The organism is Mycetocola miduiensis (assembly GCF_900115155.1).
In the GTDB taxonomy this organism is placed as follows: domain Bacteria; phylum Actinomycetota; class Actinomycetes; order Actinomycetales; family Microbacteriaceae; genus Mycetocola_A; species Mycetocola_A miduiensis.
This window is the reverse complement of sequence record NZ_FOVM01000003.1, coordinates 199,910-257,421: the sequence shown is the minus strand read 5'-3', so window position 1 is coordinate 257,421 and position 57,512 is coordinate 199,910. Positions and strand designations below refer to the sequence as shown.

51 protein-coding genes and 1 pseudogene (2 of these 52 running past the window's edge) are annotated in these 57,512 nt (G+C 63.1%); 22 read left to right on the top strand and 30 right to left on the bottom strand.

The window, feature by feature from the left end:
* Positions 1-267, top strand: the 3' portion of a protein-coding gene (locus BM197_RS07070) for an NAD(P)H-dependent oxidoreductase (protein ID WP_090710067.1). 369 nt of this gene lie to the left of the window's left edge; 267 of the gene's 636 nt are visible here — the last part of the coding sequence; its start codon lies off the left edge, out of view; the stop codon is at positions 265-267.
* A gap of 37 nt (positions 268-304) precedes the next feature.
* Here the strand turns inward: BM197_RS07070 and BM197_RS07065 are convergent, their stop codons facing one another.
* Positions 305-1,723 (bottom strand): PucR family transcriptional regulator, encoded by a 1,419-nt coding sequence (locus tag BM197_RS07065; RefSeq protein ID WP_090710065.1) that lies wholly within the window; start codon positions 1,721-1,723, stop codon positions 305-307.
* An 87-nt stretch (positions 1,724-1,810) separates the two neighbouring features.
* On the opposite strand from BM197_RS07065, the gene BM197_RS07060 reads away from it, so the two are divergent.
* From BM197_RS07060 to BM197_RS07020, 9 genes are all read left to right on the top strand, one after another.
* Complete coding sequence (locus tag BM197_RS07060) at positions 1,811-3,133, top strand: flavin monoamine oxidase family protein (protein WP_245762433.1); 1,323 nt, start codon at positions 1,811-1,813, stop codon at positions 3,131-3,133.
* On the top strand, positions 3,130-3,477 hold the full coding sequence (locus BM197_RS07055) for a cupin domain-containing protein (RefSeq protein WP_090710063.1): 348 nt from the start codon (positions 3,130-3,132) through the stop codon (positions 3,475-3,477). The genes BM197_RS07060 and BM197_RS07055 overlap by 4 nt, the downstream gene beginning before the upstream one ends.
* Positions 3,478-3,718: 241 nt before the next feature.
* The gene (locus BM197_RS07050; protein ID WP_218151840.1) at positions 3,719-5,272 is read left to right on the top strand and encodes an aldehyde dehydrogenase family protein; all 1,554 of its coding nucleotides are present in this window, start codon (positions 3,719-3,721) and stop codon (positions 5,270-5,272) included.
* A gap of 86 nt (positions 5,273-5,358) precedes the next feature.
* Positions 5,359-6,696 carry a flavin monoamine oxidase family protein gene (locus BM197_RS07045; protein WP_090710061.1) on the top strand — a complete coding sequence of 446 codons (1,338 nt, stop codon included), beginning with the start codon at positions 5,359-5,361 and terminating at the stop codon, positions 6,694-6,696.
* A 2-nt stretch (positions 6,697-6,698) separates the two neighbouring features.
* Positions 6,699-6,905 (top strand): hypothetical protein, encoded by a 207-nt coding sequence (locus tag BM197_RS07040; RefSeq protein WP_090710059.1) that lies wholly within the window; start codon positions 6,699-6,701, stop codon positions 6,903-6,905.
* A gap of 8 nt (positions 6,906-6,913) precedes the next feature.
* Positions 6,914-8,320 carry a purine-cytosine permease family protein gene (locus BM197_RS07035; protein ID WP_090710058.1) on the top strand — a complete coding sequence of 469 codons (1,407 nt, stop codon included), beginning with the start codon at positions 6,914-6,916 and terminating at the stop codon, positions 8,318-8,320.
* Between the two features lie 115 nt (positions 8,321-8,435).
* The gene (locus tag BM197_RS07030; protein WP_245762432.1) at positions 8,436-9,842 is read left to right on the top strand and encodes an NAD(P)/FAD-dependent oxidoreductase; all 1,407 of its coding nucleotides are present in this window, start codon (positions 8,436-8,438) and stop codon (positions 9,840-9,842) included.
* A gap of 192 nt (positions 9,843-10,034) precedes the next feature.
* Entirely contained in the window at positions 10,035-10,355 is a 321-nt protein-coding gene (locus tag BM197_RS07025) for a DMT family transporter (protein WP_090710056.1), read from the top strand.
* On the top strand, positions 10,356-10,745 hold the full coding sequence (locus BM197_RS07020; protein WP_090710054.1) for a DMT family transporter: 390 nt from the start codon (positions 10,356-10,358) through the stop codon (positions 10,743-10,745).
* A 368-nt stretch (positions 10,746-11,113) separates the two neighbouring features.
* On the opposite strand, the gene BM197_RS07015 is transcribed toward BM197_RS07020, so the two are convergent.
* Together BM197_RS07015 and BM197_RS07010 are read right to left on the bottom strand one after the other, a co-directional pair.
* The gene (locus tag BM197_RS07015) at positions 11,114-12,802 is read right to left on the bottom strand and encodes a PucR family transcriptional regulator (RefSeq protein WP_090710053.1); all 1,689 of its coding nucleotides are present in this window, start codon (positions 12,800-12,802) and stop codon (positions 11,114-11,116) included.
* Between the two features lie 213 nt (positions 12,803-13,015).
* Entirely contained in the window at positions 13,016-13,402 is a 387-nt protein-coding gene (locus BM197_RS07010; protein ID WP_090710051.1) for a hypothetical protein, read from the bottom strand.
* Between the two features lie 508 nt (positions 13,403-13,910).
* Between BM197_RS07010 and BM197_RS07005 the strand changes: the two genes are divergently transcribed.
* Together BM197_RS07005 and BM197_RS07000 are read left to right on the top strand one after the other, a co-directional pair.
* The gene (locus BM197_RS07005; RefSeq protein ID WP_090710050.1) at positions 13,911-14,357 is read left to right on the top strand and encodes an Hsp20/alpha crystallin family protein; all 447 of its coding nucleotides are present in this window, start codon (positions 13,911-13,913) and stop codon (positions 14,355-14,357) included.
* Positions 14,358-14,364: 7 nt separating this feature from the next.
* Positions 14,365-14,901, top strand: coding sequence for a general stress protein (locus BM197_RS07000; RefSeq protein ID WP_177216755.1), 537 nt, complete (start codon positions 14,365-14,367; stop codon positions 14,899-14,901).
* A 168-nt stretch (positions 14,902-15,069) separates the two neighbouring features.
* On the opposite strand, the gene BM197_RS06995 is transcribed toward BM197_RS07000, so the two are convergent.
* From BM197_RS06995 to BM197_RS06960, 8 genes are all read right to left on the bottom strand, one after another.
* Positions 15,070-15,585 (bottom strand): FadR/GntR family transcriptional regulator, encoded by a 516-nt coding sequence (locus BM197_RS06995; protein WP_143095020.1) that lies wholly within the window; start codon positions 15,583-15,585, stop codon positions 15,070-15,072.
* 220 nt (positions 15,586-15,805) lie between these two features.
* Entirely contained in the window at positions 15,806-16,558 is a 753-nt protein-coding gene (locus tag BM197_RS06990; protein WP_090710047.1) for a FadR/GntR family transcriptional regulator, read from the bottom strand.
* Between the two features lie 13 nt (positions 16,559-16,571).
* Positions 16,572-17,483 carry a substrate-binding domain-containing protein gene (locus BM197_RS06985; protein ID WP_177216754.1) on the bottom strand — a complete coding sequence of 304 codons (912 nt, stop codon included), beginning with the start codon at positions 17,481-17,483 and terminating at the stop codon, positions 16,572-16,574.
* Between the two features lie 68 nt (positions 17,484-17,551).
* A complete protein-coding gene (locus BM197_RS06980; protein WP_090710044.1) occupies positions 17,552-18,685 on the bottom strand; it encodes an ABC transporter substrate-binding protein in 1,134 nt (377 codons plus the stop codon).
* Between the two features lie 51 nt (positions 18,686-18,736).
* Positions 18,737-20,014, bottom strand: coding sequence for a sugar ABC transporter permease (locus BM197_RS06975; RefSeq protein ID WP_090710043.1), 1,278 nt, complete (start codon positions 20,012-20,014; stop codon positions 18,737-18,739).
* The gene (locus tag BM197_RS06970) at positions 20,011-20,781 is read right to left on the bottom strand and encodes an ATP-binding cassette domain-containing protein (RefSeq protein WP_218151839.1); all 771 of its coding nucleotides are present in this window, start codon (positions 20,779-20,781) and stop codon (positions 20,011-20,013) included. The genes BM197_RS06975 and BM197_RS06970 overlap by 4 nt, the downstream gene beginning before the upstream one ends.
* A 19-nt stretch (positions 20,782-20,800) precedes the next feature.
* On the bottom strand, positions 20,801-22,018 hold the full coding sequence (locus BM197_RS06965; protein WP_090710040.1) for a M24 family metallopeptidase: 1,218 nt from the start codon (positions 22,016-22,018) through the stop codon (positions 20,801-20,803).
* 547 nt (positions 22,019-22,565) lie between these two features.
* The gene (locus tag BM197_RS06960) at positions 22,566-23,090 is read right to left on the bottom strand and encodes an Lrp/AsnC family transcriptional regulator (RefSeq protein WP_245762431.1); all 525 of its coding nucleotides are present in this window, start codon (positions 23,088-23,090) and stop codon (positions 22,566-22,568) included.
* A gap of 286 nt (positions 23,091-23,376) precedes the next feature.
* Here BM197_RS06960 and BM197_RS06955 point away from each other — a divergent pair, with 286 nt between their 5' ends.
* Positions 23,377-25,698: a transketolase-like TK C-terminal-containing protein gene (locus tag BM197_RS06955; protein ID WP_090710241.1), complete on the top strand. Its 2,322-nt coding sequence runs from the start codon at positions 23,377-23,379 to the stop codon at positions 25,696-25,698.
* A 150-nt stretch (positions 25,699-25,848) separates the two neighbouring features.
* On the opposite strand, the gene hxlA is transcribed toward BM197_RS06955, so the two are convergent.
* Together hxlA and hxlB are read right to left on the bottom strand one after the other, a co-directional pair.
* The gene (gene hxlA / locus BM197_RS06950) at positions 25,849-26,472 is read right to left on the bottom strand and encodes a 3-hexulose-6-phosphate synthase (protein ID WP_090710036.1); all 624 of its coding nucleotides are present in this window, start codon (positions 26,470-26,472) and stop codon (positions 25,849-25,851) included.
* Between the two features lie 52 nt (positions 26,473-26,524).
* Positions 26,525-27,127 (bottom strand): 6-phospho-3-hexuloisomerase, encoded by a 603-nt coding sequence (hxlB, locus tag BM197_RS06945; protein ID WP_090710034.1) that lies wholly within the window; start codon positions 27,125-27,127, stop codon positions 26,525-26,527.
* A gap of 100 nt (positions 27,128-27,227) precedes the next feature.
* On the opposite strand from hxlB, the gene BM197_RS06940 reads away from it, so the two are divergent.
* Positions 27,228-28,073: a helix-turn-helix transcriptional regulator gene (locus BM197_RS06940; protein ID WP_090710032.1), complete on the top strand. Its 846-nt coding sequence runs from the start codon at positions 27,228-27,230 to the stop codon at positions 28,071-28,073.
* A 36-nt stretch (positions 28,074-28,109) separates the two neighbouring features.
* Here the strand turns inward: BM197_RS06940 and BM197_RS16595 are convergent, their stop codons facing one another.
* The 6 genes from BM197_RS16595 to BM197_RS06910 form a co-directional block, all read right to left on the bottom strand.
* A complete protein-coding gene (locus BM197_RS16595) occupies positions 28,110-28,697 on the bottom strand; it encodes a CGNR zinc finger domain-containing protein (RefSeq protein WP_090710030.1) in 588 nt (195 codons plus the stop codon).
* Between the two features lie 2 nt (positions 28,698-28,699).
* Positions 28,700-30,109 carry an MFS transporter gene (locus BM197_RS06930; protein ID WP_090710028.1) on the bottom strand — a complete coding sequence of 470 codons (1,410 nt, stop codon included), beginning with the start codon at positions 30,107-30,109 and terminating at the stop codon, positions 28,700-28,702.
* Positions 30,110-30,176: 67 nt separating this feature from the next.
* Positions 30,177-30,821 carry a cysteine hydrolase family protein gene (locus BM197_RS06925; protein ID WP_090710026.1) on the bottom strand — a complete coding sequence of 215 codons (645 nt, stop codon included), beginning with the start codon at positions 30,819-30,821 and terminating at the stop codon, positions 30,177-30,179.
* Between the two features lie 50 nt (positions 30,822-30,871).
* Entirely contained in the window at positions 30,872-31,873 is a 1,002-nt protein-coding gene (locus BM197_RS06920) for an ABC transporter substrate-binding protein (RefSeq protein ID WP_090710025.1), read from the bottom strand.
* A gap of 46 nt (positions 31,874-31,919) precedes the next feature.
* Positions 31,920-32,801 (bottom strand): ABC transporter permease, encoded by an 882-nt coding sequence (locus BM197_RS06915; RefSeq protein ID WP_090710023.1) that lies wholly within the window; start codon positions 32,799-32,801, stop codon positions 31,920-31,922.
* A 9-nt stretch (positions 32,802-32,810) separates the two neighbouring features.
* Positions 32,811-33,611: an ABC transporter ATP-binding protein gene (locus BM197_RS06910; RefSeq protein ID WP_090710022.1), complete on the bottom strand. Its 801-nt coding sequence runs from the start codon at positions 33,609-33,611 to the stop codon at positions 32,811-32,813.
* Between the two features lie 315 nt (positions 33,612-33,926).
* Here BM197_RS06910 and BM197_RS06905 point away from each other — a divergent pair, with 315 nt between their 5' ends.
* Genes BM197_RS06905 through BM197_RS06895 form a run of 3 tightly spaced genes read left to right on the top strand, consistent with a single transcriptional unit; the run spans position 33,927 to position 37,281 of the window.
* Positions 33,927-34,448, top strand: a complete 522-nt coding sequence (locus BM197_RS06905) for a PadR family transcriptional regulator (protein ID WP_090710020.1) — start codon at positions 33,927-33,929, stop codon at positions 34,446-34,448.
* Positions 34,445-35,164, top strand: coding sequence for an ABC transporter ATP-binding protein (locus tag BM197_RS06900; RefSeq protein ID WP_090710018.1), 720 nt, complete (start codon positions 34,445-34,447; stop codon positions 35,162-35,164). Before BM197_RS06905 ends, BM197_RS06900 begins: the two co-directional genes overlap by 4 nt.
* Positions 35,165-35,169: 5 nt before the next feature.
* Entirely contained in the window at positions 35,170-37,281 is a 2,112-nt protein-coding gene (locus BM197_RS06895) for an ABC transporter permease (protein WP_177216753.1), read from the top strand.
* 292 nt (positions 37,282-37,573) lie between these two features.
* Here BM197_RS06895 and BM197_RS06885 read toward each other — a convergent pair whose 3' ends face one another.
* Positions 37,574-37,825 carry a nuclear transport factor 2 family protein gene (locus tag BM197_RS06885; protein WP_090710014.1) on the bottom strand — a complete coding sequence of 84 codons (252 nt, stop codon included), beginning with the start codon at positions 37,823-37,825 and terminating at the stop codon, positions 37,574-37,576.
* 114 nt (positions 37,826-37,939) lie between these two features.
* Here BM197_RS06885 and BM197_RS06880 point away from each other — a divergent pair, with 114 nt between their 5' ends.
* Positions 37,940-38,983 (top strand): NADPH:quinone reductase, encoded by a 1,044-nt coding sequence (locus BM197_RS06880; RefSeq protein ID WP_090710012.1) that lies wholly within the window; start codon positions 37,940-37,942, stop codon positions 38,981-38,983.
* 230 nt (positions 38,984-39,213) lie between these two features.
* Here the strand turns inward: BM197_RS06880 and BM197_RS16590 are convergent.
* Positions 39,214-39,454 (bottom strand): annotated as a pseudogene (locus BM197_RS16590) (LssY C-terminal domain-containing protein); the annotation flags it as partial.
* 173 nt (positions 39,455-39,627) lie between these two features.
* Here BM197_RS16590 and BM197_RS06870 point away from each other — a divergent pair.
* Positions 39,628-40,104 (top strand): OsmC family protein, encoded by a 477-nt coding sequence (locus BM197_RS06870; RefSeq protein WP_090710010.1) that lies wholly within the window; start codon positions 39,628-39,630, stop codon positions 40,102-40,104.
* Between the two features lie 331 nt (positions 40,105-40,435).
* Here BM197_RS06870 and BM197_RS06865 read toward each other — a convergent pair whose 3' ends face one another.
* Entirely contained in the window at positions 40,436-41,476 is a 1,041-nt protein-coding gene (locus BM197_RS06865) for a LacI family DNA-binding transcriptional regulator (protein ID WP_090710008.1), read from the bottom strand.
* A 124-nt stretch (positions 41,477-41,600) separates the two neighbouring features.
* Between BM197_RS06865 and xylA the strand changes: the two genes are divergently transcribed.
* A complete protein-coding gene (xylA, locus tag BM197_RS06860) occupies positions 41,601-42,791 on the top strand; it encodes a xylose isomerase (protein WP_090710006.1) in 1,191 nt (396 codons plus the stop codon).
* A gap of 61 nt (positions 42,792-42,852) precedes the next feature.
* The gene (locus tag BM197_RS06855) at positions 42,853-45,189 is read left to right on the top strand and encodes a hypothetical protein (protein ID WP_090710004.1); all 2,337 of its coding nucleotides are present in this window, start codon (positions 42,853-42,855) and stop codon (positions 45,187-45,189) included.
* A gap of 120 nt (positions 45,190-45,309) precedes the next feature.
* On the opposite strand, the gene BM197_RS06850 is transcribed toward BM197_RS06855, so the two are convergent.
* The 8 genes from BM197_RS06850 to BM197_RS06820 form a co-directional block, all read right to left on the bottom strand.
* Positions 45,310-46,296 (bottom strand): aldo/keto reductase, encoded by a 987-nt coding sequence (locus tag BM197_RS06850; protein ID WP_177216752.1) that lies wholly within the window; start codon positions 46,294-46,296, stop codon positions 45,310-45,312.
* A 4-nt stretch (positions 46,297-46,300) separates the two neighbouring features.
* Positions 46,301-47,377 carry a Gfo/Idh/MocA family protein gene (locus BM197_RS06845; RefSeq protein WP_143095019.1) on the bottom strand — a complete coding sequence of 359 codons (1,077 nt, stop codon included), beginning with the start codon at positions 47,375-47,377 and terminating at the stop codon, positions 46,301-46,303.
* Complete coding sequence (locus BM197_RS16100; protein ID WP_143095018.1) at positions 47,374-49,698, bottom strand: hypothetical protein; 2,325 nt, start codon at positions 49,696-49,698, stop codon at positions 47,374-47,376. Before BM197_RS16100 ends, BM197_RS06845 begins: the two co-directional genes overlap by 4 nt.
* Before the next feature lie 52 nt (positions 49,699-49,750).
* A complete protein-coding gene (locus tag BM197_RS06840) occupies positions 49,751-51,391 on the bottom strand; it encodes a glycoside hydrolase family 43 protein (RefSeq protein WP_090709999.1) in 1,641 nt (546 codons plus the stop codon).
* Positions 51,388-52,221, bottom strand: coding sequence for a carbohydrate ABC transporter permease (locus tag BM197_RS06835; RefSeq protein WP_090709997.1), 834 nt, complete (start codon positions 52,219-52,221; stop codon positions 51,388-51,390). The genes BM197_RS06840 and BM197_RS06835 overlap by 4 nt, the downstream gene beginning before the upstream one ends.
* Positions 52,218-53,198: a carbohydrate ABC transporter permease gene (locus BM197_RS06830; RefSeq protein ID WP_090709995.1), complete on the bottom strand. Its 981-nt coding sequence runs from the start codon at positions 53,196-53,198 to the stop codon at positions 52,218-52,220. The genes BM197_RS06835 and BM197_RS06830 overlap by 4 nt, the downstream gene beginning before the upstream one ends.
* Before the next feature lie 71 nt (positions 53,199-53,269).
* On the bottom strand, positions 53,270-54,583 hold the full coding sequence (locus tag BM197_RS06825) for an ABC transporter substrate-binding protein (RefSeq protein ID WP_177216751.1): 1,314 nt from the start codon (positions 54,581-54,583) through the stop codon (positions 53,270-53,272).
* A gap of 162 nt (positions 54,584-54,745) precedes the next feature.
* Positions 54,746-57,052, bottom strand: coding sequence for a hypothetical protein (locus tag BM197_RS06820; protein ID WP_090709992.1), 2,307 nt, complete (start codon positions 57,050-57,052; stop codon positions 54,746-54,748).
* Between the two features lie 134 nt (positions 57,053-57,186).
* Here BM197_RS06820 and BM197_RS06815 point away from each other — a divergent pair, with 134 nt between their 5' ends.
* Positions 57,187-57,512, top strand: the start of a protein-coding gene (locus BM197_RS06815) for a LacI family DNA-binding transcriptional regulator (protein ID WP_177216750.1). It continues 724 nt past the right edge of the window; the window shows 326 of its 1,050 coding nt (coding positions 1-326); its start codon is at positions 57,187-57,189; its stop codon lies off the right edge, out of view.

Genomic DNA, 57,512 nt, shown 5'->3' with positions numbered 1-57,512 from the left:
CGGTTGACCATCCACCTGGTGCCCATCGCCTCAGGAGACGCTGAAGGATACGCACGACATGGCTACGAATCTTCGCTGAGGAATCAGATCGAGCACGGGATCATCCAGTACTGCGGTGCCCGCCTGGGCACGACGACTTTCGTTTTTGATTCTGAGACGAGACACCCGGACTCGTTCGCGCCGCTCGTTCGCGCCACCGCCGATGCCGTTCTTGCGATGGGGCTCGGCACTGTGGAACCGTTGCAATCGGCGCTATTTCCGGAGTAGCGGCTCTGGCCGGGCGCATTTGCGAGGACGATTCCGATTAGCTTGGGTGTGTTGCCAGCCAGGCCTGATATGCGATCCAACTGGAGGACAAATCCGCTGTCTTGGAGAGGCTAAGACTGGTCGCTTCCTCAATCTTGCCGAGTCGGTACGACAGAGTCTGCCGATGGATTGCGAGTTCCTCCGCTGCTTCGCGCCACTTGCGGTCGTGTCGCAGGTAAGCGAAGAGTGTTTCCCGCAGCATCGTGGCACGGGCCGAGTCCTCCGCAAGTGGCCCCAACACGCCCGCGACTATGTCGGTTGCTTCCCGGTGCGACCGCGTGAGTACCGATACGGAGAACCCCTCAAATTCGGTCCAGGCGCGCGTGGAGAGCTGGCCTGCGGCCAGTACGTTGCCGGCTTCAACCGCGGCTGTGCGAGTGTCGTGATAGTCAGAGAAGATAGACGAGATGCCTGCCTGCCCAGCCGCCCCCTGAACCTGTTCCCGGAAATCGGCCATCGCATCAACGGGGACCAGAGCGAGATGATATACCCGACCCGCACCGACGATCACGGGCAATTTCGATGATGCGGCTGCTCGCGCGACCGCCGCTTCATCCGCGCGGGGAAAAGCTACTAACCGAAAGCCGTCTGAAGGCAAATGCGGCGCAATGAACGCGCCGATATCAGAAGGAATTACCCCATTGAGAAGCGAAAGCATGATCTCTGCGGATTCCTTCGCCCGGCGATCAGCTGCGTCGAGGATCCGGTCGACAGTAACCTCCATCACCTTCAGAAGATGAACCAGGATGAAGCTATCAAGTTCTTCCCCGGCGTACTCGGACAGCTTCAACTCTGCCGCGTGATGGCCCTCGAGAGGGTACGAGCGCCGGGACGTGTGGGTTGTAGCCCGAGCGGATTCCCCGTCGTGGGCTGAAGACAGGACACGCAAGCCGGAGGCTGAGTCAAATACTTCGATATCGACCCCGAGGAATGAGCTAATGGCGCGCACCAGCGCGGCGGCGTCATCATCGGCGTATGCAGCCAGATTGTAGAGCTTGCTCAGCTTCAACACCTGGAGGGTCTGATTGGTGGAGTTGGCGGCCGCGACGTGACGGGCGATCACCGCGTAAGGAGTGCGTGACCCAGCCAGCAGCACCGGGAAGCCTCGGCGATCGGCCTCGGCAAGCATCTTAGCCGTGATCGGGGGCGCCGTTTCGTGATCACCGATCATCATGCCGGCCAGGCCGGCGTCGTCGAGCCTTGCTACGAACGACGCTTGTTCGTTTGCTTTCCGCGGTACGCACAATCCCACGGTCATGAGCAGTTCATTCGGGCCCAGCCACTGTTCCGGATCCGGCATCTCACAGCTGTGTGCCCACAGTACTTCGCGAGACCGGCCGTCTCCGCCCGCCAACAGGCTCGTGTCGAGGCTGGCAGTAGCGATGAGATCTGCGACGGTAAGGACTTCGGTGGCCATTGCGCAACTATATACGCAAGTTCAATTCACGCCCTGAATTCTTATCGAGGGCTAATTCCGCTGCGGCGGAAGCTCGCCCTAGCTTGGGTGCAGCGTCGTCGCGAGGAAGACGAATCATCGGAAGGTTGGGTCGTTGAATTGAAACGGGTTGCAGTTCTGGGAGCCGGCCTGGCTGGCCTCGCCGCAGCGAGGCAGTTGGCGAAGTCGGGCGAGGATGTAACAGTCTACGAAGCTCGGAGTCGCGCGGGTGGCCGGGTCTGGTCAGATTCCGTCGGCGTGGACGGACGCGAGTATGTGGTGGAACGCGGAGCCGAGTTCATCCTCGATGGCTACTCCTCAATGCGACGACTCCTGGTCGAAGCAGGACTTGAACTCGTGGACACCGGTATGAGCTACTACGTTCGGGAGCCGGGCGACTATCCCGCGGTCACCACTGACGACATCGTGGCTCTCGGCCGTGTCGCTGTCGCAGTCGCCGACAGGCTTGGTGGAGCGCCTTCAGCCGAAGAGGTAATCTCGCGGCTCCGGGGTCAGCGCGACGTGATCGAGGCGCTGCGAGCAAGGATTGAGATTTCGACGGCGGTGAGCGCGCACGCAGTGACGGCGACTTCGCTTGAAAGCATCGCTGCGTTCGAACCCAAGCCGAGTTGGCGGGTGGCGGGCGGCAATCAGCAACTTCCCGACATCATGGCCGAGCGGCTCGGCGATACCATCCGCTTCGGATCGAGCGTGCTTCACGTCGAGAACCTGGAGGGCGGTGGTGTCCGCGTCGCAGACGGGGCCGGCAGCGAAACTTTCGACGCTGTCGTCGTTGCACTTCCACTTGCCGTGGTGAAAGATCCCGCCACCATCACTCTCCCTTCGAATTCGGCGCGGGAGGAGGCTCTTCGTGGTGTCGTTCAGGGCCACGCCGTCAAACTGCACGTTCCGCTCGTAGCAGTCCCACACTCCAGCGCCGTAATGTCCGTGCGTGATCGGTACTGGACCTGGACGGCACTCGACGCCACCGGAGCAGTCGCCCCCGTGCTCAACGGATTCATGGGATCCAAAGAAGCAATCGACCGTGCCGGCGTCCTGAACTCGCCGAAAAGGTGGGCTGAACAGGTCCGCCGACTTCGCCCAGAACTTGAGATTGCAGCAGAGGCCGAAATCCTGACCACCATCTGGTCGGAGGACCCGCTCTCCCGCGGAGCATACTCCGCCCATGCTCCAGGAGAAGGCCTCAGCCGATTTCCGGCCAACGTCCTCGAACAACCCATCAAGAACGTCTTTTGGGCGGGAGAGTACGCCGACGCTGAATTCACAGGACTCATGGAAGGAGCGATTCGTAGTGGAGAACGCGCCGCGGAGCGAGTGCACGCTCAGCTCAAAAACCAATCCAACCCCGCGCCAGCAAGGAGCTCCGCATGAACGTCATCCATAACGTCGCCGAGATCACGTGGCCGGAACCTGCGGAAATCGCCGCCGACCGCGTCACATCTGGCTCACCAACGGCAAGCACCCTGACCTTGCACAGCACGAAAGCCGCCGAGTTCGGACTCTGGTATTCGACACCCGGCGCGTTTACAACCAACCACGAGGGATACGAGGAATACTTCCACGTGATCGAGGGTGAGGGAGAGCTCGTCCGCGATGACGGCTCGAGGATTCCGTTGATTGCCGGCACCACCGTGTATCTCGAAGCCGGATGGCGTGGTCGTTGGGTGATCCGGAAAACGATCATCAAGTCCTACACAACGGTTGTGGGCGTATGACCGGCGCCCGGACAGACAGTGCGGTCTCCCGCGAGGAGATATTCGCCCCGATTCTGTACCTCGCTGTCAAGTGCACGGTAATGGCCACCTGAGCGAGCCCCCAAGACAGGACGCGTCGTCAGACGTTTCAGTCTCAAGCCCAACAAATTCGAATAATTCATATCTGGGTACGATTCGGTACCTGGCGATAGTCCACTTGAATCATCCAGTAACACCTCACGACCGAACCAAAGGAAAGACAATGTCGTCTACTACACCCGTGTCGCCCCTCGAGATGAGCCCCTCAGACGGAGCCGCTCAGATCCTTGAGTCCGTGTCCGACCAGTATTACGGTGTCGGTGGTCTCACAGCTGCAAGTGGGGCACGACGAGAGATCGTTCTCGATCCCGCCACGATGAGGCCGCTCGGCAGCTTCGTCGACCCGACCATCGCTCAGATCGAGTCGGTCATCACCGCTGCGAACACAGCCCAACAGATGTGGAACGCACGTACCGCGTTGGTGCGGGCTGAACTGCTGCATGAAGTTGCTACCTCCATGCGCCAGCGAGCGCGTCTGGTGGCCGAGATCATGACGCTCGAGACCGGGAAGCCATTCAAAGAATCTGTCGACGAGATCGGCTGGGCCGCGTCTGCACTCGACTACTACGCCGAAATCGGTCGACACTCCATTGGATCAATCCATGGAACAGCCGTCGCCGGTCAGACCCATTTCACGATCAAAGAGGCCATGGGCACGGTCGTGATCGTCCTCCCCGCCAACTTTCCCATCCTTTTGCTCATGTGGTCTGCCGCAGCGGCGCTGGCCGCCGGCAACTCGGTCGTCGTCAAGCCTTCTGAAAACGCGAGTCTCACCACCTTGGCCTTCATGCAGGCTTTCGAAGCGCTTGACCCCGGACTCGTTCAGTGCCTGCCTGGTGGCGCCGAAGCAGCCAAACACCTCGTCGCGCACCCGGATACTCATATGGTGGCATTCACCGGAAGCGTTCCGACCGGGCGTGCGGTGGCGAGGGCATGCGCGGACACATTCAAACCCTTCTTGATCGAAGCATCCGGAAGCGACTCCTTCATCGTTATGCCGTCGGCGCCGATCGAGGTAGCCGCGCAAGCTGCAACATTCGCGGCGTTCCTCAACTGTGGACAGGTCTGCACCTCTGCAGAGAAAATCCTGGTTCATGAGGATGTTTACGACGATTTCATGACGGCTTTCGTTCGAAACGTCCAGCAGCTGCGTATCGGTCACGGCCTCGATCGTGTCGACATCGGCCCCATGGAGAACCGGAACGAACGCGCGCGAATCGAATCGCTGTTGGCGCGCGCGGTGGAACAGGGTGCACGAATCGTCATCGGCGGCTCTCGCCCTGAGCTCGGCGGCGACCTCGCCGACGGCTACTTCTTCACTCCGACGATCATCGAGGGCTGCAACACCGGCATGGACCTGTACACCCAGGAAGTGTTCGGACCGATTGCTCCTGTATACAAGGTATCCAGCTTCGACGAGGCGATCGAACTGACGAACAACTCCCCATTTGGTTTGGGAGCGACGCTGTACTCGACCGACATCGTCGAAATCGACCGGGCCCAGCGTGAGCTGGTCACCGGGATGGTGTGGGTCAACGCACCCCTCCTCGACAACGATGCCGGCCCATTCGGCGGCCGCAAGCTTTCCGGTATCGGTCGGCAGCTCGGGGCCGAGGGCCTGGACACCTTCCGGCACACGAAGCTCGTCATGGTTGACCCCACCGCCTCCGTACAGGACTTCTGGTGGTTCCCGTACCAGGACGAAGAAGCCTGGTAATTCCGCACCGGGCTATACGCTCGACCCACATTTTCAACTCAGTACCCGGGCACAAAAGCGCCCTCAACCCGAATGGAGAACTGTCAATGGAGTCAGTTGATGTTATTGTGATCGGCGCCGGTTTTGCCGGTGCCACCGCTGCGAGAGATTCGGCCGAAGCCGGCCACTCTGTGCTGGTCTTGGAAGGGCGAGACCGTCTCGGCGGACGCACGTGGTACAAGCACTTCCGTGGCAAGGAGAAGGCACTCGAGTTCGGCGGCACCTGGATTGCACCCGATCAACAGCGCTACGTCAAAGCTGAGATCGAACGCTATGGACTCGAGCTGTTTCAGAGCCCCACCTACGACAAATTCGGCTGGGGCATCGGCGGAGAAATCATCAACGCCCCATTCCCGTTTCCCGCCTCAGACTGGCCGGCTCTTGAGCGAGTGATCGCGCGCATCGACTCGGACTCAGACCGCATTCGCTTCTATGAAGAGCCGCTCGGACAACCCGGACTTGAAGATCTCGACATCCCGTTCAGCGACTACGTGGACCGCTTCGACCTTCCAGACCGTGTCCGTGATTTCATCCTTGCGTGGCCCGCGTTCTACTTCGGTGCCTATCCAGACAAACTGTCCGCCCTGCACGTCCTGTCGTGGAACACGGGTTTCGGCAGCGCCGTCGGCTGGTACCTCTTCCTGGTGGACAAAATCGTCGGCGGAACCGGGGTACTGATCGAGCGAATACTGCACGACCAGCAGCTCCGAGTTGAGTACAACGTCGACGTCAGACAGGTCAGGGACCATGGCGACCACGTCGTGGTAACCGCCGAGGACGGCACCCAGTACACGGCGAAACACGTCATCGTCACCGCGCCGATCAACACGTGGGAACGGATAGACTTCAGCCCCTCCCTGCCCTATTCACACCAAGCGATGGCGACCGAAAAGCAAGCCGGCGAGTCTGTGAAAATCTGGGCGCTCGTACCCAAACAGGACGAGGCATTCTTTGGGGTAGGCATACACACAACTTTGAAATGGCTCGCCACGGAATACACGACGGACGAGGGGAGCTACCTGTGTGGCTTCGCGTCCGCTGAGGCAGACCTCGACGGCAGCGACCTCGAAGCAGTCACGCGCGCTGTCCAAGAATTTCTCCCGGGTATCGAAGTGCTCGATTCAGACTCTCACGACTGGAACAACGACAAATTCTCCAACGGGACCTGGATGGCGTACCGCCCTGGACAGGTCATCGCCCACTCGCAGGCGCTGCAGCAGCCCCACGGTCGCGTCTTCTTCGGCAACTCCGATCTAGCGTCCGGATGGGCCGGCTGGTTCGATGGTGCCATCGAATCCGGGGCTCGCGCAGCCGCCCAATCAAACGAGAAACTCCACGCCGCCTCGGCGGACGCCGACGCCGACCTGCTCGTCGAACAGGGCTGATCATGAGCATTCATAACGCCGACGCCATCACAACAACCACCGTCTCGAACATCACCGCCGACATCTATCAACGCGAGATGCAGACTCGCCTCAGAGAGTGGCACTCCAACGCCCTCGAACCGAAGCTCCACGGCCGCCAGTATCTGCCGCTCATCATCCTCACCGTTGTCTTGCCCATCGGCGCGCTGATTGTGGGGTGGTTCCTGTGACAACATCCATGGATGGAGTTTCGGTCTCCGGCACCGAAGGGTCACTCCCGCTGCTGTCCAGCGAGCGACAGTGGAAGCCCAGAACACTGTTCTTCAGCTCCGCACAGGCCGCCGTGGCCACCTGGTGTTTCATCATCGGTGCCTACGTGGCCTATTACCTGCCGGCCGGCAAGGGCACAATCGTCATGCCAGCCGCCATGCTCGCCGGCATGTTCCTGGTCTGGCTCGCGACCGTGCCGATGGCCACCCGATACGGACTCGAAGCGGTGCGATCGACCCGAGTCGTGTTCGGTAACCGCGGATCACGCGTCAGCGTCGCCCTGATCTTCCTGTTCACGATCGGATGGGGCACAACCCTCATGATCCTCAGCGGAAAATCGGCGGCGTACCTTGCTGTTGCGCTCGATTTGATCCCAGCGGAGCTGTCATGGATAGTGCAAGGTGCGACCAGCATCGTGTGTCTTGTCGTCGTGTTCCTCTTCATTAGCCGCGGCCCTGGCATCCTTCGGCGGGTCGGCCCGATCGTGGCGACGTCGGTGATCGCACTAGGCCTCATGGTCATCATTGCGATCGTCGCCTCCCTCGGGTTCGAGAAACTGTTCGCTGCCCAACCCGCCTTCGCGAGTGACAACCCCATCCTCGACTACACAACGGGAATCGAACTGATGCTCGCCACAGCGTTGTCTTGGTGGCCATATGTCGGGGGCATGAGCCGCTTCAACAAAGGCACTCGAAAGTCCATCCTCCCGGTGGTTCTCGGACTTGGTTTGGCCGTCGCGATCATCTGCCTGATCGGTCTCTATTCCGAACTGCTCTTTCCTGGATCCGCTGGAAACCCGATCGCTGGGCTCTTCCAAATGGGGGGCCTCGCTTTAGCGCTGCCGGCATTCGCCTTTGTCATCATCTCCAACATAGGAACGACAATGGTCGGTGTCTACACCGCTGCCCTGGCATTGAAGCAGCAGCCCTCGATCGATGCGAGGCTGAGTTGGCGTCGCGCGACCGGGGTGTCTGTGATTGTCTCGATTGCCGTCATCGTGTTCGCGGCTGAACCGTTCTACGAGAACTTCGGTACCTTCCTGACGCTCTCCGCCGTTGTCTTCGGGCCACTCTGCGGGCTGCAGATAGCGGACTATTTCATCGTCCGCAGGCAGCAGCTCGACATCGATGGTCTGTTTAGCGACTCACGTGGATCGGCATACTGGTACACCGGCGGGTTCAATCTCGTCGGCTTCATCAGCCTTGCTGTCGGCATGGTGGTCTTCTTCTTGATCCTCGACCCGATCACCTTCACGTCCGCCCCGGTGTTCCCATACACCACCGCCACTCTGCCCGCGGTGGCAACGACGATGCTGGTCTACATCGTGCTGATGAAACTCACTTATCAGCGCCGCAAAGCGAGAATCCTCGCGTAGCAGACTGCACGGCGCAGGCCCCCACGGGCGACCGATGAGGGCCTGCGCGGCACCCCAATGAACGCACTCCACCGTGAACGTGGGCGGGACAAATCGAGGAAGACAGGAACCTCTGGTGAGCAATATCCAAGGACTCAGCAACACCTTCGCCAACGGGGGAGTCTCGTACTGGCTGCGCGACTCCGGCCGCCCATCTGTTCGTTCCGCGCTGACGGGACCGATAGAGGTTGACGTGGCCATTGTTGGCGCAGGCTTAACAGGGCTCTGGACTGCCTACTACTTGAAGCAGAGCGACCCCACGTTGACGATTGCGGTTCTGGAGCAGGAGTTCGTCGGATTCGGCGCTTCAGGCCGCAATGGCGGCTGGATGAGCGCGAAACCGGCGGGATTGTTCCGGCACTATGCACGTGAAGGCGGGCATGCCAGCGCTATCGCCCTCCAGCGAGAGATGTTCGGCGCCGTTGACGAATCTGTCCGCGTGGCCAATGCAGAAGGGTTTGGCGAGCACGTCGACAAGGACGGTCTCATCCATGTGGCAACCAACCCGGCTCAACTCACACGGATGCGCTCCAATCTCAAGTCGCTGCGTCAGAACGGCTGGGGTGACGACGACTTGTTCGAGTTGAGTCCGGCAGAGCTCTCGGACCGCGTCCGAGTCCGTGGCGCCCTTGGCGCGTACTGGACCCCTCATTGCGCCCGCGTGCACCCCATGCACTACGTCCAGGGCATCGCGGCCGCGGCGGAGCGCGCTGGGGTCCGGATATACGAAGGCACAACGGTGACGGCCATCAGCCCACACGTCGTCACCACAGACAAAGGAGAAGTGGGCGCTCGGAACATCGTTCAGGCAGTGGAGGGCTACACGAGTTCTCTCCCGGGACAGAGGCGTCGGCTCCTGCCGATGAATAGCAGCATGATCGTCACCGAACGCCTTAGTGATTCCGAACTGGATTCCGTCGGCTGGAATGGCGCTGAGTTGCTCGGTGACATGGCGCACAGCTTCGCGTACGTCCAGCGCACCGCTGATGGTCGGATCGCCCTCGGCGGCCGGGGGGTCCCGTACAACTTCGCATCAAGCTTTGATAGGGATGGGAAGACGGCTCAGAAGGCGATCGGCCAGCTTGCGACGCGGCTCAGAGAGCTGTTCCCCGGACTTGGCCGAACCCGCCTGCATCACTCCTGGTCGGGAGTCCTCGGTGTGCCTCGCGACTGGTCGGCGGCTGTGACCTACGACCCTGCCGCCGGGATCGCTACCGCTGGCGGCTATGTCGGACACGGCCTAAGCGGCACGAATCTCGCCGCGCGGACCGTGCGTGACTTGATACTTGGCGAACAGACTGCGCTGACGGCTCTTCCCTGGGTCAATCACAGGGCGAGAAACTGGGAAATGGAACCGCTGCGGTGGATCGGCGCCTCGACACTCTATTCGGCATACCGGTTCGCAGATCGACGCGAATACGAGACCGCCAATCCCCGCACGCATATAGCGGCCCGGATCGCAGATGCGGTTAGCGGACGCTAGGTTAGCGTCGACGTTCGTTTCTGGGCGCCACCCGCTGACCAGGATAGGACGGTAGCGGCAGGTGACGTGGCCCAGCTCCCGTCCTCTTCTTGCGGTGCCGATCCGCAACTTGGCGAAGGGGAAGCGAAGGCGGAGCCCAGCGGTAGATAGGTGGCAGTGGAGCAACGAAGGTTTGTACGTAAGGGAGCAGAAATGACGTGGATATTGTTGGGTCTCGCCATCGCCGCAGAAGTTGTTGCCACTGCCGTGCTACCCCGCACTGAAGGTTTTCGTCGGCTTGCGCCCAGCATCGCGGTCGCTTCCCTCTATGTAGTTGCCTTCTATTTCTTGGCGCAGACGTTACGAACTCTTGAGTTGGGGATCACCTACGCTCTCTGGGCTGGGATCGGCACTGCCGCTATCGCACTGATCGGAATCCTTTACTTCCAAGAGTCCGCCTCGATGAAAAAAATCGGCGGAATCCTGTGCATCGTCGCCGGCGTCGTTGTGCTCAACCTTGGAGGCGTAGCCTGAATGAGCGAAGTGACACGTGATACACCGGTCCTGGGTCCACGCCTGGCAACCAGTTGGCTGCTTTTATTCGGCGCAATCGCGCTGGAAGTTGTGGCGACCAGCCTGCTCCCGACCACTCAAACGTTTACCCTGCCGGTGCCCAGCGGGGTGGTCCTTATTCTCTACGCGATGAGCTATTTCTTGCTTTCTCGTTGTCTCGGGCGCATTCCACTCGGGGTCGCCTACGCGGTGTGGTCGGGGGCGGGTACGGCAGCTGTTGCTGCGATTGGTATTGCCTTACTGGGAGAGGAAGCGACCGTGCTCAAAGGGGCAGGAATTGGCCTGATCATTGTCGGTGTCGTTGCAGTGAACCTTCCCGAACGGGCGAGGTCAGCACAGATCAGCCCGTGAGAGAAATCTCCGAACGAACGGTTCACGTGCATAGCGCAACTGGCGGAGTCAGCGCACGCCATTCCAACTACGAGAACCCACTTCCGCCCCGACGTCCACGGTCTCGGGCGAAGTTGCACGGTCCGAATCAGCGGGTCAACCCCTCCATCCCTCCCGTCGTCACGTTGAGCGATCGTGAGGTGGACTTCTTCCTGCCGGCCGTTTGCACGGACCGTGGGCAAAATGAGTCCGCTCGGGTCACGACAGCGATCCGAGAGATGAGCGGGGATCTCCCAAGCCCAACGCTATGAAGCCTTCTCTCCGCCGACGGAGAAGGAGGCCGCTCCAGGCTTGCATTCGCCATGCGCACATCCGATTTATGAGGGCGTTCAAAGCGAGCCGCCACGAACCGCCGCGGAGGCGCGCGTCGCGACGTGCAGGTGGAACCGGGTGTCTGGATCGGACAGGTCGCGACCGGTCAACTCGCCGATACGGCCCAGCCGATACCGGACGGTGCTCCGGTGGACGATCAAGGCCGCGGCCGTGCGGTCGTAGTTCCCGCCGGAGTCCAGGTGCACGCTCAGAGTGTGCACGAGCTCGGAGTGGTGCACCCGGTCGTGATCGAGGAGGACGCCGAGCCACTCCTGCACGAAGCTCTCCACTTCCGCACCGCCGTCGCTGCTGTCCAGTATCCGGAGCAGGCCGAGATCGTCGTGATTGCTGAGCCCGTACGGTTCCCGCGACTCGGTTCGGATCCGCAGGGCTCTGCGCGCCTGTGCGAACGATGTCGGCAAGTCAGCCACGGAGCAGCGTCCTCCGACTCCGATCGACCCCTTCGGGCTGCCGAAGGCGATTGCGAGCTGCTCGTAAAGCCCGGACCGGTTTCGATCGTCCGCGACGACGGCCATGGCCGAGTCCCGATGCGACGAGTCTCGATACTGCGAGACCAGCGCCGGGACCTGCAGCGCCGTGAGCGCTTGCCGGAGTGCTGCACCGGTCTGGATTCCCTTCGGGGAAGGGAGCACCCACGAGGCGAGCACGACTCGCTGAGGCTGGCCAAGGTCGTAATGGAGTGCCTCAGCGCGGATCCGTGATCCTTCGGCGTCCGCTCCCGACACCAGATCGGCGGCAAGGTCCCGTCCGAGGCGCAGTTCGATCTCAGCCAGATTCCGGCGATGGCTAAGCTCAATCGCGAGGGAAGTGCTCGCATACTCCAACGCGATCCGATCGTCGTCCGTCACGGTGTGGTCCGCATCGAGTATGCCGACGAAACCGAGGAGTTGGCCGTTCGAGCGGACGGCGGACGCGCACCACTCCTGAACGGCCCGGTCGGTCGTCGGCAAAGTGTCGTCTTGCTCGAGAGCCGCTCTCGGCCCTCGCTGGTCCTCGGGGGCGGCTCGTGCCCGCTCGTCGCCGAAGGAGTCCTGAAGCACCGCGGGCCGTCCGGTCAGCGCGCGGAGCGCCTCCAGGATCGCGGTCTCACCCCCGCCGGAGGCCACGGCTGTCGCGAACGAATCGCGGACGCGCTGCCGCGCCCCGAGCCGCTGAATCGTGCTCGACATCGCCTGATTCATGTCGGCCTGAGCTTCACTGTGCTTTCGGAGCTCGGCAGTCCGGCGGCGCTCGCGAAGGAGCAACTCGGAGGTCGCTAGCGCGGCTCCCGTCGGTTTTGCGAGTGCGCTCAGAAGGAACAGCTCATCGCTGGACGGCGGTAACTGCGACCGGATGACGAGACACCCGTGCTGAACCGAATTGCCGGCGAGGAAGAGGGCGTACCGCCAAGCGCCGTCCGTGCTCGGGAGAACGCCGTCGGCATAATCGGCGGCCTCCACCAGGAGATCCAGCTTCGCGTCGGGCGCGCCGGAGAACCTGCGCAGACGCCCCTGTTCGACGGTGTAGGTGGCGATCACCGTGCAGGCCGAGATCGCGGCGACCGTGTTGCTCGCGATGCGGAACGTGTCGCTGGGGGTCGGGCGCTCGAACATCTCCGACCCCGCCAGGAAGATTCGATACAGCCACGAGTGCGGGCCGCCGTCAGAGACCGGCGCTCCCGCGCTGGTGGGGTCTGAGCCGCCCATCCCGTGACCACCTCTCGATAGAAGGCTACGCGTCGATAGAAGAAGGCTACGCGCGTTGCCATGGTCACGCGACGCACATCTTCACCGAGGCTCCTGTCTGCCCAGGTTCCGTGGTTTCGCCACACAGCGGTGAGGCAGCGTGCTCGTGCCCTCGGTTTGTCAGCGTCGAGACAGCTATGGAGGGGGCGGCGGTCACTGCATGCCCGTATCAGATTAGCTGTCCCGCTTCCGCCGCAGCCGCTCGGCGAGCTGTCGCGCCTTTCCTTTCGCCTCCTGCTCCAGCCCGGTGGCGAGTTCGTGAAGCTTCCGGAGGGGTTCGATGTGCCTCGAATCTTTCGAGGAGGACGCCTGCTCCGAGGACTCGTCCAGCGGGATGATGATCTCCTCGCGCGCGATCGTCACGACGAACGCGGCACCGTCGGGATCGAGGGCGATGCCGACCGGCACATCGCCGCCAGTCTCCGGGTCGACCGCAACTGCAGTGACGACCAGCCCTGCGCCATCGGTCGCCTCGATCACTTCGACCTGCGTCAACGGACCTGACTGGACAGCCGCGATGAACTCTGTTTCGATCGGTGTCGGCTGGATTTCGCTGGCCATGAACGGCTCCTCGGTATCGGAATTTCGACGAATCGGGTCGCGGCGACCGCCGCGCCCACGACCGCTCACGCTACGCGCCGGCCCGACTCGCCGTATCGGCCTGCGATGGCAGAACATTGCCGATGGATGCGCCGCCTAGCGCAATCGCCAGGTCCCACCGTTTGCAGCCCAGGCGGACGGCCGTCGGCGGGCGGTCAACTGGTCATCCGGTCCAGTCCATCACGACCGGTCGACAGGGGGGTGCCGCAGCGCTGACGGGGTTCGCCGCAACTGCAGGTCCGTGGATCCCCGGTCCGCATCGGACTTGTCACAATGGGTCAGTTCCGCGAGCGCAGTCCTGTCCACCCAGACCGATGACCCCCCTCCAAATCCGGGCCAGACTGTGGTGCAATTCCCGCGTTGGCTCTTTTCACGGGTCCAGCCGGCGAATCAGTTCAGCCGACGAACGAGACCGCCGAAGCAGCTGCCAGTCGGCCGGCATCCAGCCAACCAGCAATCAGGAGGAATCATGACGTTGATGGGGTTCGACACGATCCGGGATGTGGAGCGAGCTGTCGAGCAAAGCCTGCCCCAGAACAGACGCACGTGGGCGGTGCCGATCGAAGCGTTCCGGCACGGCGACGAGTACACGGTCGCAATCGACCTGCCTGGCGTCTCCAACGACGACATCGATGTCAGGGTCGAGCGCAACGTCGTCTCGATACGTGCTCGCCGAAAGGGGTTGCGCGGACCGGATGACGAGCTGCTTATCGACGAACGCCCCCGGGGCGAATTCGTCCGGCAGCTCTATCTCGGGGACAGTCTCGATAGCCAACGGCTGTCAGCCGTGCTCCGCGACGGTGTGCTCGTCCTGAAGATTCCAGTGGACGAGTCGAGCAAGCCCCGCAAGGTGACAATCAGCTCGTCCTCTGACGACGCGGCTGCCGCCTCCTCCGATGTTCCCGTGAGCCGGTGATTTCGACATGACAGTTTCAGGAACGTCGTCTTCGCCCGACGTGGGGCATGACAGCCAGGTTCTGGCGGTGGTGAATGATTACCGCGAAGCGGAAGCCATCGTCAAGAGGCTGGCGGACCGGGACTTCCCCGTGGAGCATACACGAATCGTCGGGGACGATCTGCAGTGGGTCGAGCATGTCACCGGGCGTCTCACGCTGTGGTCGGCGGTCGGTCGCAGTGCCCTCGGCGGAGCGCTCACAGGCTTGCTGATCTGCTGGCTGTTCACCCTCTTCAGCTGGCTGACTCCCCTCGTTGCAGGACTTCTTCTGGCCCTCTACGGGTTGATCGCCGGTGCGATCATCGGTGGTGTCATCGGCGCGATTAGCTACGCGCTCATGAGTAGCCAGCGGAACTTCGTCTCGGCCGCGACGCTGCGCGCCACCCGTTACGAGGTCCTCGTGGACACTGCCTGGGCGCGGGATGCACTGCGCATTTTGCATGGCGAAGGGCCCGATTCGTCGGATTCGAAGAACGACTCGGCGACCCGGGACGGAGACCTCTGACGGCGAAGGCCGTCGGAATCGAATTCGGTACGATCGCGTCGGTAATCGCCGCCCTCCAGCCGACCGCCCTTCGGCGCAACCGTGGAACCCATTCGGCAACGGATGTGCGGGAGTTCTCCCAGTACACGATCGACGCGGCGAAAGTGGCACCGCCCGCTGTGGCATCTGTTACATGCTGTCGAGCGGTGCACCCGCCCGGTGAAGCGCTGCCTCGAGCAGCTCGAGGTCGATGCGGGCGTGCTCACGTGCGATCGCGCTGGCGGCATCCGGCTGGGCGTTGCAGATAGCGGTGACCAGGTTCTCGTGGTCGATGAGAGCGCGGGCTTCCATCTGGCGCATGCCGCCGGGTTCGCCCCAGAGGTGTGCGGGGGCCGAGATGCTTACGCGCGACTCGAGTTCCACAAGCACCGACTGCAGGGTCGCGTTGTGGGCGGCGTCGCTGATTGCGATGTGCAGCAGTTCGTCGGCCTTCTGCGACTGGAGCCCAGACTCCGCGAGCCGGAAGGCCTGCAGGCGCTCGCGTATCCGCTCGATGTCATCGTCCGTGCGGTTCTCCGCCGCGGCTCGGGCAATGGTGCCGTGCAAGCGGCTTACCGCCTCGCAGGTGTCGCGCATTTCGTTCCAGCGCCCGCTGAGAGTGCGGTGCACCGACGCGTTCGACGTCGACGTCCACTGCTCGCGCACGAACGAACCTCCGCCGCGGCCGCGCTGCGTCTCGAGGAGGCCCTGCGCTACCAATGGGTCCGGCGTCGATGGAAGCCCGGTCAAGAGCTGAGTGGTGACCGTCCACGGCCCAACAGACCAGTACCGGCTTAATTGATTGGAAGCGAATGGCCGATCAGCGCCAACGCGGTACCACGGCTCAAGTTATCACTGCGCTCGAGGACGATTCCGCGCGTTAGGTCTATGAGATGTGATTGAGACGCTGCAGCATTAGAGCCGCGGCCCGATCGGGGTCTGGAAGCGCGATGGCGGCAACTATATCCTCATAGTCGGCGAGTGCGTGGGCATAGACGCGACGTGTGCGGGAGTTCGGTCGCTGAGCCAGGACACGCGAGGTCGCCCGGATTAGGGCCATCATGATCGACAGACGGACGTCGTTGTGGGTCGCCGCGGCAATGGCTATATGGACATCCCCGGTGAGCCGATCGAGCTGCCCAGAAGGTGGCCCGCTGGCGCCCATAGCCGCGCGGAGACGATTAAGGCTGTTGGAGATCACTTCCATGTCCTCGTGAGTCGCTCGGCGCGCAGCGAGTGAAGCGTTCTGAGACTCGAAATCGCGCCTGAACTCCTCGATCTCCCACTGGTTTGTCCGCCGCAGAACGAGCATCGAGTCCAAGGCTTTACCGACCCGCGCTGCGCTCGGTTTGGAGACGAAGATGCCGCCCCCGCTTCCCAAGCGCACTTCCACTAGACCCTCAGACTCCAGGGCGCGAAGCGCCTCGCGCAGTGTAGTCCGGCTCACGCCAAGCTGTTTGGCCAGATCTCGCTCGGACGCAAAACGGCTGCCAGGCAAGTATCGACCGCTGAAGATAGCCCGGCGTATCTGGTCGACGATCCCCTCGAACGAGCGCACACGACGGACCTCCTGGATGTCGCCTCCGTTCTCGGTAGGGTCCAAGTTGTCGCCGGCCCCGGACGCATGGCTCTCGGTCATCGTGATTCTCCTCTCACCATGTCGTCCGGCGCTGGTGCAGGAACTGGTCGATATTCTTGACTGTGATCACTGACGCCGCCAACTCAATGCGACTCGGCACGTCCCGACCACGCAGTGCGTCGATGGCCGCATGAACGGCGGCGTCGCCATCAAACTCGGTTCGAACTGTCATTGCGAAGGGTCCGCCTGACCATATCTCACACAATGCGGCCTGTTGACCATCCACGCCGACGATGAAAGTACTCGCATGGGGATCCCAACGGACCAAAGCGTCCATCGCCCCGAGCGCCATCTCATCGTTCTCGGCGAACACTGCATCCACGTGCGGATGCTGAGTCAAGTATTGCGTCATCAGCTCGAACGCCGAGTCACGTAGCCAGTCGCCTGTTAGGTGCCCGGTGATCTCCACCTGCGGATACGATCGTTCGAGTTCGAGCTTGAATCCGCTACCGCGCAGCCGAGCGTTCGAGGACTCCATCGGTCCGTAGAGCACGACGATCTTACCGCCGCTGACTCCAAGCCGTTTGCCTATGTACTCAGCTGCCTGTGCCCCCACCCATTTTTCGTTCGACCCAACGTAAGTCGTGTACGGCACGTCATATTCATCGGAAGGCAGCCCGCTTGCGAAGATAATCAGTGGTGTGCCCGTTTCGGCGACACGGCGGTACATTTCATGGGATTCCGCTCCCGACAGGCTGCTGATGATCACAGCATCGACCCCCTGATCAAGCATCCACTGCACGTTCTGAGCTTCCACTTCCGCGCTGCCCTCTGCGTCTGTCACGACGATACGAGCGCCGGCCCGTCGAGCCGCTTCCTTGATCGTCTCAACATTGGCGATGCGGAAGGGATGATTCATCACGAACTGCGAGAACCCGATGAAGGGCTGTGGTTCCGCCTCTGACTCGGTGTTGCGCTCGGTCATGCTCATTCTCCTTAGCGGCGGGGTCCCGGGGCCGGTCATGTTATCCCGGCCCCAGGACGCATTCTCGACTAACCGCAGACGCCCTCGGCAGGCACTCCGTTGCACAGGGTATCGAGGCTGATATATCCATCATCCACGACGACCTGCATGTTCTCCTTTGTGACGACGACAGTCTCAGTGACGGCCCACGGCGCCGTTTCACCGTCGATCGTATCGACGGCTTCACCGCCGAACAAAGATTCATCCGGTGTCTCACCATTGAGGATCGCTGCGGCGATGGTTGCGGCATTGGTCGCCTCGGTCTTGAAGGCGGGGTAGATGGTCATTGCCTGAGTGCCCAACAGAATTCGCTGGAGCGCGGCGGGCTCTGCGTCGAGGCCGGTAACCATGACCTTTCCTTCGAGCCCTGCGGTCTTCAGCGATGCGATTACGCCGCCCGCCATCTGATCGTTTTCTGAGAGCACCGCCTGGACGTCGTTGCCGGACTGCGCGAGGAATGCGTCCATCTGCGACTGAGCCTCTGACGCGAGCCACTCGGGAGTGAATGCCTCGCCAATCAAGGTTCGCTCACCGCTGTCGAACAGTGGCTGCAGGACCTCCAGGTACCCTTCACGGAACACGTGCGCGAGCGAGGTTGCTTCCCATCCGTTGATCAGGACGATGTTGTCACCTGATTTGGTGTTATCAGCGACGAATTGTCCCTCCTGGTTTCCGATGGCAATGGGATCGAAACCCACGAAATAGTCAATCGGCGCCTCGGTGATCTGGTGCACGTACGCAATCACCTGTACATCATTTTCATGCGCAAGGTCCACGATTGCGCCTGCCGAGGTCGGGTCCACGGACACGACGATCAGAACCTTTGCTCCCTGCGCGATCGCCGTACGAGCTTGAGAGAGCTGCGTGTCGGGTGAGCTCTCCGCGTTGAACGAGATCACCTTTGCCTCCGGATCGATCTCTTCAAGCGCATCGGTGACGTTGGGAACGTCGACTTGGAACCAGCGTGAGGTGGTGCTGTCTGACATCAACATAGCCACGACTTTGGTGTCGTCCCCGGAGTTGTCGTTCTTCCCGGTGCCCTCCTCGGCGATGATGGCGCCACATCCTGACGTCGCTAGCAGTGCCGTAGTTCCCAGTACAACCGCCAGCGTGCGGACGAGCAGGTGGGCTTTCGGGGGGCGTGAACCTCTTGTGAAAAACATCGTTGTTCCTCTCTATAGTGAAGGTGCTTCAGGTGGATGGTGTTGCCTCGGTCATTGTTGTGTTGGTGCCGGTCGATCACCGCGTCCAAAGCGCCGGCTGAGCCATGAACGCGACGGTGCGGAAGTGCGGTTTGCAATGCGTCGGCGCAAGATAGCGTCGACCGCGACGGCTGCAACGAGGATCGCACCCTGAAGGATCAGCTGGAGATCCGCGCCCTGATTGGTGATGTTGAGACCTTGAACCAGGGTCGCCAGCACGGCGGCTCCGATGAACGCGGCCCAAGGTGAACTGCGGCCGCCGAAAAGGCTGCACCCACCGATGACGGCCGCAGCGATGGCTATCAGGACGAGGCTGCCGCTGCCGGTCAAGGTGTCCGCGGTTCCTCCGCGGGCTGTGATGTACACACCGCCGAGTGCGGCAAATCCACCGGAGAGACCGAACACGACCACTCGCACCAAATCGGGGCGGTATCCGGCACGGCGTGCTGCCTCCCGATTGCCGCCGACCGCGTACACGGCTCGACCAACACGCGTCTTCTGGAGAATAAATCCCATAAGACCAACTAGCCCCGCGAAGATCCACAAGACCATCGGTACACCGCTGCCTCGGCTAAAGAGAGCGACGCAACCGAACGCTGCAATCGCGATGCCCGCTACCGCAGCGCCACGCCGTAGCCATGCATCTGAGGACGCTCCCTTTCTTATCAAGGGAACGAATCGCTCGAGGCCGCAGACCACGACCACCACGAGTGCAAGAAACCAGCTGACAGGCTGAGTTACGACTCCGCTGCCGATGACATCCAACTCGTCGCTAACGACATTCAGCGTGGTGTCATTCAGGATCATCAGCTGCAATCCTTGCCAACTAAGCAAACCGCCCAAAGTGATAACGAACGAGGGAACGGCAAGTTTGGTTACGAGGAGACCCTGTATGACGCCGGCCGCCATCCCTGCCGCGATTCCCGCGATGATGCTGACCCACCAGGGGAAGTGCATCACTTGGAGGAGCGTGCCCGTGACCGCGGATGCGAGACCCGCGACCGAACCGACAGAGAGGTCGATCTCACCGAGAGTGAGCACGAGCACAACACCGAGAGCGACGAACCCGTAGCTCACCATGGACAGCACGATGCTCTGGAGTGTGAAGCTCCCCAGCATCACTGGCGCAACAGCTGCGAAGAACACGTAGATGATCGCGAGGGCCACCAGACCGGGGACCGGATTGTAGCCCCCGTTCTCACGCCTCATGGAGTACGCCTGATTCGAGAAGCCTTCGACGGGTTTGGCCGCCGAAGGGGCGAGCCGTGAATCTAGAGCGGTCGTCGTCATACCTTCTCACCTTCTTCTACCTTCGATCCAGTGATGGCCGAGACGATCGCATCGCCCTCCATCTCCGCGCCTACGAGGGTCGTCGCAATGCGGCCAAGTCTGAGCACCGACACCCGATCAGCGAGCCGTAGGATTTCGGGCACGGAGTGCGAGATCAGGACGATCCCGTATCCCGATGACTTGAGTTTCTCGATCAGGGAGTAGACGAGGTCTCGTTCGCGCACACCGAGGGCCGCAGTCGGCTCGTCGAGGACGATGATGTTCGCCTCCTCCAGCGATGCGCGAACAATTGCGATTGCTTGCCGCTGTCCACCCGAGAGAAAGCTCACAAGTGTTTCCGTGCTCGCCAGGGTTCTGATCCCGAGGTCAGATAACGCCGTCCTCGCTTTGACGTGCATGGCGTCGGTGTCAATCATGCCCAGCCAAGCTCGCCAGCCGCGCCTACGTGGCTCTTGGCCGAGCATGAGGTTTGCCGCGGCGCTGAGGTTGTCACACAGGCTGAGATCCTGGTAGACCGCAGCCACCCCTGCGTTGGCTGCTTCTTTCGGCGTGTTGAAATGAACGAGCTTGCCGTTGATCTTCATGCTACCGCTCGAGGGCGCATGGACACCGGTGATGATCTTCACCAGGGTCGACTTGCCAGCTCCGTTGTCGCCAGCCAGCGCGACCACCTCGCCCGCGTGAACCGTCAGGTCGACTCCAGTGAGAGCGTTCACTGCACCGAAAGACTTACTGATGTCTTTCAACTCCAGAACAACCGCGTTCATGTCTGCGGCTCCCATTTCGTTAAGGAAGCTCGATGGGGTGGTTGAGCTTCGGGATGACAGGAGCGTCAGCCGGCTTGGTCACCCAATCCCAGTTGTTGACGTAGTCGTAGTGGGTCAAAGACTGAGCACCCTCTTCACGGAGGATCACGACGTCCTCGATGCGGGTCCCTCCAATGCCCGGGAGCAGGAGGGTTACCTCGAAGGCAAAACTCTGATTTGCCGTCAAAACCCAATCGCTACCAGGACCGATCACGGGGCCTTCCTCTTCCGGGTCCATCCCGGTTCCGTGCGCGCAACCGCGTCCCTCGCCCGCGGAGTGGCTGTAACCCGCGGCGCGGATTATGTCGTCGGCGGCGACGTCCGCTTCCTCGCCAGTCATCCCGACACGCAGGGCGTCGTATCCCGCCTGCCACGCTTCCAAGCAGGTTTCTTGCATTCGCTGTGCGTCCCTCGAGACCGGGCCGAAAGAGACGCCGCGCGCCATGTCGGACGAGTACCCGTTGTAGCGGCAGCCCATGTCGATAAGGATGGTCTCGCCGTGTTGGAGCTTGCGGTCAGTTGGGTGCGCGAGGAAGTAGTTCGCGGAGTTCTCGCCGGTCTGCACCATGATGTCGAACGATGAAGTGTCGGCTCCGTTGGCGTACATTGCCGCGTATGCGGCCCGAGCAAGCTCTCGCTCGGAAACCCCTTCGTAAGTGTTCTGGCGCACAGCCTCGATGCCAATGTCTGCCAAGCGACCGGCGACGGCCATGTTGCGAATCTCGGCCTCGCTCTTGATCGATTTGAAGTAGTCGAGGAAGCCGGTCGGCACGATTTCGATGGAATCAGGGAGGGATGCTTTGATGATGTCCAGGAACTCAGCCGCTAGGTACTTGTAACCCGCGATCGCGACCGTGCGCACCGTGCCTGAAGCCGCGTACTCACGAAGGACATTCGCGAGCTGCTGGCGGATTCCTCGGACGTCATTCATCCAGGTGCAGTCCTGCGCGTAACTGACCAGGCTGCCTTCAGCCAGAAGGATCGGATCGCCCTTTTGCGGTAGCACGACCATGGCCGGGTAGGGGAACACGCCGTCGAACGCGCGGTAATTCGCGAGCCAACGAACATTGCTCATCCGATAGCTGTCCGACCAAGCCAGAAGCAGGTCGTAGCCCTCTTCAGACATTTTCGCCTGAGTCTTGGCGACTCGCCCCCGATATTCGTCAACAGTGATGTCCTGCACGTCGGTGTGAAGCATCGAAACTCCTTTGTTTTGATATGACCAATGGTTGGACCATTATGGAAGACGGGTTCGAGATCTGTCAACAGTTTTGTTATAGGCAACCGTTTTCTCGCATGACCAGCGAATCGCTGACTCGCGTCCGAGGCAGCGAATGGTCAGACCAGCACGGGCGATATCCGCTCCGTGCTCTACGTCTCCGCCGCCCTAAGACGGTAAGGATCCGGATACGCCCATCCACGCGATAGGACTAATGCCTCCGGAAGTCATGGGGGATCGATACCGCAGTCTGCTCGAAGGCCGACGAAGCGAGTGAATGCCAGAAAGAAGAAGAGTGGGTAGGCGAGCGAAAGCCGGCCTACTCGACCTTGTGGGGGTCCGGCGGGTTCAAGGTGCTTCGCATTGGAACGCGGCTTCGCGCGCCACCTATGGGTGTGGCGATGATGAAGCCCGGGCCTCGATGGCGTAGCGAGGTGTGGTTCATGTCAGGGCGATTACCTGTCTTCCGATGCCTGGGTCCTGGCGAGAATGGCCTGAGTCGGAGAACACTTTGACGCCGCGCTTTTCATCGATGGGGGAGTGGAGGGGCACGTCGTGGCCCGGCCGGCCGAGATCCCGTTGAATCCGCTCCGATGAGTTGTGCGATCCGGTGTTCAACGAACTCGCCCATTACCAGGCCGGTGGTGGTCCGCTTGACGCCATCAATGTCGAGTATGTGACCGGCAATTCTGTAGAGGTCCTCGGCGTCTCGCGCCACAACGTGCACGAGCAGGTCAGCCACTCCAGCGAGGCCGTGCACCTGAACAACCTCGGGAATCTCGGCGAGAGTCCCCGAAATGGCGCTGAGCTTGCGTTGCTTGACCGTCGTGAGAATGAACGCTTCCAATGGAAAGCCGAGAAATGCTGGATCGAGGCGACGTTCAAAGGACCGCAGAGACTTTTCGGCGGCGTATCGCGCCAGCCGGGCCCTGACTGTGTTTCGAGCTAGCCCAGTCGCCTCGGCAAGCGCGAGGTTCGTAGCATCCGGATTTGCGATGAGCGCACGAAGAAGTGCAGCGTCGATGTCGTCGGCCCGCCGTGCTGTGTCCACAATGATCACTCCGTCTCGATCGGTACCCCAGCGTAGTGCGCAACCTGCGCAATTCACGCATCGTGTGTTGCGCATGATCGTCAGGAGTGGTCAGATTGCAAGTCAAAACACTCGTGCGTGGCTCTGTTTCAAGCTCGCGTAACACGGCTCGGTCCACAAGATCTGCCGCACAGCTATTCCGGCGGCGCACACCCGTTCGCCCCGTGGACAACGTTCTCTTCAGCGCCGAAGGTCTCCCATGAACATCACTGCCCTTTCCTATTCACCGACGACACCCGCCGCCTTGATGACGACACCCGCCGCCTTGATAGAGAGCGCGGAGCGTGACATCGCCCTTCAACAGATCGAGAAGCGCGTTCTCTGGCTGGCCACGTCGATCGTCCATCACGCCAACAAAGTCCGCCCCAACACCTCCGGCGTTAAGGTCGGCGGGCACCAGGCGTCGAGCGCGTCGATGACCACGATCATGACCTCGCTCTGGTTTGAGCAGTTGCGGGCTGAAGACCGCGTGTCGGTCAAGCCGCACGCCTCTCCCGTACTTCATGCGATCAACTACTTGACCGGTCAGCTTGGCGAGGAGTACTTGACGACTCTGCGTCAGTTTGGTGGGCTGCAGAGCTATCCGAGCCGCACGAAAGACCCTGACGCCGCGGACTATTCGACGGGATCCGTGGGGATCGGTTCGACTGCTCCGATCTGGGGCGCGATGTCTCGTCGCTACACCGAAACGCTCACCGGTTGTCCGAACCGGGGCCGGCAATACTCGTTGGTGGGCGACGCCGAACTTGACGAGGGTGCGATCTGGGAAGCGGTGCTTGATGCTTCGGTGCAGGACCTAGGTGAAATCGTCTGGATCGTCGACCTCAACCGCCAGTCGCTCGACCGTGTCGTCCCGAATATTGCTGCTGGCAAGATCGAGAAGCTCTTCGATGCGGCCGGTTGGCAGGTGATCACCGTCCGCTTTGGCCGTAGGCTCGAGAGCCTGATGGCACGACCAGGAGGCGACAGCCTCCGCCGTCGGCTTCTGGAGATGTCGAATCCTGAATACCAGCGGCTGCTACGTTGTGCCGCAGATGACCTACGCCAGCGGCTGCCAGGCGCCGGTGTAGACGCTGCGGCCATTGGCGCGCTTATCGCGGATGTTGACGACCCGACCCTTCTCGCCGCGATCCGCAACCTCGGCGGCCACGACATCGACGCGCTTCGCCGTGCCTACGCCGAGATTGACGACACGCGGCCGAGCGTCATCATCGCTTACACCGTCAAGGGGCATGGCCTGCCGCTCGAAGGGCACCCACAGAACCACTCCTCGCTGCTCTCAGTCGAGCAGTACGAGCAGCTCGCAGCGTCGCTCGGCGAGAACGCTGCGGCGCCATGGTCGCGCTTCACGGTGGATTCTGCCGCTGGTCTGATCTGCACAGCCGCGGCCGAGCGCCTCGAGCGTCCCACGATCCAGACAAGTGCCCCCCCGGAGGTGCCGACCGACCTGGGCCGGACACCCACGGGTATCGCCACCACTCAAGCAGCCCTCGGCCGCGCCCTCCTCGACCTCACTCGGGTCGCCCCTGAGGCCGCCCGTCGTGTCGTGACGGTGAGCCCAGACGTGAGCTCGAGCACGAACCTCGCTGGCTGGATCAACAAAGTCGGTGTGTGGTCGACCGAAGAACGCCGCGACTGGTTCGACGACGACCGTGAAACAATGCTGCACTGGCGCGAGCGTCCGTCCGGCCAGCACATCGAACTCGGCATCGCAGAGGTGAACCTTGTTGGTCTCATCAGCGAGCTCGGAGCCACGTGGAGCCGCTGGGGCGAGACTCTGTTCCCGATCGGCACAATTTACGATCCGTTCGTCGAGCGCGCGCTGGAGCCATGGTCGTACGGCATGTACGCGGGAGGCCAATCCATTCTCGTCGGGACGCCGTCGGGTGTCACGCTCGCCCCCGAAGGCGGCGCGCATCAGTCCATCAAGACACCGTCGATCGGGCTCGAACAACCTGAATGCCTGAGCTACGAGCCCGCCTTCGTCGTCGATGTTGAATGGGCGTTACTAGCTGCGATGGGACAGCTCGGACGGCCCGGCGGTAAGTCGGCGTACCTGCGCCTCTCGACGAAACCGATCGATCAAAAGCTCGCCGCAGTGCCCGAGGATCCGGCGGCTCGAGAGCGCCGCCGCCGTCATGTGGTGGCCGGTGCATACGTTTTGCGCGCGGTCGACCAGCCAGCGGTCCAGATCGCGACGATGGGCGCACTGGTTCCCGAGGCACTCGCGGCGGCTGACCGACTCGCCGACCAGGGCGTGGCGGCCGAGGTGGTGTGCGTTACGAGCCCGGGCCTGTTGTTCGAGGCCTTGCAAGCGCGGCGCGGGCTCGGTGAAGGGCCGTCGTGGATCCTCGACCAAGTCTTCCCGGTCGGCCGTGCTGTCCCGCAGGTGACAGTAATCGACGGACACCCGCACACTCTCGCGTTCCTCTCCAGCATCAACAACGTACCTGCCCGGAATCTAGGGGTGTCGGGCTTCGGACAGTCCGGCGACATCGACGACGTCTACCGGCACCACGGCATAGACACCGACAGCATCGTGCGCGCAGCGCTGGACGTGAAGATATGAGCGTGAACAGCCGACGTAGGTAGCGGATCGCCATGCAATCACAGGCTTCGCTTCAGTCATTCCCACAACTTGGCAGCGGCTTTGCCGCGACAGGATCAGACCGCATGGGTTCGCGGGTGTTCCGCGAACCCATGCGGACACCGACTCGGTCTAGACGATCGCGGCGCGCAATTCCGCGGCAGCGGCGCCGACATCCGGGGCGCCATAGATGGCTCCGCCAGCGACGGCAACCTGGGCACCGGATGCCTGGACGGAGGCGATAGTCGACGCATTGATTCCGCCGGCGACCGAGAACGGCGAACCGGATGCTTCTCCGTCACGCAGGAGGGTGGCGAATGTGAAGCCCTCTTCAGCCTGCTCGTCGAGCCCGGCGTGCATCTCGACGAACTCGGCGCCGAGGGCGACGACCTCGCGGGCACGGGCCGGCTTGTCGGCAACACCGATCAGGTCGACGACGATGCCTTTGCCATGCTTCTTCGCGGCTTTCACCGCTCCCGTGATGGTGCTGTCACCGGCGACGCCGAGAACAGTGACGAGGTCAGCGCCTGCGGCGAACGCGATGTCGGCCTCGAGCTCACCAGCGTCCATCGTCTTGAGGTCGGCAAACACGATCTTGTCTGGGTGCGCAGCCTTCACGGCGGTGATGGCCGACAAGCCTGCGCTCTTGATGAGCGGCGTGCCGAGTTCGAGGATGTCGACGTGCGGCGCGGCGGCAGCGGCGAGCTCGAGCGCTGCTTCGGTGGTCAGGGTGTCCATGGCGAACTGCAACTTCATGGTGTCTCTTTCTGGTTGTGGTGCGAGCCTTCGTGTATGCACGGAGGCGGTGTCATTCAAGATTCGAGTGCCGGGGCCAGAGCTCGTCTGCGCTCCGCCCCGAACGCAGCCAGAGGCTGTGGAACACGGCGTCGCCGAGCAGCATGACGGTCTGCTCGAACAGGCCGCCCGCGTACTGCGTAGAAACGTTGCCGGAACGGTCCAGTTTTCCCGCGGCCGGCACGACCACGACGGCGGTGGCGAGTGCGGCCAACGGCGACTCTGCGGCTGTCGTGATGACGGTGACGCTGGCGCCGGCCTTCACCGCGGCATCCGCCCCACGAACGATCGATGTCGTCGTTCCCGAGCCGCTTGCCGTCAGCAGCACGTCGCCAGGGCCGATCGCCGGCGTGGTCACATCGCCGACGACGTGCACGGTCAGGCCGAGGTGCATGAGGCGCATGGCAGTCATCTGCAGGGCGATGCCGGAGCGGCCCGCCCCGAGCACGAAGATCCGCCGGGCAATCGCGAGGGTTTCGGCGAGGCCGTCGAGGTCGTCCGCTCGGTGTGTCATCACCTCGTCGGTCGTCGCACCGACTTCCTCCATGATGAGGGAGAGGGATGCCGTCACGCCGGGTGTTGAGGGCGTCAATGCGTCGGAGTTCGCAGCAGTCATGTATCCATAGTCGCCGGGTTGGGGTCGCGACGCGCCCGCCCGGCGGTGGAGTGGCCCTACCCATTGCGGTAGGTACAGGTTGGGCGGGTAGGTTGAAGCGATGAGCAACAACAACGCCCTTGGTCCGGTCTCTCGCAGGCTTCAGCTCGAGCACGCCCAGGCGGTGGCGGAGCAGGCTGATCGGCATGCTGTGACGCTCGAGTCGATTCTCGCGGTCCTCCGTTCGACGCGACTGGACGACCGCGCAAGTCGCGCGACGGCGCTCGATCTGGCATCCGCTGCCCTGATCGAGTTACGCAGCACGACCGACCAACAGCTGGGCACCATGCTGGAGCCGGTGGATGGGGCGTTCGCCCGGCTCCGTTCCGACCTTCGTCCGCTCGCGCGCTTCGGCGGCCTGGACGTGCAGTTCGTCGAACCGCCGACCGGCGGGCGGGCGCTGCCGGGGGAGGTGGCTCATGCGGCTCGCGCGATCGTTCGCAGCGCGGTGCTCGCGCTTGTCGACCAGGAGGAGGCGAAACGGGTGCGCATCCAGTGGGACTGCGATGGACTCAACTTGCTCATCGGCATCCGCGACGACGGTCAGGGCGAGATCAGCGCCCACGACGACGCGCTCAGGCCCATCGCCGAACGGGTCGCTGTTCTCGACGGCGACCTGGAGGTGTCGTCGACGACAGGCTGGGGGACATCCCTCGACATTCGGCTCCCGCTCGACCCTCCGGCAGAAGCCGAGCCGCTCGAGGACTCGGTGGTCTTCAGCCCGCGGGAGCGCGATGTGCTCCGCCTGGTGGCATCGGGAGCGCGCAATCGTGCGATCGCGGATCAATTGGGCATCAGCGACAACACCGTCAAGTTCCACGTGTCGAATCTGCTCCGCAAAGCGGGCGCTCGGTCGAGGGGAGAGCTGACAGCGATTGCCGCGAGCTCGACCAGGAACAGGACCTGACTCAACGGACCCTCGCCGTTTCGGTGTTCTGCGAGGTCAGTATTCGCGTCGTCGACGGAATGCCCGCACCTTCTCGCGGTTCTGACAGCGCACCGAACAGAATCGTCGCGACGTGTTACGAGTGACGTCCAGGAACACTCGATCGCAGGCGATTGCCTCGCAGGTGCCCAAATATGCCCAGTGCCCCGACGAGACGAAGGACGCGAGCGCCGCCGCGCTACCCGTGGTCCATCCGGCATGGGCCGGCAGCGTGTGGTCGTGATAGTGCAGTGACCACGGTTCATCGACCGAGAGGTGCAGGGCAGAAGGGTATTTGCCGAGCAACATGTTCAGGAGGGCGATCGCCTCTGGCACACGCTGGGACCCAAGGGCGAAAAAAATGCGTTGAAGCGAGAGGGCAAGAGCAAGAGTTTCTCGCGCGTCACTTGGCTCAAAGTCGGATTGGTTGTCGGAAAAGCCCGCGAACGCGGCGTTTGCCGTATTCGCGACGTCCACTGGCGAAAGTCCAGGCGCGAATACGTGCCCATGCTCGTGACCCGGAGCGAGCGCGTTGACCAGCTCTATCGCGGCGAGCACAACGCGGTCGCGGTGCGACCCGCTGAGGGGAGTGCGTGTTGCGTCCATGGCTAACTTTCTACCGGAGCGATGACCGATTGAGTCTCTGGCGCGGTCCCCGGTCGGAGGAGGAGGGCGATCACAAGTGCCAGTCCTCCAGCTGCCACAGCGCAAAGCATGACGTTGCGCATACCCACGGTCAACTCAGCCGGGTCTGTTGAGTGGAGGTTGAGCCCAACAACCGTCGACGCGAGCGTCGCTCCGACGTAACGGAACGTCTGGAAAAGTCCGGTCGCGGCTCCGGTCGCAGCCGAGTTCACCCGTTGGTAGAGGGAGCTCTGCAGAGTGAGCGTCGTGAGGTTGTTCGGCGACGCCGCGGCGACGGCGAACAGAGCCGCGGCGAGCAGGGGAGTGGCCGGGGTTAGGAAGGACAGGGCGACGGCTCCGCCGAGGGACAGGCAGGCCATGCCGACGAGGATGTGCTGGCCGTGGCCTCCGTAGACGAACCGGCTCAGCAGGAGGGTGATGGTGACGCCGATGACGGCGATGGGGAAGGTGACGAGTCCGCTTTGCACCGGCTGGAGGTTGTGCGCGAGTTGCAGCCAGGTCGGGAGCGATACGATCACCGCGAAGAAGGTGAAGTTCGCGAGAAGGTACTGCACCAGAACGACGGGTGTTTTCGGATCCGCGAACAGAACGCGGGAGTCGATGAAGGGGTAGGCGGCACGCTTCTCACGAACGACCAGCAGTACGAGGGCGATCGCGAACGCACCGAACCAGAGAAGCATCGCGGGGTTCGCGAGTCCGACGATGCCAACTTGGAGCGCAGCGATCGCGGTTCCGAGAAGGACCGCTCCGAGGGCATCCGTTCTCGTCCATAACCCCGTAGTGCTCGGAACCTTTTCGACTTCCGAGTCTCGCGGTAGTGTGACCATCGCGATGATGGCGCCGAGCAGCGCGAAGGGGATGCCAAAGACGAACGGGCCGCGCCAGCCGAGCAGCTGCACCATGGCGCCGCCGACGAGTGGTCCGGCGACGGCGGCGAGGGAGTTTATCCAGGTGATCGATCCAACGGCGCGAGCAGAGGCGTCGGGATCGGCGAGCAAACTGCGCCGAACGATGATGAGGCCGGCCGGAAAAGCGACCGAGGAGCCGACAGCCTGCACGAGCCTCAGTGCGATGAGCCATTCGATCGTGGGAACGAACTGGGCGAGAGAGCAAGCCAAGGCGACAAGAAGGAGCCCGCCGACGAAGACACGACGAGCTCCGAGCAGGTCGGCGATGCGGCCCATGATGGGCTGGGCGACGGCCCCGGCCAGGTAGTAGACGGTGATGAGCCAGGTGGCGCTCGCCGCCGTTGCCGCGAAACTGTCGCGGATGGAGGGGAGCGCCACCGCCATCATCGAGCCATCGAGGGGGTTGAGCACCGTTCCGAGGACGACAGTCGCGATAATCGTCCGTGACCGGGGTTGGGTCGTCACGGCTGTCGTCCTTTCGAGTGGTGCGGGAGGCGTGGTACGGGAGGCGTGGTGCGGTTTCGATCGGGTGTTACGCGACGGCGAGTGCCTGAGCCGGCGCCCAGATCGACGCGAGCTCGGTGCTCGTGGTGACTGTGCCGAACTGCTTGCCGACCACCGACACCGATGCGTCGTGTGCGGCCTGGCTGTACGACGCCGCGCAGTCCTCGACGAGGCTCACCCAGTAGTCCGCGAACAGGCCATCGCGCAGGCTCGACTCGACACAGATCTCGGTGGCGACTCCGGTGAAAAGCAGCGACTGAACGCCCAGTGTGCGCAGCAGGATCTCGAGGTTGGTGCCGATGAACGCGCTGTAGCGGTACTTGATCACGACGTGGTCACCGGGTTGCGGCGCCACCTCGTAGAACTCGCCACCCCAACTGCCGGTGCGGCAAGTGATGCCCGGACGCTCGGTGCCCGGACCGGCATCGACGCGGCCGAGCCACTGCGGCGAGTCGTTGGTCTCGTCATGGATGGTCTGGATGAACACCACGGGCATGCCGACCTCACGCGCGTTCTCTATCAGGCCCTGCAGGCGCGGCACCATCTCCACGGCGGCCGAGACGTCGTTGCCGACGCCGGCGAGCGATCCGTCGGGTGAGCAGAAGTCGTTCTGCACATCGACCACGATGAGGGCCGTGTGTGCGGGGTCATAGCGAAAGGGAAAGTGCGTCATTATTCGTGTCCTGTTCGTGTTCGAAAAAAATGAGGAGCGGATGCGAGTGCTTACGGCATAAAGGAACGGTCAAGCAGTGACTCGACGGTCACCTTTCCGTCGTCGACGAGCAGCCCGGCCGCGCGGGAGACGTCGAGGTCGAGTTGGATGCCCTCGTCGGAGATGTCGATGCCGTCCCAGAGTTCGTCGGCGTAGGCCCGGTCAAGGGTGGGCTGGAGCACATCGGCGGTCATGGTCGGGAATTCGGTGGCGGCGAGCTTGGCGGTGCCCTCCTTGTCGGTGAGGACAAAGTCCATGCCCTTGCCGAGCGCGGCGGTGAACGCCTTGACGGTGTCTGGGTCCTCCTTCGTGGTCTTCGAGTCGATGACGATGGAAGAGTAGGCGAAGTCACCGAGTTCAGCCGGAACGTTGACGATTGGTTCGGTCCAGATGCCCTCGGTGATGCCCTGGCCGAGCACCGGTTCGGTGGTCACCGCGATGTCGGCCTTGCCGGCCTCGACGAGGGCGATCTCGGAACCAGACTGGTCGTTGTTCGTGATCACCATGTCGGCCGGGTCGATGCCAAACTGCTGCATGAGGTAGAGCGAAATGATCTCGGGTGATCCGCCGTGTCGGCCGATCGCTATGCTCTTGCCCTTGAGCGAGCCGGCCAGGTCGTCGGGGTCGATCTCGACGTCGGTCGCCGCCGTCCAGTAGATGTTCGCCTTGTTGACGACGCCCGCGATGGTGACGAGCTCGGCGCCCTTCGCGTTGGCGATGGCTCCTGATTCGGGCCCACCGATGAAGCCCCAGGCGTCGCCGCTGAGCACGGCATTGACGTGGGCACCTCCGGTGAGGGTGGTGATTTCGACGTCGAGCCCGGCGTCTTCGAAGTAGCCGTTTTTCATGGCCGCGTAGAGCGGCAGGTAGCCGACGCCGTGCACGGGTTCGGCGATCATGATCTTGGTGAGACCTTCGGAATCGGAGGTTTCACCGGCGGCTGACGCGGAGCATCCGCTCAATACGGCAACCGTCGAAAGCGCGGCCAGGGTGGATAGAACGGTCTTTTTCACGGAGCTCTCCTGTAGAAGGGGGTGGATCACACGGGGGATGAGGGGATTAGCCGCGGATGGCGCGGAGCAGCAGCTTCTCGAGCAGAAGCACGGCGAGGTAAAGCACAAACGAGAGGATGCCGAGTGTGAAGACCCCGACCCAGATCAGTGAGATGTCGAAGCTCGACGCCGCGAACTGGATCATCTTGCCGAGGCCCTCTTGTGAGCCGATGTACTCGCCGACGATCGCACCGGTGAGTGCGAGGCCGATGCTCACCCGGAAGCTCGCGACAATCGATGAGATTGTTGACGGCACGACCACCTTGGTGAACACCTGCCAGCGGCTCGCGCCGAGAGAGTAGAGCAGTGTCTGCAGGTCACGGTCGACCGCGCGGACCGCGGTGTGCGTGTTGAGCACCTGGATGATGATCACGAGCGCCGTGGCCATGGCGATCTTCGACTCGATTCCGATGCCGAGCGCGAGCACGATCATCGGAGCGAGGGCGAGCTTGGGCATCGCCTCGACCGCGATGAGCAGCGGTTCTGAGGTGCGGGCGTAGAGCCTCGACCACCAGAACGAGAGACCGATCACCGCGCCGCCGACGACACCGAGCACGAAGCCGGCGATCGTTGAGGTGAAGGTGAAGAGCGTGTCGCCGAGCATGGTGCCGTTGGAGAACGCGATCACCGCTGACTCCCACACCATGCTGGGCTTTGACCAGAAGAAGGTGTCGACGACGTCGGCATCGGCGAGCAGCTGCCAGGCGGCGAACAATGCGATGACGATGCCGGCGGCGAGGGTGGCGACGAGCCAGCCCTTCGGCTCGCTCGGGAAGAGCTGCCGGCTGCGCACCCGTGGCGCGCGTCTCGGCAGGTCGGAGAGGGCGACCATCGCTGCACCGACCTGGGCGGTAGCGGTGATGGGTTTCTCGAGTTCGATTGTGCTCACGGCGGTGCCTCAGTTCTGTCCGGTGGCGAGAAGGTCGAGGATTTCGGTTTTCAAATCGATAAAGCGGGCGGATGTCACGACCGCCGGTTTGCGCGGACGGTCCAGATCCACCGGCAGCTCGGCGATGATCCGGCCGGGTCGCGGTGACATCACGATGATGCGGTCGGAGAGGTAGATGGCCTCGTCGATGTCGTGGGTGACGAAGACGACGGTCTTCTGGAAGTCGTCCCAGAGGTCGAGCAGCCACTCCTGCATGGTGGCGCGGGTCTGGGCATCGAGCTTGCCGAATGGCTCATCGAGGAGGATGACGTCGCGGTTGAACAGAATGGTGCGGAGGAGGGCGGCGCGTTGCCGCATGCCGCCGGAGAGCTGGTCGGGGCGGTGGTTCACGAACTCGCCGAGTCCGTATGCCTGCAGCATCGGCAGTGCGATCTCGTTGGCGCGTTTCTTGGAAACGCCGGAGACTTCGAGTCCGATGGTGACGTTGCCGAGTACCGAGCGCCAGGGGAGGAGCAGGTCTTTCTGCAGCAGGTAGCCGACGTGGCCCTGCTGGCCGACGATCGGGCTGCCGTTGATCGAGATGTCACCGGACGTCGGCTGGTCGAGTCCGGCGACCGCGTTGAACAGGGTGCTCTTGCCGCAGCCGCTCGGACCGATGATCGACAGAAACTCGCCGGGCTTCGCGGTGAACGACGCGTCGACGAGGGCGCGCGTTTCGGTTCCGTCGGGCGCCGTGAAGATACGGGTCAGGTTGGTGACCGTCAGGTCGGATTGCTGGGTGCTGTGCGGTGCTGGAGCTGTAATCGTCATCTCTCACCTCAGTGTCGTGGGATGACATCAGTGTGGAGCCGTGACATTGCCCGCCAATTGCTCGACGGTTTCGCTCGTGTAACTCCTGCAGGCGGACTAGACAGTTACATCGGTCGTCGTTTGAGCCACGCGACATCGATGCGTCGTCGGTACGGGTTTGATGCTCGTGGAACGCGGGGGAGCGCTCTACGCGATTGCGATCCTTTTGTTCTATGACCGTGGAGGACGCCCTGAAACGGAGGTTTCTTGACTGCCGCACTATCCGCAAGTCCAAGCTATTCACTGAGCGTATACGCGAAGTGTATAGTGTTGTGTATGGATACTTCTCTGGCGTTCCTGGGCCTCGTGGAGGCACGGCCGGGACATGGGTATGAGCTGAAGCAGCTTTATGACGAGCACTTCGGCGGCGCAAGACCTCTGGCGTATGGCCAGGTGTATGCGATGCTTGCCCGTTTTGCCCGTGATGACCTGGTCGAAATGGTGGGTGTCGAGGACGGATCGGGTCCGTCCAGGAAGCAGTACCGGATTCTGCCTGACGGTCGAAAACGCGTCATCGAGTGGCTGAAGACGACGGACGCAGACGCAAGTGTGTCGCGCACGAATCTGTTCGCAAAGGTTGTAATCGCTCTTCTTCTTGACGAGGACGTCACGCGAATCCTCAACGCTCAGCGCAGCGCCCTGCTGAATGCGATGAGGCAACTCACCCGAGCCAAACAGAACGCCGCGCTGCTTGATGTGCTCGCGTACGACCATGCGCTCCTGCGCGTCGAAGCGGACATCCGGTGGATCGATATGGCGGAAGCACGACTCACGAATCTCAAGGAGACATTGGCATGACACAACTCGAACACATAGGCCCCCCGCGGGTTGCACCGGCACTTATCACCGCCCGCGGGCTTGAGAAGCACCACGGGCAGACACATGCGCTTCGCGGCGTGGATGTCACCATCCGCCAAGGCGAGATCGTCGCGGTGATGGGTCCTTCCGGGTCCGGAAAATCGACGCTGCTGCATTGCCTCGCGGGAGTGATCACTCCCGACACCGGGGAGGTGACCATTGGTGACACGCGGATCAGTGACCTCAGTGAGGATCAGCGCTCCTTGTTCCGGCTCACTCGATTGGGGTTCGTGTTCCAGTTCGGGCAGTTGCTGCCAGAACTCAGCGCCGAGGACAATGTGGCGTTGCCGCTGATGCTCGGAGGCACAAGGCGTGCGAGAGCTCTCGTGCAGGCGCACTCGTGGCTGGAACGTCTCGGGCTCGCAGGCATGGAACGTCGCCTTCCTTCGGAACTCTCGGGTGGGCAGGCGCAACGCGTTGCCCTGGCCCGCGGCCTCGTGAATGCACCGGCGGTGCTCTTCGCGGACGAGCCCACTGGCTCGTTGGACTCTCTGACCGCGGAGAGGGTGATGGAGACCCTCACCGACGTGGCGCGGAGCACGCGCACCACTCTCGTGATCGTCACACACGACGCACGAGTCGCGGCCTATAGTGACCGTGAGATCTTCATCCGTGACGGCAGCGTCACGAGCCCGGCTCTCGAGAGCGCAGTCTGATGGGGGTGCTTCGTCTTCTCATATTCGGCACACGTGGCAACTGGGTGCGCCTCGCAGGCATCGTTGTCGGGGTAGCCATCGGTGTGTTACTCGCGCTGCTGCTCGTCGCAGGCGCGAACGCGCTGGAGACCCGCGACATTCGCTCCTCTTGGCTTCAGCCGGCCGTGAACGACCTGAGCACCGCGACGACCGATGACACTATCGCGGCACGATCGGACGACATCTTCGGCGGCGAACGGATCGATCGACTCGATATCGCCGCACCGGCCCACGCACAAGCGGTGCTTCCCGGTATGGAAGTCCCGACCCCGGGCACATACAAGGCCTCGCCGGCGCTCACTGAACTGATCAAGAACACGCCCTCGACGCAACTGCAGGACCGCTACGGTGAACAGGTCGGCACGATCCCGGAGAGCCTTCTGGCTAGTCCGGACTCGCTCGTGGTTGTCGTAGGCGGGACACCTGAGGGGGTCTCGGCACTGTTATCCGCCGGAGTGGTGGACAGCTTTTACGCCGGCGCTTACGGGGGCAATCAGAACTATCAGACGATCGCGCTGGTCGGCGCACTGGCCGTCCTCATTCCCGCTTTCCTGCTCGTGGCCGTGTCCACCACCTTGGGGTCGGCAGCACGAGCTGAGCGGTGGCAGACGCTGCGAACGATCGGCGCACCCAGAAAGCTGGTGAAGCGAGTTGCCCTGGCCGAGGCGGCAGGAACCGCCGTCCTTGGCGCGGCACTCGGCGTGGGCGGATTCTTTGCCTTGCGCCCTCTGCTCGCGCTCCTCCCCGTCGCGGGCGAACGACTCATTGCCGACGATCTCGCCGTGTCGAACACGGTGGTCCTCGTCGTCGCGGTTGCCGTGGTCATTGGAGCTGTCGTGGCAGCCCTACGAAGTGCCCGGCGCACCGGCAGCAGCGCGACGTCGCAGGCTGTGTTCGAGGCCGCCCCCCGCTTCGCGCGGGTGATCCCGCTGCTGGCGGGTCTAGGCTTGTTCTTCCTGGTTAAAACGTTCGCTGGGCAGATTCCGGTGCCGCTCGTTATCCCGATCGTCGCGAGCTTCGCTTTGATCGCGATGGGACTTCTGATCGCGGGCCCGTACTTCACCTGGCTGACGGGGACGTGGTTCGCGCGCCTCGCTCAGGCCGGCGACGCCGTCATCGCCTCCCGCCGCATTGTCCGTACACCCCGAGCCGGGTTCCGGTCGGTTGCGGGGCTCGTCGCAGCGACGTTCCTGATCAGTGTCTTCGCGTTCTCAGCATCCGCCAGCGGGAGCGCAGGCTCGTACACCTCGGAGCCGCTCCTGCCCGAGAACGCTGTCGCTGCGAACGTCAAACTGGACACCGACATCGCAGGTGCGTCGGTCAAGGAGCGCCTCAGCCGAGTCTCCGGAATCACCAGCGTGCACTTCACCTACACCGATGGTGAAGGGATTTACATCGCAGGCGACGATGCACGGATGCTGACCAACCACGCTTTCGCTGGCGACATCGGCGAACTGACCGGCGGCATCTACTCGCTCGCGCCCGACGGTCCGGCCTTACACGAAGCAACCATTTCCACGCTCGACGGCCTGCGCATCAACGACATCATCGCGCAGACCGATAGTCGGGCTCCCTCCATCGAAGAAGCCCGAACCGCCTTGCTGACCTTCGAGGGCGTCGATCGTTCGGCAGGCGTGTGGACACGTGCCGAGCATGTAGTCGACACAGACAGTGACCTCGCGACGCAGTTCGCCGAGATTGGGCGCCTGGCGATTGTCCTCGTCACCTTCCTCACCGCGGCAGTCCTCGCGATTGCAACCACGGCTGCGCTCTATGACCGGAAGCGCACTCTGAGTTTGCTGCAGCTCATGGGCATGCCCCGAAATACGTTAGCAAGAATCATTTCCTGGGAGACTCTCGTCCCCCTGCTCAGCATTCTGGCGCCCGCTGTCTTCCTCGGGTGGTTCACCGCATACATGCTCATCACGAGCCTTTCCTCACGATCACTCAGCTGGCCCGACTCCCTCCTGGGAATAGCACTCGCCGCCACTGGTCTGATGGTCGTGGTCTCGATCCTGCTCGCGGCACGCGTCGGCAACACGATCATGCGGTCCTCAGAAAACAACCGTCGGGAATGAAACCTTCAAATCTTGCCTCGAACGAATAGTCCGCAGAACGCCCCGACTTCCGCCCGCGGGCACGCTCGTCGTAGGTGAGGTGCCGCCAGCCCGACCCCAGCTCGGCGATGACCCGCCGCCAATAGCCTTGGGTGGCGAACTGTCCGTTGAGGTAGACCACGGAGGGCCCCGAGCCCCCTGAATCGGTGACGGCGAGAGCCGTGTCGTCGACCGGCACCCTGCCGGTCCAGGGCGGGGTTGTGCTCAACGTCGGAAAGCGGTCATATTGAGCCCCGTATCGGTCTGGAGGCGGTCACTCGGCGAGACCGAGCTGCTCGAGCTGGTTCAAAACGTCGTAGTAGCGGCGCTCGTCGACAATGAGGCCGTTTTCATCGAAGCGGCTGAAGAACGCAATATTGAACTTAAGAGATCTGCCTGTCGGTGGGATCTCCCCGGACGGCAGCGCTGACCCGTGGCGGCGCAGTGCGCTCCTCTCAACCTCGACCGGTCGAGTTCGCGTCGGGGAGTGTCCGTCCACGTCGCCGACACCATCGGTGAGGGACATTCATGAGCTGCGTCTTGTGCGGCCGTCACCGTCTCGCGCGCCGGATCCGAACCTCCCTACCTCCACGAGAAGGGTCACGGGAATACTCGCCGCCGCCCGATCCTTGGACCCATCATGCGAGCCATCATTTACTCACGTTCCGGCCCTTCGTCCGTCCTCGAACTCGCCGAACGCGCGCCCGCCACGCCCGGCCCGGATGAGGTCCGAGTCCGTGTCGCCGTGTCCGGCGTCAACCCGACGGATTGGAAGGCCCGCGCGCGCAAGCCCGCCGAGTTCGGAGAGGTTGTCCCGAACCAGGATGGCGCCGGGGTCGTCGATGCTGTCGGCTCGGACGTCGAAGATCTGAGGATCGGCGACCGTGTGTGGATCTTCCTCGCCGCCCACCAGCGTCCGACGGGGACAGCGCAGGAGTTCACGGTCGTGCCGGCAAGCCGAGTCGTCCGCCTGCCCGACAGCATCGAGTTCGACGTCGCCGCCAGCCTGGGCGTTCCCGCGATGACCGCCCACCGTGCGCTCACGGTGCACGAGTTCGGCCCGGCGCGTCTCGCACCCGCCGCCCTCGACGACCGTGTGGTGCTGGTGCAGGGCGGAGCAGGGGCCGTCGGGCACGCCGCGATCCAACTGGCGGTATGGGCGGGTGCCACCGTGATTGCCACGGTGAGCAACGACGACAAGGCGGCACTCGCCCGCGCCGCGGGCGCTCATCACGTTTTTCAGTACCCGGATGGCGAGCTCTCGGCCAAGGTGTATTCCGTCGCTCCAGGCGGTGTCGACCACGTTGTCGAAGTCGCGCCCGCTCAGAACGCTGCGCTCGATGTCGAGGTGCTCGCCAACCACGGCAGCATCGCGTACTACGCGAACAACAACGGTGACGAGTTCACCGCTCCGATCACGACCAGCTATGCGAAGAACGTTCGCTGGCAAGGACTGCTGCTCTACACCGTGGGGCGGGAGGCACTCACCGTCGCCGCGGAAGACATCACTGCCGCGCTCGAGGCGGGTGCTCTCCCCGTGGGCGCGGAAGCCGGGCTGCCCCTGACGTGGTTCTCACTCGAGGACACGGCATCCGCTCACGATGCCGTTGAACACGGAGTCACCGGAAAGGTGCTCATCAGCGTCGCGGACGACCTGCGCAAAAAGGATCCCCAAGCACGGTAACTGAGGACCACGCGGCTCGCGTGAAGCCTCGCGACTGCACGATCACCATCGACAGTTCAATTGGTCCAGATACCGGACCGTCTGCAGATAGATCCGCTTGAGGTCAACGTCCCGCTGAGGGTTTCTCTGCTGGGGCCACCGGAAACGGTAGGAACTGCCCAATACGGCTCTGCACGGAAATTCGGGAGCGAATCACCCCATCTAGGGGACCTGCGTGGAAGGAGGACGCGGATGCTGTCACCTCCGCCGTTGCGCGAGTGATACCCCGCGGAGAAGTCCGCGATCACATCCACTCGTACGTCGGGATCGCTGTGCACCGGGGTAGAACCGCACGCGATGCCGCTTGGCCGGATTTCCCGCGACCTCCTGCTGGTAGGCGAGGTCCTGTTTTCGTCCGAACAGAAACAGAGGGCACACCGGCGCCTCGTCGTAGCTTCGCCGGCTGAGGGTGGGCATCACTACCGGCCGAGTAAGTCCCGCGTGAAGGTGTGCGACGGAGCAGCACTGCCGCCATCGCACTGATCGGAATCCTTTACTTCCAAGAGTCCGCCTCGATGGGTTCGTCTTAGAGCGTCATATTCGTGTTTCTCCTCGGGCCGGCACCTTAGGCTCACAAGAAATACCAACACTCGAAGGAGATCGGCATGCCGCTGCACACCAAAGGTTCCATCATCGAATTCAATCTTCATGGAAAAGGGGAGGGTGTTCTCCAAGAGATCTCCATCGAAGGAAGCGACCACTCAATCCGCGCAGAGGGCCATCCCGCGTTCGGAGGAACCGACAGTGCACCAAGTCCCCTCGACTACGTTCTTGGAGCGTTCGTCTCCTGTAACCAGGTGACCTCCAAGATCGTTGCCCTCGGGCAGGGCATTGTGCTCGGAGAGTTCAACGGCCGTGTCGAGGCAGAACTCGACAACTCGGTGCTCGTCTTCGGTGCAGACGGCAACGCGAACTTCTCCAAGGTTGTTCTTACCGTTGAGGTCGAGACCGAGCTGGACGACGCCGCGTTCGACGAGTTCGTTGCTGAGGTTGCTCGGAGATGCCCGCTCACCCAACTGTTCGTCCGCGCCGGCGTGGAGGTCGCCACCAACTGGACTAACAACGCCCTCGTCCGCGCCTGACACAGCCCAGCCGAGGATCTGCGCCTTCCAGGCGCCGGGCGTGGAAGTGTCGTCGCGTTGCCGTTCCAATACGCCGCGTTCGTCAGCGAAGTCCCCATCGCGCTAAGCGCAGCTTCCTGGTCCAACGGGACCAGGAAGCTGCGCTTCAGTTCGTACGCGCTGGTTCGGGTGCCGTCGACCTGCTGTCACTGGTCAAGAGTCAGACTGCAATTCTGATTCCTTCGCCGCGTAGCCCTAGAGATGTGTGGCGTCTCAGCCTCCTGGCCTTTGCTCACGCGAGACTCAATTCGTGGGTCGGGTGGATAGCAGCAGCGGTCGACCGAGAGGATGCTCACGCGGGGCCGGTACTCGCGCGGGCTATGAACGAGGGGACGCTGTGCAGCTCGACGGACGGTGCCGCCCCGCGCACCATACGGAGCAGAGCTCGCGCGGACTGCGCCCCGTAGCTCAGGACGTCGCGCCGCATGGCGGAAAGGCTTGGGCTCATTCGCTGACAGAGGAGAGAGTCATCCCACACCATGACCGAGATGTCGCGCGGCACGTCGAGTCCCCGTTCGTGCAGTGTCGAGAGAACGGAAATCCCGACGAGGTCGTTGTCGCAGAGGATGACACTCGGCCGTACCTGCTGGTCGAGCAGGCGATGGGTGAGTGTCTCGGCAGAATCCGGTGTGTCGTCCAGCTCGAACACCGTCGGCTTGGGGAGCCCTGCCTCCCGAAGTGCCCCGACCATCGCTCCAGTTCGGGTCATGCTGTGGAGCAGTGTCCCTGACTCGCTTATCCTCGCGAAGCGTCGGTGGCCGAGAGCGAGCAGGTGGGCGACGGCCTCACGCATGCCGGCCTCGTCGTCGGTCCAGATTGATGTGACAGAGGCGTTCGCGACGGGGCCTCCCGCAACCACGGTGGGCATGCCGAGCTTCTCGACGAGGCGAATTCTTGGATCGGCGGCGCGCGGGTCCAGCAGGAGGACGCCGTCGACGGTCCTCCTGGCCCACCACTTCTCCAGGGTCGACATCTCGGCATCGACATCGGGAACCACTTGCAGCGTGAGGGAATGGCTCTCCCCTGACAAAACCTCGCTCACTCCGGCCGTGAAAGAACCGAAGAACGGCTCGGTCGCCACCACCTCGGCTGAACGCCCGATGACCATGCCAATTGTCTCGGAACGGGCAGACGACAGCCGCCGGGCGGCGTCGTGCGGGGACCAACCGAGGCGGGCGGCCACATCCAGAATTCGGTCTCGGGTCTGGGTGGACACACCGGCCCGGTTGTTCAGAGCGTAAGACACGGCCGCTGTGGACACCCCGGCAGCTCGCGCGATGTCACCGATTCGAGGGCGGCTGGCGATCTCCTGGCCTGATGTTTCGTGAGTCACTATTGCATCTTATGCGGTTAAGTGTTTCGCTGGTCGCGGCTGCAGGAAGGGGAGTGGGCGGTCCGCCCGCTCCGCCTACCAGCCGCTCGATTCAACGGCGAATGCCCCTACCTTTAGGACAAAAATGACACTTACGCCTTCCCGAGACGACAAATTCTCCTTCGGCCTGTGGACGGTCGGCTACAACGGTGCCGATCCCTTCGGCGGTCCAACGCGCAAGCAACTCGATACGGTCCATGCCGTGGAGAAGCTGGCCGAGCTCGGCGCGTACGGGGTGACCTTCCACGACGACGACCTGTTCCCCTTCGGTGCGTCGGACGAGGTCCGGCAAGGGGAGGTCGACCGGTTCAAGCAGGTCCTGGCCGACACCGGGCTGATTGTTCCCATGGTCACGACCAACCTGTTCAGCGCCCCGGTGTTCAAGGACGGTGGCTTCACCTCCAACGACCGTTCGGTGCGCCGGTTCGCGCTGCGGAAAGTGCTGAGGAACGTCGACCTCGCGGCCGAGCTCGGCGCCAAGACTTACGTCATGTGGGGTGGCCGTGACGGGGCGGAGTACGCCCATTCGAAGGACGTCCGTGTCGCGTTGGAACGATACCGCGAGGCCGTCAATCTGCTGGGCGACTACGTCACCGACAAAGGCTATGACATCCGCTTCGCAATCGAGCCGAAGCCGAACGAGCCCCGCGGCGATATCCTGCTGCCTACGCTCGGCCACGCGATGGCGTTCATTCAGACCCTCGATCGTCCGGATTTGGTCGGCATCAACCCGGAAACCGGGCATGAGCAGATGGCTGGGTTGTCCTTCACTGCCGGCATCGCCCAGGCGCTCTACCAGGGGAAACTCTTCCACATCGACCTCAATGGCCAGCGGGGTATCAAGTACGACCAGGACCTCGTCTTTGGCCACGGCGACCTCTACGACGCGTTCGCTCTCGTAGATCTGCTGGAGAACGGGGGCGTTCAGGGCGGACGCTCCTATGACGGCCCGCGCCACTTCGACTATAAGCCAAGCCGCACCGAGGACGAGGCGGGCGTCTGGGAGTCCGCGCGTGCAAACATGCGCAACTACCTGCTCCTCAAGGAGCGGGCGGCCGCGTTCCGTGCTGACCCGGAGGTGCGGGAGGCACTGGAAGCTGCCAAGGCACCCCAGCTCGCACAACCGACGTTGGGCGAACACGAGAGCTACGACGACCTCCTCGGCGACCGCTCTGCTTTCGAGGACTTCGACGCGTCCGCCTACTTGAACGGCAAGGGATTTGGGTTCGTGCGCTTGCAGCAGCTCGCCACCGAGCATTTGCTCGGGGCGCGCTGAATCGGCTCCTTGTCTCTCTCAACTTCTCCTCTTGTCTCCATCCTTCCTAGAAAGCGAACAAATGACTAACTTCGAAACCGCGACCGGACTCGCAGTGACGCCCTTCGATGCGGAGAACGGCACTGGGCTGCAACTCGGCTCCGGTGACGCCGGACTCTTCGCAACTTCGACGCCCGTCCGCCTCATCACCGATGACGGCGTCGTTACCGCCCGCGCATACGACTCCGTCGAGCAAGACGAGGAGGCGAGCCTCGGCCGGCTGGACACCGTTCTTCCCGACGGTACCCGCGTCGTCGTGCTGGACCGCTGGTCACCCTCGTCCGAGGGTGACAGCGTGCAGGTGAGCCGTTCGATCTCGATTCCGACGGCAGGCTCCGCTGCCGGGGTCCGCGCCGAGCTCGTAGTCGAAAGCACGGTGCCTGCACAGCAGGCGGACTGGCAGTTCTACGTAACAGGTGCCCTATACAACCGCAACGACACGGACCTCGACGGCAAAGAGGACTACCTGGGCGGCTACGTCCAGGAGTACCGCGACGACCGCAACGGGCACCTAGCCGTCCTTGCCTACCTGCCGCAGGAAAATCAGGGCTTCAGTCTGGCTCGCACAAGCGTCCCCACCTTCGACTCAGCCATCTCCGATGACGAACTCGTGAGCGGAGTGGTCATCAGCGACTCGGACATCGGCTCCCTCGGCATCGACTCACGTGAGGGTGAGCCCCTTGCGCTTCGGGCGGGATACCCTTTCGGTGAGGAAGTCACCTTCAGCCTGGAGACCAGCGGTCGTGGATGGGCCGGGTTCCTGCCGATCAGGGAAGGTCGCACCGCCGTCGTCGAGTACGAGTTGCGAACGTTCTTCGCCGAGGACCTGACGGAGGCCATCTGGAGCGTCACGCAGCGGCAGATCGCGCGCCTGCAAACACGCCCCGCCGAGCTTCCCCTACCCATGGAAGAACTCGAGCGACACCGCTTCCTTCTCACCCAGCTCTACTTCAAGGACTGGGACGCAGAGGTGGACCCGAAGCGTCCGGCCGGTTACATGACGCACTTCTCGCCTCGGAAGGGCGAGACCCTCGGCTCGCTCATCGAGTTCGGTTTCACCGGCGCCCAAGCGCTCCACGCCCTCAACGCGATCCGCCGCGGCTACCGCGAAGATGCGCCGCTCTGGACGGAGCGTGCTCGGAAGGTCCTCGACTTCTTCGTGCGTGAGATGCAAGCCGAGAATGGATTCTCCGAAGGCATCTATGACACGCAAAGCAAGGACTTCGTCCGGTGGTTCACGGGCATTCTTCTGCCATTCCAGTACTCGGACGACGATTCGGAGGCACTGGCGTACCTTGGCAGCCAGATGACCAAAGCCCTCGGGCCAATCGCCCGGACCTTGCGCACTGTGCCGGGCAACTACACGCGCACGATGTGTGAGTCCATCTTCCCCCTCCTTCTCGCGTATGAGGAGGAGTCCCGCCACGGCATCGATCAGAGCCAGTGGCTAGCGGCGGGGGAGCGGTTCGGAGCCTTTCTCCTGGCCGCGCAAGGAGAGGACGGCGCTTGGTTCCGCGGGTACTCACCGGAGGGGGAGGGACTCACCAACCCTGTCGAGTGGTTCGGTAAGTCCTCCGTCGAGCAGCGATCAGGCACGATCTTCCCGATAGAGGTGCTCGCGGCTCTGCACCGGATCACCGGCAAGGCTGAGTACAAGCAGGCCGCGCTCCGTGCGGCCGACTACATCACTGACACCTTCGTCCCCGGTATCCTTTACTGCGGCGGCCTCAACGACACGTCGCACATCAAGTCGGTGAAGATCGACTCAGTAGGGGTCATGTTCGCCATGCGGTCACTCATCATGGCGTACAAGCTTGGCGGCGACCAGCGTCACCTCGGCGCAGCGCTCAAAGCGGCGAAGGTCCTGAGTTCGTGGCTGTTCCTGTGGGACGTGCCCTTCCCCAAGGGGTCCCTGCTCGACGTCGGTGGATTCCGGAGCACCGGCTGGGCGGTCTGCGACGCCATCCCAGGGGGCGGCTACGTGGACGACGAGTTCCTCGAATTCGTCGGCGACATGCTCGACATCGCGCAAGCCGCCGAGGAGCCGGACCTCGTCGACATCGTCGAGATCGTGCTCGCCGGCATGCAGTATGGGCTCTCCATCCCCGGCAACATGCTCGGCTACGCCGCACCGGGCATCCAGTGCGAGGGCTACATGACGTCATACTGGCTGAGCGCTCCCGAGAAGACCGCCTTTTCAGGAGCGGTGAACAAGAAGAAGGGCGACGACAACGACACGTGCAACGGGCTCGTCAACGCCCAAGCCCTCTATGGTCTGGACACCCTCCGCAACACCTTCGGCACGATCGAGTTCTCCGAAATCCGTCGGATCCTGGGGGCGACGGGCCAAGGAGCCTGAGTCGCGGTTGACGCGACATTGAACGGCGAGACGGGGGCCGCGGCCACAGGCCCGGCCTCCGTCTTACCAATTGGGAGGCCGCGTAGACGCTCGCAACCAAGTACCTTCTTCAGCAGTCTTCTAGGAACGCTGACCACTGAACTCGGCCGTCGAATCCCATCCCGTGGAGCAGCGGTCCGACTCCAGGTTCACGTAGGCGCACTCCTCCGGAGTGAGGACGAGGTCTGCAGCCGCCATGGAGGAGCGGAGCTCGTCGATCGTTTGAGGGCCGATAAGGGCGAAGGCGCTGAAGCGTTGTGAAAGCACGAACGCCAGCGCAATCTCGGTGGCGGACACCCCTCGCTGAGCGGCGGTCTCCTCGGCGCGCTCCCGGCGTGCGAAGTTCTCATCGTTGAACCACACCCGCACGACATCCGCGAGGGCGGGGTTCACAGCGTCAGCGCGGTCGAATCGGCCGGTGAAGAAGCCGCTCGCCTGACTGGACCAGGCGAAGAGCGACAAATCACGCTCCTCGTACCAGCGGCGAGTCGGCAGATCCGACGCGCTGTAGCAGTCCGTCCAGGTCGCCTCGTTCCAGAGGGCGAGCGAGAAGTTCGGGCTGCTGACCGTGAACCCGACGAGGCCGTGCTCAGCGGCGTACGCATTGGCCTCCTCAATCCGGTGAGGGAGCCAGTTGGAGCCACCGATGGCGCGGATGCGGCCGGCCGCGACGTGCTCGTTCATCACTTCCACGAACTCACCCGCGGGGATCGACGGGTTGTCGCGGTGCATCATATACACGTCCGCGGTCTCGATTCGGAGCTCCTCCAGCGAACGGACGAGGTCACTCGTGACCAATTCCGGGTCGGCCGACGTCGAGCACGCGCCCTTTGCGATGATTGATAGTCGGTCACGGATACCGCTGCGAGTGATCCACTCGCCCACGACCCGCTCGCACGAGCGGTCGATCCCATAGATGGCGGCAGTGTCGAGCGTGTTTCCCTCCAGCCGGACGTATTCGTCGAGCAGGGCGAACGCGTCTTTGCGGGCGTCGATCGACATGGCAGCGGTGCCCATGACCAGCCTCGACACAGGAACGGGCACTCCGGGAATGGTTCCAAACTGCATTTTCCTAGTCCTCCTCATCCGTGGGAAAGCGAAGACCGATGGCGCGGCGCCAGCTGTCCAAAGCCCGCATGTTGCCGAGCGAATCGGCGAGGTCCATTACAGGTAACGGCACCGAGCCGGTGCGGACGTACTCGGCGAAAGTGTCGACCTCAAGCGCATACAACGGCCGGTCGCTCGGGATGACTCGCGACTCGATCGTGTCGTTTCGCTTGATGAGCAGTTCGGGGGTGCGGCCTCCAATCTCCGGCTGCCACGGGTTGCTGATCGTGATGCTTCCCTCGGTACCCCAGAGGTGGGCAATCGAGGGGATGTCCACCTGGTTGCCGCAGGTGATGCTCGAGATCAGTCCGTTCTCGAACTCGAAGACCCCGACGCCCCACTCGTCCACCCGGCTCCTCTCGCCGATTCGGGCGGTTGCTCTGGCCGAGACGGGTTCGGCGAAGCGCCGGCCGGTTCCGATGCCAGCGACCAGCCGGGACAGCGACAGGCCGTAGCATCCCAAGTCCATCAGGGCGCCCCCGCCCGCTGCCCGTTGCATCCGGTAGTTGTCGTACCCGCCGTGCATGTGACCGCCGAAGGAGGACTCCATGACGCGCACCTCGCCGATCACACCGTCTCCGAGTAGGCGAACGAGCTCAGTCATCTGGGGATGGGCGCGATACATATACCCCTCGAGGAGCGCGACTCCATGCTCCTCCGCAGTTTGGGCAGCGCGGGCCGCTTGGGCCGCGTTCAGGGCGATCGGCTTCTCGCAGAGGACGTGCTTGCCCGCGCGGGCGCTCTTCTCTGTCCACTCCAGATGGAGGTGGTTCGGAAGGGCGATGTAGACGGCGTCGACCTCATTGTCGTCAAGAAGCTCTTGGTAGGAGCCGAAGTGCTTAGCGGCCCCATGTGCCGCCGCGAGCTCTGCCGCTCGCGCCGCGTCCCGGCTCGCTACGGCCGTCAGAGTGCCGAAGCGAGACCGCAGTACGTCCCGTGCGAATTGGGGAGCGATGTAGCCGACCCCGAGAATTCCCCAGCGCAGCGGCGCGTGGGATGCCTCCTGGGGAGCGATTTCGCCCCTTGCCTGCAGGTTGGTCACTTGTTCACCCGCTCGTGCTGGAAGATTTGGTTGCGAAGCTCTGAGAAATCGGAGGTACCGTAGGCGTCGACGAGACTGTAGATGCCGTAGGCCGCCTGGGCATTGGTGAGTGCGTTGCAGGTATCGTTGTCGTCGCCCTTCACCTTGTTCACTGCGCCGGAAAACTCCGTGGTGTCAGGGGCGCTGACCCAGTACGACGTGAGGATCCCTTCGCACTGGATCCCCGGGGCCACATAGCCGTGGTCGTTGGTAGGGGTTGAGACCCCGTACTGCATCCCGTATTCGACGAGCTCGGCGATGTCGAAAAGCGCGGGCTCACCGGCAAGCTCGGCGATGCGGACGAGATCTGCAGTGAACTCGAGGAATTCATCGTCCAGGTAGCTACCTGAGGCAATGACGTCGCAGCCCGCCCAGCCGGTGGACTTGAACCCGGCCTCGGCGAGAAGGGTACCCTCCGGCATCGGAACGTCCCACAAGTAGACCCACGAGGAGAGGATCTTCGCTGACTTCACCGCCGCGTCGAGGTAGGGCCTCCGCGACGTGGCCTCGTAGGCTTTGAGGAGCGAGCGCATGAGGAACATCACGCCGACAGCATCGGTTTTGACCGACTTGATGTGGGTCGTGTCGTTGAGGCCGCCCATGTATACAGTCGGCTCGACGTAGTTCTGGATGATGAAGTCCGCCGCCTTCTCCGCGGCGGTCAGGTACCGCTCGTCCCCGGTGAGGCGGTGCAGCATCGTGAGAACCGGGACGGGAAAAATGGTCCCGCTTTTTTGCTCCACGTAAGATTTGCCGAACCAGGCGCCTGGGGACGTCAAGCCGTCCCCGCTCGGCTCGTATGCGCGGAACCATGACCCATCCTCAGCCTGCGCGTCCAGCAGGAACTCGCCGAACCGACGTCCTGTGGTCAACCACTCGTCGTTCGTGCGCCCGTTGGCGGCATCCAACTCATACGCGAGCAGGATCGGGTAGAACGACTCGCACATGGTTCTCATGTAGTTGCCTTCAACCTCCCGCAGCTCGCGAGCGATCGGCATCAGGGCCTCGGCCATCTGCCTTCCGACGAAACGGCGCACATCCTCCTCGTCCTCGGCGTACTGGAAGGGCATCAGGATGCCGGTGAACCAGTAGGTGAACCTGTCGTGGATTGGGTCGTAGATGCCTTGGGAGAACCCGTTCTCCAGCTGGCAGTGCCGGACGAAGAAGTCGATGACCGACCGTGCCCTGTCCTGGTAGAGCCGCACGTTGGTGCGGTAGCCGTAGGCGAGTTGCGCCCACGCGACCAGTGTCTGGTCGCCGGAGAACCCGAATTCGATGAGCGAGCCCCGGACCTCGCCGGAGCGGGGCGAGAAGTGCACGAGGTAGCCGGCCGGCTCTTTCTCATTCTCGTCCTTGCTCCACTTGCGGTAGTTGAGCTGGGTCAGCAGCTGGCGGTACTCCACGGACTCGTCAAGGCTCACATCGGGGGACGGGCGCTGCGTTCCTAGTTGCTGCCGCTGGTGCTCGAAGAGTGCCCAGATGGCCTCCGTGAGGTCGGGAGTGCCGACTTCGATGCGAAACTCATACGAAAGGTTCATTTCCAGGTCAGCCGTCAGAGGAGCGTACGCCTCCCATCCGGTGCCTGCGGTGTCGAGGGAGAAGCTCCGCTCCTCCGCGAAGGGGTAGCTGGCGCGGAGCGTGACTGAGCCGTCCGATCCGGGAGCGAGACCGAGAGAGCCGATGTCAGTGGACTGCACGAAACTCCTCGCCCGCAAGTCGTCGGCACTGATCGCGGTATCGAAGGTCGGAACTGTCGTGCGGGCGATGGAGAAGGCCGTCCCCGTCTTCGGCGAGCGGGCGAGCGCCGCCAGCGCTCCGTTCTTGTCGTCACGCAGGTCCTGCGTGTAACTGCCGAGATAGTCCTCGACGCCGTCCCCGTCACCGTCATTGCGGTTGTAGAGAGTGCAGGGCAGGTAGTACTGCCACTCGGACTCCGTCGTCCCGGTCGTCCGGCTCACTCCTTCCAACCGAACCTGGAGCCCGGAGCCGGATCCCAACGCGACCACCGTCACGCGACGATCCAGGCGAACGGCGTTGTCGTCTGCGACGCTCAGGAGGTCGGTCACGCTCACTACCGTCCCGTCAACCAGTTCCACGTGCGCCTGGCCACGAACTGAGCCGTTGTCGTCGTCGACCGTGTCATATCCGGAGCGGGCCGGTTCGTGGTCGAGGACGGTGACGATGACCGGGGTGGTCAGTTCGACGACGTCGTCGCCGCGGCGCACGACAACGACGGGACGACTCGCAACGCTGTCGATGTTGAGGGAGACGGGCTGGGCCATGGTGTCCTTTCGTGGGTTGTTACGGATGCGACCGTTGGGAGACAGGCGTCGGTCACGTCGCCGTCTTTCCCGCCAGCTCCTCTGGTCCGGCGACCTCGAGAACGGAGAGTTGGACTGAGCCACCGTCCTCGGCGCTCGGGTTCGGCCGGTAATCGAACCAGTCGAAATGCGCGGGCGTGGAGCGGCCGGACGGGAACGCGACGTACAGCCCGATAAGAACGCCGGTGAAGCCGCCGGCGAATTCAGTGGCGAGGAAACGGGACTCGACAGGATCGCTCGTGTGCACCGTCCCGAGGCGGGTCGTAGCGGAGAAGACGTAGGAGTCGACGTCCCCAACGACGCGAAGCATCAGGTCGCTCTCGTCCGTTTCACCGACCACCGTGCAGAGATCCAGTCGCCCGATCACCTGGCGGAGGACGATCTCCTTGACGGGTCCTCGCCGTCGGACGCCGAAGGCGAAGAAATGGTTGTCGTTCATGCGCACCGCAATGCCGGCTTCCTCGCCGTCCAAGGCCGGCGAGTATTCCAGCCGCGTCTGCGCCTCGAAGGAGTAGTGCTGCTGCCGACGGCCCACGAAGCACGGGAACGGGTCTACGAGACCGACAGCCTCCGCCACGAGCGTCAGCCATCCGGGACGCGTTCCGTGCAGCACCTCAGCATCGAGGGGTTGGCGGACGAACTCCCATTCCGCTCGTAGACGGAGTCCGTCGAAGTCGTCGCGCGTAGTTATGGGGGACGGTGCGGATGCCGGGAGCGGTGGGCGCGGCTGCTCGACCTCGATCTTGCCACCGTCGCCAACTGTCGGCCATCCGTCCTCGCGCCACTGTACCGGCGCGAGGAGGGTCTCGCGCCCGAGGAGATGGCGCGGCCACTGGCCGACCGGGCGGACCCCGAGGCACACCAGCCACCAGTCGCCGTTCGGCAGGGTCACGAGGTCGGCGTGACCGACGGCCTGCAGGGGACTAGCGACGCTGCGATGACTCACCAGAGGGCCATGCGGGGAAGCCTCGAAAGGGCCCCAGGGCGAGGTCGATCGTCCGATGGTCACCATATGGCCATATTCCGTCCCGCCCTCCGCGAGGACGAGGTAGTAGAAATCGCCCCGGCGATAGAGGTGCGGCGCCTCCGGGTAACGCGCGCCGGTCCCGCCCCAGAGGAAGCGAGGTTCTGCGAGTAGGCGGCCGGTCATCGGATCCACCAGCGACTGCTGGATGCCGCGCTCGAAGCCCGGGTTCTCTACATGGGGCCCGGCGGGGTGCGGTTCGATATTCGATGCGAAGTACGCGAGCCCGTCCTCGAAGTAAAGAGACGGATCGATTCCATTCTGGTCGACCCACACCGGATCGGACCAGGGGCCGGCGGGGTCGGATGCGTGGACGATGAAGTGCCCTCGGCCGGATACGTTCGTCGCGGTTACGAAGAAGAGCCCGTCATGGTAACGGATGGTCGGTGCGTAGATTCCTCCTGATGCCGCGGCACCGGACAGGTCCAGTTGGCTCCGCCGGTCGAGGACGTGCCCGAGTGGGAGCCACGACACAAGGTCGGTGCTCGTGAATATTGGGATGCCGGGGAAGTACTCGAACGAGCTCACCACAAGGTAGAAGCGGTCTCCTACGCGGCAGACGCTGGGATCGGGATGGAAGCCGGAAATGACGGGGTTGGTGAAGGCGGTCGCGGGCGAGGGACTTGTCATCCCTTGACCGCCCCGGCCATCAAGCCCTCGACCAGATGGCGCTGCAGGAACAGGAAGAGGACAAGCACCGGAATCACGGCGACGACGCCCGAAGCCAGGAGGGGGCCCCACTGCACGGTCAGGTTGCCCATGAAGCCGGCGACACCGAGCGGCAGGGTCTTGCCCTCGTCCGCGTTGATGAGCACGAGGGGGAAGAGGTACTCGTTCCACGAGAAGATGAAGGAGAAGACTGCGATCGCAATGACGCCGGGTCGCGCGACGGGCAGGAGAATGGCCCACAGCACCCTCATCCGAGAGGCGCCGTCGATCCGGCCTGCTTCCAGCAGCTCCTTAGGCACCTGCAGGAAGAAGCTTCGCAGCATCCAGATGCAGAAGGGGACAGTCAGGACCAGTTCGACGAGGACGAGCCCGACGAGGTTGTCGACGAGGCCTAACCGGCTGAGGAGCGTGTACGCGGGCACGACCACCACGACGCCGGGGAACATGTAGGTGAAGAGGATGAGCTGTCCTGCCGCCTGTCCGATTCGGGTGGGGAAGAACGCCAGGCTGTAGGCGCCGAGTACTGCGACGACAACGGTCAGGGCAGTGACGATAACCGCTACGAGGATGCTGTTGCCCAGCCAGGTGAAGATCGGTGTGGCGGAGAACAGCTGCACATAACTCTCGGCGCTGAAGGCCGACGGGAACAGCGCACCTGAGAACAACTGGGACGGCGCGGTGATCGACGAGATGAACAGCCAGTAGAACGGGAAGGCCGAGTACACCGTCGCGGCGAGAATCGCGAGCAGGAGGAGAACTCGGCGGTTGGTTTTTGACTCGAGAATCTTCATCGTGACTCCTTCTCGCTGCGGCGCACGTAGGTGAAGTAGAGGGTGGCGAGGATCGCGATTGTGATGAGCATCAGGACGGCCCAGGCTCCGGCCTCCCCAATTTGCAATCCTTTGAACGCGACCTCGTAGGTCTTCACGGGAAGAATCATCGTGCGGTCCGCGGGACCGCCACGCGTCGACAGGTAGACGAGGTCGAAGTTGTTGAAGTTGAACATTGTGAAGATGAGGGCGACCGTCAGCAGGATGCCGCGGAGGTGCGGCAGAGTGACGTTGGCGAATGTGCGCAGCCGGCCCGCGCCGTCTACGGCAGCCGCCTCCGTGAGCTCGCGCGGAACGCTCTGCAGCCCAGCGAGGAAGATGATCATGGTGAAAGGCACGCCCCGCCACACGTTCACCCCGATGACCGTCCACAGCGCAAGCGACTCGTCAGAAAACCAGGCGAGGTCTCCCCAGGCCGGGTTTACCTGCGCCAGCAAGTTGTTGATCACGCCGTAGAGGTCGTTGAGCATCCACTTCCAGATCAGGGCGACGACGACGACGGGCGTCACCCACGGGAGCAGGAACACGCCGCGGAGGATGCCGCGGCCGCGGAAACGCTGATTGAGCAGCAGAGCGAAGGCGAGGCCGATCACGATCTGCAGGGCTACCGACAGGGCCGTCCAAATCAGGGTGCGGCTGAAGGTCGACCAGAAGCTGTCATCGGTCAGGACCTCGATGTAGTTTTCGAGGCCGATGAAATCGGCCACCGGGCTGAGGAAGCTGCGATCGGTGAAGCTGTCGATGATGACCGAGACGAGGGGCACGCCCATCAACAGCACGATGACGGCGGCGGCCGGCAGCAGGAGGAGTAGGCCGGTCAGGTTCTCGCGGCGCGCCTGCCGAGACTTCTTGTGAGGGAGGGGGCGAGGACGTGGTCCCGACACCTTTCGTCGCGGCTGGTCTGCGGGCTGCGTTTCAAGATCGGATGTGACGTTCATTGTCGCTCCAGGGGGAAGTGAGGGGCGGACGGGGTTGGGTTCCCGTCCGCCCGTTCAGCGGACGTGCTCGACTACTTGATGGTGTCCCGCATCTCATCTGCGACGCCCGCCGCCGCCTCTTGCGGGTCCTTGCCCTGCTCGATAACGGCAGTCGCCGCCTTGGCGATGAGGTTCAAACCCTCCCATTCACCGGCGTGAGGGTTGGGGAGCCCGAAGATCCACGCATCCGGGAGGCTGGTCTTCACCGCCTCGATGAGCTCGGCGCTCGCGACGACCTTTTCGTTGCTCTGGTAGGTCTCGCTGTCCTGGACCTCCCCGAGGACCGGGAAGAAGGATGTCGGGTTGACCAGGATGAGCTCTTCGTAGTTCTTCGGGTCGTAAAAGTACGAAAGGAAGTCCTTCGTCTCTTCTGGATGCTCCCCACCCTTGAACGCGAAGACGCTCAGGTTGCCCATGAAGGCCCCGGCACCACCGTTGGATGGAACTGGGACGGTTCCGAACTGTTCCGCGACCTCCGGGCCGGCAGCGTCGAGCGCTGACTGCATCCAGCTGCCGTAAATGAACATGCCCAACTTGCCGGTCGTCATCGCAGCCTGGGCTTCGGGACGGTCGTAGCCACCCGAGCCTGGGGGCGAGTACTGCGCGAGAGAGCTGTAGAACTCGAGCGCCTCGACGGACTTCTCCTCGTCGAAGGTGACGGTGTTCGGGTCGTCCCTGTCGACGATGTCTCCACCGTTGGAGAGGATAAGGCTGTACAGGCTCTGGTTCGTGACCTGGCTGGTCGACGAAGGAATCAAGATGCCGTACTGGTCGTCGTGGGTCATCGCCTTGGCGGCGGCCTCGAGTTCATCCCAAGTCTTCGGCGGTTGCAGACCGGCGGCCTCCAACATCGGCTTGTTGTACCAAAGTACGACCGAGTTGTGGACGAGGGGCAGCGTGAACCAGTCGCCCTCCTCAGTCTTGCTCAAATCGACGAGGGACGACGCGGAGTCCGCGAACGCCGCTTCGCCGCCGATGGCATCGACGACGTCGTTCAGTGGCTCGAGCACGCCCTGCTCCTGGAACGACGCGCCGAACGCCACCGACCCGATCGAGGCGTCGGGGGCGTTCCCGCTCTGCAGGGCGGTCTGCCACTTGGCGAAAATATCGGACCACGGAATCGTGACGAGCTTGACGTCGACGTTGGGGTTGTCGTCTTCGTAGGCCGAAATGATCTTCTCGAAGACCTCGACCTCCGCCTCGTCGGTTTCCGGGTTCCAGAACTCCAGCTCGATCTTGCCGTCTGCGGTCTGCGATTCCGACCCAGAGTTAGAGCAGCCGGTGCCGAGCGCGACCATTATGAGCGCTACGGACGCTGCGACGTACTTCTTTGTGTGCCTAGGCATCGTTGCCTTCCTTTTGGCGAGAGACTCGCTAATCGACATTGATTATGTCGAAAACTTTCGAAAAGGTTCCGACCGAAAGCACGCTAACACATTCGTAAATGAAGGACAAGGACTTCCAGACTCAGGGCTCCTCGATATCGAAGCCTGGCGTCGCCGCTCGACCTAAGGCGCGCCCACCCGCTCACGAATGAGCGGCAGGTTGAGCGTTCCGTACGTCTCCCGAATGGCGTCCAGCCCAAACAGGGCCGCTGCGTTGACGAAACCGTTACACGTGTCGTTGTCATCACCCTTGACCTTGCCGACCGCTCCCGAGAAGAGTGTCGACTCAGGCGCACTCAGCCAGTAGGACGTCATGAAGCCCTCGCACTGAATGCCCGGAGCCGCATAACCAAGCATGTTGCCGGGAATGGACGTGCCCTGCTGCATCCCGTTGATGACAAGCTCGACGATGTCGACGAACGCCGGCACGCGACTCGCTGCTGCCACGTCGAGGAGGTCCCCGACAAACTCGAGGAACACATCCTCCACATAGGACCCGGCGGGGATGGCGTCGCAGACAGCCCACCCTGTCGTCCGGAACCCCCCGGTGGCGAGGAGGGTGCTCACCGGGAACGGGACGTCCCAAAGGAAGAGCCAGGACGTGGCAATCTTCGCCGCCTTCACCGCGGCCTCTAGGTGCCGGGTCTCGCCTCCAAGTCGGTAGGCCACGATGAGCGACCGCATCGCGAAGAGCACGCCCGTGGAGTCGATCTTGACCGACTTGAGCTGCGCCGTGTCGTTAAGTCCGCCGCAGTAGCGGACCTCTGGGACGTAGGTGGTCGCGATGAAATCGGCGGCCCGGAGAGCCGCTTCCTTGTACTCGGGCATACCGGTGAGGCGATGCAGCGTCGCGAGTACCGGGATGGGGAATATGGTTCCCGACCGCTGCTCGACCGGGCCGTTCCCAAACCATTCGACAGGATGGGTCAGGGGCTCGCCCGATGGCATATACCCGCGATACCAGGAGCCGTCCGGTTCCTGGTTCTGCAGCAAGAATGAGCCGAACCGCTCGCCGGATTTCAGCCAGTCGGCCTGATGGACGCCGTGCCGGGCCTCCTCCTCGTAGGCGAGCAGCACGGAGTGAACGGCTTCGCACATCGTGCGTGTGTAGTTCCCCGGGACTCCGCGGAGTTCCTTGGCGATGGGGGCGAGCGCCTCGGTGACCTGACTGCCGAGGTACGCACGCAGTTCCTCCTCGTCCTCAGAATATTGGAAGGGCATAAGGATTCCTGTGAACCATTGGACGAAGCTCCTGCTTCGGGTGTCGTACAGCCCCTCCGCGAATCCGTTCTCAGACTGGCATTCGCGCACGAAGAAGTCGTTGACCATCCGCCCGCGCTTGATCCATAGTGGTACCCCCTCCCGGTATCCGCGGCGAATGGCGGCGAGGGCGTGGAGAGATTGGGCGCCTGTGAACCCGAACTCGATCAAGGACCCGAGCGTCTCGCCTTCTCGGGGTGAGAAGTGGGTGAGGTAGCCGGCTGGCCTGCGCGGGTCCTCGTCCGCTGTCCATGCCCGGAAGTACTGTTGCGTCAGCGAAAAGCGGTGGCGCTCCAGCTCCTCCAGAGGCAGGGGGAGAGGCGACGGCGCCGTACGCAGACGGAGCCGCTGCCTTTCGCCGACACTCCAGATCGCCTCTGTGAGGTCAGCGGCGGGGACGACGCGCAACTCATACTGGACCGCGGCGCGGTGGCCGGCGACAACCGGGAGATATCCCGCCCACCCTCGGCCGCTCGTGTCGAGACAAAAGGTCCGCTCCTCGCCGAATGGATACCCTGCGCGGAGGCGAAGGGGCCCGGTCTCATCGGGGATCAGGCCAAGCGACCCGATATCTGACTGCTGTACCACAACGCCGGACAGAAGCTCCGCCTTGGACACGGGGGTATCGTGGCCGGGGACGCTGGTCCGCGCCAATGAGATCCCGAGTCCCGGGCCGGCCAGGTAGGCGAGTACTGCAAGATGGCCGTTCCGATCGTCCCGGTACTCCTGTACGTAGGTGCCGAGGTAGTCCTCGAGGCCATCGAGGTTCGTGTCGTTCCGGTTGTAGCAGGCACCAGAGATGAAGAGCTGCCAATCGGCATTCTCATCTGAAAGCGCCGCGTCCACGACGAGCTCCGCCCGTACACCTCCTGTCGAGCCCGCTTCCTCAATAGTCAGCGTGCGATCGACGAAGAAACTGTCGCCCTCGGGCGATGGGTTCCATCGGTCCTCCAGCACCACCCGGGTGCCCTCGTTCAACCGGGCCTCGAACAGGCAGATGAGGGAGTCGCGGTCCCGCTCGACGGAGTCGTACCCGCCCGAGGCAACCTGGCCGTCCGTTGTCCGCACCGACGCCGGGATTGTAAGGCGTGCCGCTTCCCGGCCGTTTACGCGCATCTCCAGGCCGACGCCGCGCGGCGCCGGAGACGGCACCAGTTCGACAGATGTCATTGCTTCTCGCTTCCTTGATAGCCGGGCGCCTTGACGTCGAAACTTTGCGAAGGCGGACAGAGCGAAACTATCAAACACGAACTTGCGTGCGCCAGACCATGCCGCTAACATCGAAATGTTTCGAAAGGTGTTTCATGGCAAAAGGTCGTCCAACGCTCGCCGACATTGCCGCCTTGGCGGATGTCTCGATCGCAACCGCTTCGAAGGTCGTCAACGGCCGCAGCGATGTTGCACCCACCACTCGGACCCGAGTCCTGCAGGTGCTCGAGGACACCGGATACGCGAGTCCAGTCGCTCGAACCGGACGAAACGGCTATCGCGGCCGCGCCGCCGTCTTCGAGCCGGGTCATCGGCCCCAGATTGTGGTGATGGTCCCGGGCATCGAGACCATGTACTCCGCTACGGTGGTCCACGGCATTATCGCGGGGGGCTTGGCCCTTGGTGTAGACGTTGTCGCCCG

What these genes read in the sequence shown, in the direction of transcription:
- BM197_RS07065 (WP_090710065.1), bottom strand. Translation starts at nt 1,723, where the DNA reads ATGGCCACCGAAGTCCTTACCGTCGCAGATCTCATCGCTACTGCCAGC.
- BM197_RS07055 (WP_090710063.1), top strand. Translation starts at nt 3,130, where the DNA reads ATGAACGTCATCCATAACGTCGCCGAGATCACGTGGCCGGAACCTGCG.
- BM197_RS07050 (WP_218151840.1), top strand. Translation starts at nt 3,719, where the DNA reads ATGTCGTCTACTACACCCGTGTCGCCCCTCGAGATGAGCCCCTCAGAC.
- BM197_RS07045 (WP_090710061.1), top strand. Translation starts at nt 5,359, where the DNA reads ATGGAGTCAGTTGATGTTATTGTGATCGGCGCCGGTTTTGCCGGTGCC.
- BM197_RS07040 (WP_090710059.1), top strand. Translation starts at nt 6,699, where the DNA reads ATGAGCATTCATAACGCCGACGCCATCACAACAACCACCGTCTCGAAC.
- BM197_RS07035 (WP_090710058.1), top strand. Translation starts at nt 6,914, where the DNA reads ATGGATGGAGTTTCGGTCTCCGGCACCGAAGGGTCACTCCCGCTGCTG.
- BM197_RS07025 (WP_090710056.1), top strand. Translation starts at nt 10,035, where the DNA reads ATGACGTGGATATTGTTGGGTCTCGCCATCGCCGCAGAAGTTGTTGCC.
- BM197_RS07020 (WP_090710054.1), top strand. Translation starts at nt 10,356, where the DNA reads ATGAGCGAAGTGACACGTGATACACCGGTCCTGGGTCCACGCCTGGCA.
- BM197_RS07015 (WP_090710053.1), bottom strand. Translation starts at nt 12,802, where the DNA reads ATGGGCGGCTCAGACCCCACCAGCGCGGGAGCGCCGGTCTCTGACGGC.
- BM197_RS07010 (WP_090710051.1), bottom strand. Translation starts at nt 13,402, where the DNA reads ATGGCCAGCGAAATCCAGCCGACACCGATCGAAACAGAGTTCATCGCG.
- BM197_RS07005 (WP_090710050.1), top strand. Translation starts at nt 13,911, where the DNA reads ATGACGTTGATGGGGTTCGACACGATCCGGGATGTGGAGCGAGCTGTC.
- BM197_RS07000 (WP_177216755.1), top strand. Translation starts at nt 14,365, where the DNA reads ATGACAGTTTCAGGAACGTCGTCTTCGCCCGACGTGGGGCATGACAGC.
- BM197_RS06990 (WP_090710047.1), bottom strand. Translation starts at nt 16,558, where the DNA reads ATGACCGAGAGCCATGCGTCCGGGGCCGGCGACAACTTGGACCCTACC.
- BM197_RS06985 (WP_177216754.1), bottom strand. Translation starts at nt 17,483, where the DNA reads ATGACCGAGCGCAACACCGAGTCAGAGGCGGAACCACAGCCCTTCATC.
- BM197_RS06980 (WP_090710044.1), bottom strand. Translation starts at nt 18,685, where the DNA reads ATGTTTTTCACAAGAGGTTCACGCCCCCCGAAAGCCCACCTGCTCGTC.
- BM197_RS06975 (WP_090710043.1), bottom strand. Translation starts at nt 20,014, where the DNA reads ATGACGACGACCGCTCTAGATTCACGGCTCGCCCCTTCGGCGGCCAAA.
- BM197_RS06970 (WP_218151839.1), bottom strand. Translation starts at nt 20,781, where the DNA reads ATGAACGCGGTTGTTCTGGAGTTGAAAGACATCAGTAAGTCTTTCGGT.
- BM197_RS06965 (WP_090710040.1), bottom strand. Translation starts at nt 22,018, where the DNA reads ATGCTTCACACCGACGTGCAGGACATCACTGTTGACGAATATCGGGGG.
- BM197_RS06955 (WP_090710241.1), top strand. Translation starts at nt 23,377, where the DNA reads ATGACGACACCCGCCGCCTTGATAGAGAGCGCGGAGCGTGACATCGCC.
- hxlA (WP_090710036.1), bottom strand. Translation starts at nt 26,472, where the DNA reads ATGAAGTTGCAGTTCGCCATGGACACCCTGACCACCGAAGCAGCGCTC.
- hxlB (WP_090710034.1), bottom strand. Translation starts at nt 27,127, where the DNA reads ATGACTGCTGCGAACTCCGACGCATTGACGCCCTCAACACCCGGCGTG.
- BM197_RS06940 (WP_090710032.1), top strand. Translation starts at nt 27,228, where the DNA reads ATGAGCAACAACAACGCCCTTGGTCCGGTCTCTCGCAGGCTTCAGCTC.
- BM197_RS16595 (WP_090710030.1), bottom strand. Translation starts at nt 28,697, where the DNA reads ATGGACGCAACACGCACTCCCCTCAGCGGGTCGCACCGCGACCGCGTT.
- BM197_RS06925 (WP_090710026.1), bottom strand. Translation starts at nt 30,821, where the DNA reads ATGACGCACTTTCCCTTTCGCTATGACCCCGCACACACGGCCCTCATC.
- BM197_RS06910 (WP_090710022.1), bottom strand. Translation starts at nt 33,611, where the DNA reads ATGACGATTACAGCTCCAGCACCGCACAGCACCCAGCAATCCGACCTG.
- BM197_RS06905 (WP_090710020.1), top strand. Translation starts at nt 33,927, where the DNA reads ATGGATACTTCTCTGGCGTTCCTGGGCCTCGTGGAGGCACGGCCGGGA.
- BM197_RS06900 (WP_090710018.1), top strand. Translation starts at nt 34,445, where the DNA reads ATGACACAACTCGAACACATAGGCCCCCCGCGGGTTGCACCGGCACTT.
- BM197_RS06885 (WP_090710014.1), bottom strand. Translation starts at nt 37,825, where the DNA reads ATGTCCCTCACCGATGGTGTCGGCGACGTGGACGGACACTCCCCGACG.
- BM197_RS06880 (WP_090710012.1), top strand. Translation starts at nt 37,940, where the DNA reads ATGCGAGCCATCATTTACTCACGTTCCGGCCCTTCGTCCGTCCTCGAA.
- BM197_RS06870 (WP_090710010.1), top strand. Translation starts at nt 39,628, where the DNA reads ATGCCGCTGCACACCAAAGGTTCCATCATCGAATTCAATCTTCATGGA.
- xylA (WP_090710006.1), top strand. Translation starts at nt 41,601, where the DNA reads ATGACACTTACGCCTTCCCGAGACGACAAATTCTCCTTCGGCCTGTGG.
- BM197_RS06855 (WP_090710004.1), top strand. Translation starts at nt 42,853, where the DNA reads ATGACTAACTTCGAAACCGCGACCGGACTCGCAGTGACGCCCTTCGAT.
- BM197_RS06850 (WP_177216752.1), bottom strand. Translation starts at nt 46,296, where the DNA reads ATGCAGTTTGGAACCATTCCCGGAGTGCCCGTTCCTGTGTCGAGGCTG.
- BM197_RS16100 (WP_143095018.1), bottom strand. Translation starts at nt 49,698, where the DNA reads ATGGCCCAGCCCGTCTCCCTCAACATCGACAGCGTTGCGAGTCGTCCC.
- BM197_RS06840 (WP_090709999.1), bottom strand. Translation starts at nt 51,391, where the DNA reads ATGACAAGTCCCTCGCCCGCGACCGCCTTCACCAACCCCGTCATTTCC.
- BM197_RS06835 (WP_090709997.1), bottom strand. Translation starts at nt 52,221, where the DNA reads ATGAAGATTCTCGAGTCAAAAACCAACCGCCGAGTTCTCCTCCTGCTC.
- BM197_RS06830 (WP_090709995.1), bottom strand. Translation starts at nt 53,198, where the DNA reads ATGAACGTCACATCCGATCTTGAAACGCAGCCCGCAGACCAGCCGCGA.
- BM197_RS06825 (WP_177216751.1), bottom strand. Translation starts at nt 54,583, where the DNA reads ATGCCTAGGCACACAAAGAAGTACGTCGCAGCGTCCGTAGCGCTCATA.
- BM197_RS06820 (WP_090709992.1), bottom strand. Translation starts at nt 57,052, where the DNA reads ATGACATCTGTCGAACTGGTGCCGTCTCCGGCGCCGCGCGGCGTCGGC.